The sequence below is a fragment of the Streptococcus pseudopneumoniae IS7493 genome, from assembly GCF_000221985.1.
Classification (GTDB): domain Bacteria; phylum Bacillota; class Bacilli; order Lactobacillales; family Streptococcaceae; genus Streptococcus; species Streptococcus pseudopneumoniae.
On the sequence record NC_015875.1, the window covers coordinates 1485870 to 1543540 of the forward strand.

The 57671-nt window shown below is 40.6% G+C and carries 51 protein-coding genes and 2 pseudogenes (1 of these 53 only partly in view); 20 read left to right on the forward strand and 33 right to left on the reverse strand.

Annotation, left to right across the window (positions count from 1 at the left end; genetic code table 11):
* A protein-coding gene (locus SPPN_RS07665) for an IS30 family transposase (protein ID WP_000160552.1) crosses the window boundary here: on the forward strand, positions 1–72 show its 3' end. 1095 nt of this gene lie to the left of the window's left edge; only the last 72 of its 1167 coding nucleotides appear in the window; the start codon falls outside the window, past its left edge; the stop codon is at positions 70–72.
* Positions 73–492: 420 nt separating this feature from the next.
* Here SPPN_RS07665 and cshA read toward each other — a convergent pair whose 3' ends face one another.
* On the reverse strand, positions 493–2067 hold the full coding sequence (gene cshA, locus SPPN_RS07670; protein ID WP_000671135.1) for a degradosome RNA helicase CshA: 1575 nt from the start codon (positions 2065–2067) through the stop codon (positions 493–495).
* A gap of 197 nt (positions 2068–2264) precedes the next feature.
* On the reverse strand, positions 2265–3491 hold the full coding sequence (locus SPPN_RS07675) for an L-lactate MFS transporter (protein ID WP_000841581.1): 1227 nt from the start codon (positions 3489–3491) through the stop codon (positions 2265–2267).
* A 193-nt stretch (positions 3492–3684) separates the two neighbouring features.
* On the opposite strand from SPPN_RS07675, the gene SPPN_RS07680 reads away from it, so the two are divergent.
* The 4 genes from SPPN_RS07680 to SPPN_RS07695 all read left to right on the forward strand — a co-directional run bounded on the left by SPPN_RS07680 (position 3685) and on the right by SPPN_RS07695 (position 8540).
* Positions 3685–5001, forward strand: coding sequence for an FAD-containing oxidoreductase (locus tag SPPN_RS07680; RefSeq protein WP_000958936.1), 1317 nt, complete (start codon positions 3685–3687; stop codon positions 4999–5001).
* 203 nt (positions 5002–5204) lie between these two features.
* Positions 5205–6548: a lipid II isoglutaminyl synthase subunit MurT gene (gene murT, locus SPPN_RS07685; protein ID WP_001050254.1), complete on the forward strand. Its 1344-nt coding sequence runs from the start codon at positions 5205–5207 to the stop codon at positions 6546–6548.
* Entirely contained in the window at positions 6548–7330 is a 783-nt protein-coding gene (gatD, locus tag SPPN_RS07690) for a lipid II isoglutaminyl synthase subunit GatD (RefSeq protein ID WP_000263180.1), read from the forward strand. Before murT ends, gatD begins: the two co-directional genes overlap by 1 nt.
* A gap of 127 nt (positions 7331–7457) precedes the next feature.
* Positions 7458–8540, forward strand: a complete 1083-nt coding sequence (locus SPPN_RS07695; RefSeq protein ID WP_000040910.1) for a M24 family metallopeptidase — start codon at positions 7458–7460, stop codon at positions 8538–8540.
* A gap of 18 nt (positions 8541–8558) precedes the next feature.
* Here the strand turns inward: SPPN_RS07695 and SPPN_RS07700 are convergent, their stop codons facing one another.
* Positions 8559–9827 (reverse strand): GHKL domain-containing protein, encoded by a 1269-nt coding sequence (locus SPPN_RS07700; RefSeq protein WP_000961371.1) that lies wholly within the window; start codon positions 9825–9827, stop codon positions 8559–8561.
* Complete coding sequence (locus SPPN_RS07705) at positions 9827–10534, reverse strand: LytR/AlgR family response regulator transcription factor (protein WP_000912214.1); 708 nt, start codon at positions 10532–10534, stop codon at positions 9827–9829. The genes SPPN_RS07700 and SPPN_RS07705 overlap by 1 nt, the downstream gene beginning before the upstream one ends.
* Positions 10535–10974: 440 nt before the next feature.
* Here SPPN_RS07705 and SPPN_RS07710 point away from each other — a divergent pair, with 440 nt between their 5' ends.
* The 4 genes from SPPN_RS07710 to SPPN_RS07725 are packed head-to-tail and all read left to right on the forward strand — an operon-like array spanning position 10975 to position 14262.
* Complete coding sequence (locus SPPN_RS07710; RefSeq protein WP_000675233.1) at positions 10975–12108, forward strand: ThiF family adenylyltransferase; 1134 nt, start codon at positions 10975–10977, stop codon at positions 12106–12108.
* The gene (locus SPPN_RS07715) at positions 12105–13016 is read left to right on the forward strand and encodes an ABC transporter ATP-binding protein (RefSeq protein WP_000205301.1); all 912 of its coding nucleotides are present in this window, start codon (positions 12105–12107) and stop codon (positions 13014–13016) included. Before SPPN_RS07710 ends, SPPN_RS07715 begins: the two co-directional genes overlap by 4 nt.
* Position 13017: 1 nt before the next feature.
* Positions 13018–13740: an ABC transporter permease gene (locus SPPN_RS07720; protein WP_000191422.1), complete on the forward strand. Its 723-nt coding sequence runs from the start codon at positions 13018–13020 to the stop codon at positions 13738–13740.
* 48 nt (positions 13741–13788) lie between these two features.
* Positions 13789–14262 (forward strand): GNAT family N-acetyltransferase, encoded by a 474-nt coding sequence (locus tag SPPN_RS07725; protein ID WP_000155488.1) that lies wholly within the window; start codon positions 13789–13791, stop codon positions 14260–14262.
* Positions 14263–14408: 146 nt separating this feature from the next.
* On the opposite strand, the gene SPPN_RS07730 is transcribed toward SPPN_RS07725, so the two are convergent.
* The 8 genes from SPPN_RS07730 to SPPN_RS07770 all read right to left on the reverse strand — a co-directional run bounded on the left by SPPN_RS07730 (position 14409) and on the right by SPPN_RS07770 (position 20321).
* Positions 14409–14870, reverse strand: a complete 462-nt coding sequence (locus SPPN_RS07730; protein WP_000814970.1) for an ECF transporter S component — start codon at positions 14868–14870, stop codon at positions 14409–14411.
* Entirely contained in the window at positions 14848–15621 is a 774-nt protein-coding gene (locus tag SPPN_RS07735) for a bifunctional hydroxymethylpyrimidine kinase/phosphomethylpyrimidine kinase (protein WP_000794755.1), read from the reverse strand. Before SPPN_RS07735 ends, SPPN_RS07730 begins: the two co-directional genes overlap by 23 nt.
* Positions 15611–16360 carry a tRNA pseudouridine(38-40) synthase TruA gene (gene truA / locus SPPN_RS07740; protein ID WP_000199189.1) on the reverse strand — a complete coding sequence of 250 codons (750 nt, stop codon included), beginning with the start codon at positions 16358–16360 and terminating at the stop codon, positions 15611–15613. Before truA ends, SPPN_RS07735 begins: the two co-directional genes overlap by 11 nt.
* A 312-nt stretch (positions 16361–16672) precedes the next feature.
* The gene (locus tag SPPN_RS07750) at positions 16673–17824 is read right to left on the reverse strand and encodes an MFS transporter (RefSeq protein WP_000808704.1); all 1152 of its coding nucleotides are present in this window, start codon (positions 17822–17824) and stop codon (positions 16673–16675) included.
* Between the two features lie 239 nt (positions 17825–18063).
* The gene (locus tag SPPN_RS07755; protein WP_000033949.1) at positions 18064–18693 is read right to left on the reverse strand and encodes a Pr6Pr family membrane protein; all 630 of its coding nucleotides are present in this window, start codon (positions 18691–18693) and stop codon (positions 18064–18066) included.
* Positions 18694–18695: 2 nt separating this feature from the next.
* The gene (locus SPPN_RS07760) at positions 18696–19034 is read right to left on the reverse strand and encodes a zinc ribbon domain-containing protein YjdM (protein WP_001061585.1); all 339 of its coding nucleotides are present in this window, start codon (positions 19032–19034) and stop codon (positions 18696–18698) included.
* A gap of 130 nt (positions 19035–19164) precedes the next feature.
* Positions 19165–19836: a (d)CMP kinase gene (gene cmk, locus SPPN_RS07765; RefSeq protein ID WP_000849385.1), complete on the reverse strand. Its 672-nt coding sequence runs from the start codon at positions 19834–19836 to the stop codon at positions 19165–19167.
* An 8-nt stretch (positions 19837–19844) separates the two neighbouring features.
* The gene (locus tag SPPN_RS07770) at positions 19845–20321 is read right to left on the reverse strand and encodes an SAG1386/EF1546 family surface-associated protein (RefSeq protein WP_001040900.1); all 477 of its coding nucleotides are present in this window, start codon (positions 20319–20321) and stop codon (positions 19845–19847) included.
* A 50-nt stretch (positions 20322–20371) separates the two neighbouring features.
* Between SPPN_RS07770 and SPPN_RS12250 the strand changes: the two genes are divergently transcribed.
* The gene (locus SPPN_RS12250) at positions 20372–20575 is read left to right on the forward strand and encodes a ferredoxin (protein WP_080564678.1); all 204 of its coding nucleotides are present in this window, start codon (positions 20372–20374) and stop codon (positions 20573–20575) included.
* Between the two features lie 63 nt (positions 20576–20638).
* On the opposite strand, the pseudogene SPPN_RS12255 reads toward SPPN_RS12250, so the two are convergent.
* The 12 genes and pseudogenes from SPPN_RS12255 to SPPN_RS07820 all read right to left on the reverse strand — a co-directional run.
* Positions 20639–20740, reverse strand: a pseudogene (locus SPPN_RS12255) (group 2 glycosyl transferase); the annotation flags it as partial.
* A 38-nt stretch (positions 20741–20778) separates the two neighbouring features.
* On the reverse strand, positions 20779–21423 hold the full coding sequence (locus SPPN_RS07775) for a hypothetical protein (protein WP_000949237.1): 645 nt from the start codon (positions 21421–21423) through the stop codon (positions 20779–20781).
* 174 nt (positions 21424–21597) lie between these two features.
* Entirely contained in the window at positions 21598–22533 is a 936-nt protein-coding gene (locus tag SPPN_RS14430; protein ID WP_044012435.1) for a glycosyltransferase family 2 protein, read from the reverse strand.
* 1 nt (position 22534) lies between these two features.
* Positions 22535–23554 (reverse strand): UDP-glucose 4-epimerase GalE, encoded by a 1020-nt coding sequence (gene galE / locus SPPN_RS07785; RefSeq protein WP_001156507.1) that lies wholly within the window; start codon positions 23552–23554, stop codon positions 22535–22537.
* The gene (locus tag SPPN_RS07790; protein ID WP_000694300.1) at positions 23533–23892 is read right to left on the reverse strand and encodes a hypothetical protein; all 360 of its coding nucleotides are present in this window, start codon (positions 23890–23892) and stop codon (positions 23533–23535) included. The genes galE and SPPN_RS07790 overlap by 22 nt, the downstream gene beginning before the upstream one ends.
* Before the next feature lie 6 nt (positions 23893–23898).
* The gene (locus SPPN_RS07795; protein WP_000754684.1) at positions 23899–25002 is read right to left on the reverse strand and encodes an NAD(P)/FAD-dependent oxidoreductase; all 1104 of its coding nucleotides are present in this window, start codon (positions 25000–25002) and stop codon (positions 23899–23901) included.
* 290 nt (positions 25003–25292) lie between these two features.
* Positions 25293–25853, reverse strand: a complete 561-nt coding sequence (locus SPPN_RS13990) for an Abi family protein (protein WP_007285080.1) — start codon at positions 25851–25853, stop codon at positions 25293–25295.
* A 79-nt stretch (positions 25854–25932) separates the two neighbouring features.
* Positions 25933–26082 carry a hypothetical protein gene (locus SPPN_RS13995; protein WP_155246446.1) on the reverse strand — a complete coding sequence of 50 codons (150 nt, stop codon included), beginning with the start codon at positions 26080–26082 and terminating at the stop codon, positions 25933–25935.
* Between the two features lie 729 nt (positions 26083–26811).
* The gene (locus SPPN_RS14000; RefSeq protein ID WP_014017313.1) at positions 26812–33774 is read right to left on the reverse strand and encodes a YSIRK-type signal peptide-containing protein; all 6963 of its coding nucleotides are present in this window, start codon (positions 33772–33774) and stop codon (positions 26812–26814) included.
* Positions 33775–34191: 417 nt separating this feature from the next.
* Positions 34192–34989 carry a Nif3-like dinuclear metal center hexameric protein gene (locus SPPN_RS07810; protein ID WP_000881158.1) on the reverse strand — a complete coding sequence of 266 codons (798 nt, stop codon included), beginning with the start codon at positions 34987–34989 and terminating at the stop codon, positions 34192–34194.
* Positions 34976–35653, reverse strand: coding sequence for a tRNA (adenine(22)-N(1))-methyltransferase (locus SPPN_RS07815; RefSeq protein WP_000624065.1), 678 nt, complete (start codon positions 35651–35653; stop codon positions 34976–34978). The genes SPPN_RS07810 and SPPN_RS07815 overlap by 14 nt, the downstream gene beginning before the upstream one ends.
* 100 nt (positions 35654–35753) lie before the next feature.
* Entirely contained in the window at positions 35754–38090 is a 2337-nt protein-coding gene (locus tag SPPN_RS07820) for a cation-translocating P-type ATPase (protein ID WP_000360068.1), read from the reverse strand.
* Positions 38091–38221: 131 nt separating this feature from the next.
* Here SPPN_RS07820 and SPPN_RS07825 point away from each other — a divergent pair, with 131 nt between their 5' ends.
* On the forward strand, positions 38222–38971 hold the full coding sequence (locus SPPN_RS07825) for a lysophospholipid acyltransferase family protein (protein WP_000500187.1): 750 nt from the start codon (positions 38222–38224) through the stop codon (positions 38969–38971).
* Positions 38972–39261: 290 nt separating this feature from the next.
* On the opposite strand, the gene SPPN_RS07830 is transcribed toward SPPN_RS07825, so the two are convergent.
* Both SPPN_RS07830 and rpsO read right to left on the reverse strand, forming a co-directional pair.
* Positions 39262–39873 (reverse strand): CadD family cadmium resistance transporter, encoded by a 612-nt coding sequence (locus SPPN_RS07830; RefSeq protein WP_000531719.1) that lies wholly within the window; start codon positions 39871–39873, stop codon positions 39262–39264.
* Between the two features lie 814 nt (positions 39874–40687).
* Entirely contained in the window at positions 40688–40957 is a 270-nt protein-coding gene (rpsO, locus tag SPPN_RS07835) for a 30S ribosomal protein S15 (RefSeq protein WP_001018251.1), read from the reverse strand.
* A 193-nt stretch (positions 40958–41150) separates the two neighbouring features.
* On the opposite strand from rpsO, the pseudogene SPPN_RS07840 reads away from it, so the two are divergent.
* The 3 genes and pseudogenes from SPPN_RS07840 (at position 41151) to thrS (ending at position 44109) form a co-directional block, all read left to right on the forward strand.
* Positions 41151–41532: pseudogene (locus SPPN_RS07840) on the forward strand (hypothetical protein).
* A 256-nt stretch (positions 41533–41788) separates the two neighbouring features.
* Positions 41789–42112 (forward strand): nucleoside triphosphate pyrophosphohydrolase family protein, encoded by a 324-nt coding sequence (locus SPPN_RS07845; RefSeq protein ID WP_000422772.1) that lies wholly within the window; start codon positions 41789–41791, stop codon positions 42110–42112.
* A gap of 53 nt (positions 42113–42165) precedes the next feature.
* Positions 42166–44109, forward strand: a complete 1944-nt coding sequence (thrS, locus tag SPPN_RS07850) for a threonine--tRNA ligase (RefSeq protein WP_000608346.1) — start codon at positions 42166–42168, stop codon at positions 44107–44109.
* 46 nt (positions 44110–44155) lie between these two features.
* Here the strand turns inward: thrS and SPPN_RS07855 are convergent, their stop codons facing one another.
* Positions 44156–45130, reverse strand: coding sequence for a sensor histidine kinase (locus SPPN_RS07855; protein ID WP_000887960.1), 975 nt, complete (start codon positions 45128–45130; stop codon positions 44156–44158).
* Positions 45123–45800, reverse strand: a complete 678-nt coding sequence (locus SPPN_RS07860) for a response regulator transcription factor (protein WP_000548989.1) — start codon at positions 45798–45800, stop codon at positions 45123–45125. Before SPPN_RS07860 ends, SPPN_RS07855 begins: the two co-directional genes overlap by 8 nt.
* 155 nt (positions 45801–45955) lie before the next feature.
* On the opposite strand from SPPN_RS07860, the gene SPPN_RS07865 reads away from it, so the two are divergent.
* Entirely contained in the window at positions 45956–47029 is a 1074-nt protein-coding gene (locus SPPN_RS07865; RefSeq protein ID WP_000181734.1) for a DUF2974 domain-containing protein, read from the forward strand.
* A gap of 208 nt (positions 47030–47237) precedes the next feature.
* Here SPPN_RS07865 and SPPN_RS07870 read toward each other — a convergent pair whose 3' ends face one another.
* A complete protein-coding gene (locus SPPN_RS07870) occupies positions 47238–47675 on the reverse strand; it encodes an Rrf2 family transcriptional regulator (RefSeq protein WP_001166799.1) in 438 nt (145 codons plus the stop codon).
* A 75-nt stretch (positions 47676–47750) separates the two neighbouring features.
* Positions 47751–48593, reverse strand: a complete 843-nt coding sequence (locus SPPN_RS07875) for a metallophosphoesterase family protein (protein WP_000160953.1) — start codon at positions 48591–48593, stop codon at positions 47751–47753.
* Between the two features lie 111 nt (positions 48594–48704).
* Between SPPN_RS07875 and SPPN_RS07880 the strand changes: the two genes are divergently transcribed.
* The gene (locus SPPN_RS07880; RefSeq protein ID WP_000188518.1) at positions 48705–49355 is read left to right on the forward strand and encodes a metal-dependent transcriptional regulator; all 651 of its coding nucleotides are present in this window, start codon (positions 48705–48707) and stop codon (positions 49353–49355) included.
* Positions 49356–49969: 614 nt separating this feature from the next.
* On the opposite strand, the gene dtd is transcribed toward SPPN_RS07880, so the two are convergent.
* Both dtd and SPPN_RS07895 read right to left on the reverse strand, forming a co-directional pair.
* Positions 49970–50413, reverse strand: a complete 444-nt coding sequence (gene dtd / locus SPPN_RS07890; RefSeq protein ID WP_000691425.1) for a D-aminoacyl-tRNA deacylase — start codon at positions 50411–50413, stop codon at positions 49970–49972.
* A 29-nt stretch (positions 50414–50442) separates the two neighbouring features.
* On the reverse strand, positions 50443–52665 hold the full coding sequence (locus SPPN_RS07895) for a RelA/SpoT family protein (protein WP_001123816.1): 2223 nt from the start codon (positions 52663–52665) through the stop codon (positions 50443–50445).
* Between the two features lie 290 nt (positions 52666–52955).
* Between SPPN_RS07895 and SPPN_RS14005 the strand changes: the two genes are divergently transcribed.
* The 4 genes from SPPN_RS14005 to SPPN_RS14010 all read left to right on the forward strand — a co-directional run bounded on the left by SPPN_RS14005 (position 52956) and on the right by SPPN_RS14010 (position 54511).
* Positions 52956–53291 carry a hypothetical protein gene (locus SPPN_RS14005; protein ID WP_014017315.1) on the forward strand — a complete coding sequence of 112 codons (336 nt, stop codon included), beginning with the start codon at positions 52956–52958 and terminating at the stop codon, positions 53289–53291.
* The gene (locus SPPN_RS11415; RefSeq protein ID WP_000750444.1) at positions 53242–53505 is read left to right on the forward strand and encodes a hypothetical protein; all 264 of its coding nucleotides are present in this window, start codon (positions 53242–53244) and stop codon (positions 53503–53505) included. Before SPPN_RS14005 ends, SPPN_RS11415 begins: the two co-directional genes overlap by 50 nt.
* Positions 53506–53628: 123 nt before the next feature.
* Positions 53629–54258 carry an MBL fold metallo-hydrolase gene (locus SPPN_RS07915; RefSeq protein ID WP_000690861.1) on the forward strand — a complete coding sequence of 210 codons (630 nt, stop codon included), beginning with the start codon at positions 53629–53631 and terminating at the stop codon, positions 54256–54258.
* 37 nt (positions 54259–54295) lie between these two features.
* Positions 54296–54511: a hypothetical protein gene (locus tag SPPN_RS14010; RefSeq protein WP_000693242.1), complete on the forward strand. Its 216-nt coding sequence runs from the start codon at positions 54296–54298 to the stop codon at positions 54509–54511.
* A gap of 160 nt (positions 54512–54671) precedes the next feature.
* Here the strand turns inward: SPPN_RS14010 and SPPN_RS07925 are convergent, their stop codons facing one another.
* Positions 54672–57410: an LPXTG cell wall anchor domain-containing protein gene (locus SPPN_RS07925; RefSeq protein ID WP_001038248.1), complete on the reverse strand. Its 2739-nt coding sequence runs from the start codon at positions 57408–57410 to the stop codon at positions 54672–54674.
* Positions 57411–57671 lie beyond the last annotated feature (261 nt).

The window sequence follows — 57671 nt, forward strand, 5'->3', positions numbered from 1 at the left end:
CTTCTCGGCATTTCTAAAATACCTGCAGAAGACGTCTGTCAGTCTTCTAAATTACTCCAACATAAGTTCTAAAAACTAACCTAAAACCCTATTCAAACGTCTCACACTAACTTCCACCATAGCGGAACTTAATCTGAAACGCTTTCAGATAAGAGGATTTTGTGCGCTCTTTTTTTCGATTCATTTTGGCTACAAAAGCAATAAAATCAAGCATTAGTAAAACCAGTGGAACTTACCCTGACATGGATTTCCACTGGTTTTTACAATTTTTATCAGATTAACTTCCACTTCTACTAGCGGTGGAACTTAGTTTGGGAATTTACCATTTTTAAAAACCAGAATATTTTTAATTAAATTGTTCCTTTTCTATTGACAAGTTGCCTGTTTTTGTGTATCATAACATTATAAAAAGATAATACAACAATTTTATTTATCTTTTTTCACATTCGGTCTCCTTATATAAAAAAGCGATTCATTTTGAACCGCTTTTTCCTATTTATCGCCCTTGTTACGAATAACAAAGCCTGTTTGCTTTTCGCTTGAAGTAGTGCGTGGTTTTTTATTATCCTTACGGTAACGTTTTTCCTTATCAAAACGATCGTTGCCACGACTTCCTTTTTTGAAATCATCACGGCGGCCACCACGACGGTTGTCTCCACGGCGATTATCACGACGGTCATCTCCACGACGACCTCCCTTAGCTTTACCACCGAAGCCATTACCGGATGGTTTAAATGGCAGTGGTTTTTCACGCGCAATCTCCACTTCTGGAAGGCTATCTGGGTCTTGAACAGTCAGACTCAAAATATACATTGCCAATTCTTCTGGAGTAAATTCGGCAGCTAGTTTACGAGCATCCTTGCCAAATTTCTCAAAGTTGGCACGAATGGTTTCATCTGCAAAATCACGTTCGATTTTCTTAAGAGCTACTTGCTTTTTAGCTTGGAAGGCTTCTTCTGCACTTGCAGGTTTGAGACCTTTCATGCGTTTCTTAGTCAAGTTTTCAATGATTTGGAGGTAACCCATTTCATTTGGTGATACGAAAGTAATAGACTGACCTGACTTACCAGCACGACCTGTACGACCAATACGGTGAACATAACTTTCAGGATCTTGTGGAATATCGTAGTTATAGACATGAGTCACACCTGAAATATCCAAACCACGCGCAGCAACGTCTGTCGCAACCAAAACATCAAGATTGCCATTTTTAAAGTCACGAAGGACACGCAGACGTTTGTTTTGGTCCAGGTCACCATGAATTCCTTCGGCACGGAAACCACGGATTTTAAGACCACGAGTCAATTCATCTACACGGCGTTTAGTACGACCAAATACGATAGCAAGTTCTGGTTGTTCCACATCCATAAGACGAGTCATGGTATCAAATTTTTCTTGTTCCTTAACTCGGATATAGTACTGGTCAACCAATTCTGTTGTCAATTCCTTAGCCGCAATCTTCACATGCTCAGGTTCTTTCATAAACTGAACACCGATACGTTTGATAGCATCTGGCATAGTTGCTGAGAAAAGTAAGGTTTGACGGTTTTCAGGAACACGAGAAATGATGGCTTCGATATCTTCAAGGAAGCCCATGTTGAGCATTTCATCTGCTTCGTCAAGGATGAGAGTTTCAATATCTTGTAATTTCAAGGCCTTGCGTTTAATCAAGTCCAAGAGACGACCAGGTGTTCCCACCACGATATGGGCACCAGATTTAAGAGCCTTAATTTGTTTTTCAATGCTTGATCCGCCATATACTGAGCGAACTTTGACTCCCTTACTACGACCAAAGCGGAATAGTTCTTCTTGACTTTGGACAGCGAGTTCACGAGTTGGAGCGATGACCAAGGCTTGGATGGTCGCTTCTTCTGTACGGATTTTTTCAAGAGTAGGCAAGCCAAAAGCTGCAGTTTTTCCTGTACCAGTCTGAGCTTGACCGATAACGTCCTTGCCTTCAAGGACCAAAGGAATGGTTTGTTCTTGGATCGGACTGGCTTCTACAAAACCAGCTTTTTCAATCTCTGCTAGCAAATCAGCAGACAAGTTTAATTCATTAAATTTCACGTTATTCTTCTTTCTAAAGGTGGTGCGAAGCCACCCTATAGGGCTTAGTGTATACTTTTCTTTTTATGACGTATTTTCATATACTGGATACAAAATCGTGTTGCTTCTTTTCCACAAAAGAAAAGTACTGTTTTCTTTGCAACCCATCTAGTATAACACAAGACCAGAGCAAAAGATAGCCTAATTTCTCTAGAAAATCATGTAAGCGGTTTTTGGCTTTCCTTTTTGATGGAACGACCTAGATAATAAGACAAAGCCAAGGCGATACTATATAAAATGATAAAAACGAACAAGGTTTGTGTGTAAGAATGAGCCATTTTATAAGTCTCTGCTAATAAAATAGGTCCTGCTAAACCAGCCATTGCCCAAGCTGTTAAAATATAACCATGCAGAGCGGCCAATTCCTTGGTTCCAAAAATATCACTGAGATAAGCTGGAATCAATGAAAAACCAGCTCCATAGCAAGTCATCAAAATAGACATAGCGACTACAAATAAAACGGAATCTGTAAAGAGCCAAAGTGAGAGAGAAAAGAAAAGATTGACAAGCAGTAATATACTAAAGGTTAGGGGGCGACCGATATAGTCAGATAAGCTCGCCCAGAGCAAGCGACCAAATCCATTGAAAATCCCTAAAACGCCCACCATTACTGCTGCATGACTTGTAGACAAGCCAGCCATCTCCTGTGCCATTGGCGATGCCGCTGAAATTAAGCCTAAACCACAAGCTATGTTGATAAAGAAAATAATCCAAAGTATATAAAACCGATTGCTTTTCAGAGCCTGATTTGCAGCCATTCCTTGCGTCAAAGAGGCTGTTTTTTCTTTCCCTGAAGCAGATAAAATTGCAAGCTCTTGCTCATTTGGACGCTTAATGAATTGTGAAGCTAGGAGCATGATAATAAAGTAACTTGCACCTAAAATATAAAAAGTTTCTACAAGCCCTATCCCTGCGATGAGATGTTGCGCTATGGGACTAGTCAATAAAGAAGCAAAACCAAACCCCATAATCGCTAAACCTGTTGCGAGACCACGTTTATCAGGAAACCATTTTATAATCGTTGACACAGGGGTAATATAGCCTGCTCCCAAACCAAGCCCACCTAAAATGCCATAAGCGAGATACAACAACCACAGTTCCTGACGGTCTATTGCAAATCCTGTTAAGATATTTCCACCTGCGTATAGAAAAGCAGATAGACTCCCCATGACTCTCGGACCAAATTTTTCTACCAAACGCCCCATAAATGCAGCCGATAAGCCTAAACAAAAGATTGCTAGACTAAAGGCAAAGGCAACAGAAGCCTGATCCCATCCCGTTTTTTCAATAATAGGGTTACGATAAACACTCCAAGCATAAGTCGAACCCAGCATTAAGTGTAAAATGACCCCAGCAAAGGCAATAATATAACGATTCGATTTCATAAAACCTCCTATTTTCGAACATTTATTCTATCTTATATAAAAATAGATAGGATTTTAGTTTATCAAGCTTGTCAAAAAATTACTAGCTTTTTGTCTGGAAAGCGTTTTTATTTTTTTCTGTCTTTTTCGTAGCAGAATTGTGCAAAAGTTTTTTTCTTGTGCTAGAATGTAATTCGAATAGGAGGAACTCTAAATGTTAACTTATGATTTAATCGTTATCGGATTTGGTAAAGCTGGTAAAACACTAGCAGGTAAATTGGCTTCAGCTGGCAAAAAAGTTGCCCTCGTTGAACGTAGCAAAGCTATGTACGGTGGAACTTGTATCAACATCGGTTGTATCCCAACTAAAACTTTGTTAGTTGCTGCTGAGAAAGACTTATCTTTTGAAGAAGTCATTGCTACCAAAAACACTATCACTGGTCGCCTCAACGGTAAAAACTATGCGACTGTTGCTGGTACAGGCGTGGATATCTTTGATGCGGAAGCTCACTTCCTTTCAAATAAAGTCATTGAAATCCAAACTGGTGATGAAAAGAAAGAACTGACTGCTGAAATAATCGTCATCAACACTGGTGCTGTTTCAAACGTCTTGCCAATCCCTGGACTTGCTACAAGCAAAAATGTCTTTGACTCAACAGGTATCCAAAACTTGGACAAATTGCCTGAAAAACTTGGAGTCCTTGGTGGCGGAAATATCGGTCTTGAATTTGCTGGTCTTTACAACAAACTTGGAAGCAAGGTTACCGTCCTAGATGCCTTGGATACTTTCCTTCCTCGTGCAGAACCTTCCATCGCAGCTCTTGCTAAACAATACATGGAAGAAGACGGCATTGAATTGCTTCAAAACATCCGTACTACTGAAATCAAAAACGACGGTGACCAAGTGCTCGTCGTGACTGAAAACGAAACTTACCGTTTCGACGCCCTTCTTTACGCAACTGGACGCAAACCAAATGTAGAACCACTTCAACTTGAAAATACAGATATTGAACTAACTGAACGTGGTGCTATTAAAGTAGATAAACATTGTCAAACAAACGTTCCTGGTGTCTTTGCAGTTGGAGATGTCAACGGTGGACTTCAATTTACCTACATTTCACTTGATGACTTCCGTGTTGTTTACAGCTACCTTGCTGGAGATGGCAGCTACACACTTGAAGACCGTCTCAATGTACCAAACACCATGTTTATCACACCTGCCCTTTCACAAGTTGGTTTGACTGAAAGCCAAGCAGCTGATTTGAAACTTCCATACGCCGTTAAGGAAATTCCTGTTGCAGCCATGCCTCGTGGTCACGTAAACGGAGACCTTCGCGGAGCCTTCAAAGCTGTGGTTAATACTGAAACAAAAGAAATTCTTGGAGCAAGCATCTTCTCAGAAGGTTCTCAAGAAATCATCAACATCATCACTGTTGCTATGGACAACAAGATTCCTTACACTTACTTCACAAAACAAATCTTCACTCACCCAACCTTGGCTGAGAACTTGAATGACTTGTTTGCGATTTAAGTTGAGATTTAATCGTATCGAACAGCCCTCTGAGGGCTGTTTTCATTTCTGCGAAATCTCATACTCTTCGAAAATCTCTTCAAACCACGTCAGCTTCACCTTGCCGTACTCAAGTACAGCCTGCGGCTAGCTTCCTAGTTTGCTCTTTGATTTTCATTGAGTATCAAATCTGTCTTTTCTCTCTTTTATGATATAATAGAAACATGAACTTAAAAACTACTTTGGGCCTTCTTGCTGGGCGTTCTTCCTACTTCGTTTTAAGTCGTCTTGGACGTGGAAGTACGCTCCCAGGAAAACTTGCCCTTCAATTTGATAAAGATATTTTACAAAACCTAGCTAAGAACTACGAGATTGTCGTGGTCACTGGAACAAATGGAAAAACCCTAACAACTGCCCTCACTGTCGGCATTTTAAAAGAGGTTTATGGTCAAGTTCTGACCAACCCAAGCGGTGCCAACATGATTACAGGAATTGCGACAACCTTCTTAACAGCCAAATCTTCTAAAACTGGAAAAAATATTGCCGTTCTAGAAATCGATGAGGCCAGTCTATCTCGTATCTGTGACTATATCCAGCCAAGCCTTTTTGTCATCACCAATATCTTCCGTGACCAGATGGACCGCTATGGTGAGATTTACACAACTTACAAGATGATATTGGATGCCATTCGGAAAGTTCCAACTGCCACTGTTCTCCTTAATGGAGACAGTCCACTTTTCTACAAGCCAGCTATTCCAAATCCTATACAGTATTTTGGTTTTGACTTGGAGAAAGGCCCCGCCCAACTGGCTCACTACAATACCGAAGGGATTCTCTGCCCTGACTGTCAAGGCATCCTCAAATACGAGCATAATACCTATGCAAACTTGGGTGCCTATATCTGTGAAGGCTGCGGATGTAAACGTCCTGATCTCGACTATCGCTTGACAGAACTAGTTGAGTTGACCAACAATCGCTCTCGCTTTGTCATTGACGGACAAGAATACGGTATTCAAATCGGCGGGCTCTACAATATCTATAACGCTCTAGCTGCTGTGGCCATCGCCCGTTTCCTCGGTGCAGATTCGCAACTCATCAAGCAGGGATTTGACAAGAGCCGTGCAGTCTTTGGACGCCAAGAAACCTTCCATATCGGTGATAAGGAATGTACCCTCATCTTGATTAAAAATCCAGTCGGTGCGACCCAAGCTATCGAGATGATTAAACTAGCACCTTATCCATTTAGCCTATCTGTCCTCCTCAATGCCAACTATGCAGACGGTATTGATACTAGCTGGATCTGGGATGCTGATTTTGAACAAATCACTGACATGGACATCCCTGAAATCAACGCTGGCGGTGTTCGCCATTCTGAAATCGCTCGTCGTCTACGAGTAACAGGCTATCCAGCTGAGAAAATCACTGAAACAAGTAGTCTGGAGCAAGTTCTCAAGACCATTGAGAACCAAGACTGCAAGCATGCCTATATCCTGGCTACCTATACTGCTATGCTGGAATTCCGTGAACTGCTGGCTAGTCGTCAAATTGTTAGAAAGGAGATGAACTAATGGTTTATACTTCACTTTCCTCAAAAGCTGGCAATTACCCCTATCAGCTCAACATTGCCCACCTCTATGGAAACCTCATGAATACCTACGGGGACAATGGAAACATCCTCATGCTCAAGTATGTGGCTGAAAAACTGGGGACACATGTGACGGTTGACATCGTTTCTCTCCATGATGACTTTGATGAAAACCACTATGACATCGCCTTTTTCGGTGGCGGTCAAGACTTTGAACAAAGTATTATTGCAGACGATCTACCTGCTAAAAAAGAGAGCATTGACAACTACATCCAAAACGACGGTGTGGTTCTGGCTATCTGCGGTGGTTTCCAACTATTGGGTCAATATTATGTTGAAGCTTCAGGAAAACGTATTGAAGGGCTAGGGGTCATGGGACATTATACCCTCAACCAGACCAATAATCGCTTTATCGGGGACATCAAGATTCACAATGAAGATTTCAATGAAACCTACTATGGATTTGAAAATCACCAGGGCCGTACCTTCCTCTCTGATGACCAAAAACCACTGGGACAGGTTGTCTATGGAAATGGAAACAACGAAGAAAAGGTCGGCGAAGGGGTTCATTATAAGAATGTCTTTGGTTCCTACTTTCACGGGCCTATCCTCTCTCGTAATGCCAATCTAGCTTATCGCCTAGTCACTACAGCCCTCAAGAAGAAATATGGTCAGGACATCCAACTCCCTGCCTATGAGGACATTCTCAGCCAAGAAATCGCTGAGGAATACAGCGACGTCAAAAGCAAAGCTGACTTTTCTTAAACAAAGGAAAATGATATCAAAGAACTCTGTTATCTTGTCGGAGTTCTTTTTGTCTGTTCTTTTACCCTTCTCCCTTGCATTTTCTCTCATTTTTTGCCAAAATAGAGGGGTAGAAAGAAGGTAGCATATGTCTAAATTACAACAAATCCTAACATATCTTGAATCAGAAAAACTAGACGTCGCTGTCGTATCTGACCCCGTCACAATCAATTACCTCACTGGTTTTTACAGTGATCCCCATGAACGCCAAATGTTCCTCTTTGTCCTAGCGGATCAGGAACCTCTCCTCTTTGTCCCAGCTCTTGAAGTAGAACGTGCAAGTAGCACCGTTTCCTTCCCAGTAGTGGGCTATGTCGATTCTGAAAATCCATGGCAAAAAATCAAACATGCTCTTCCACAACTTGACTTCAAACGTGTCGCTGTTGAGTTTGACAATCTCATCTTGACCAAATACCATGGTTTGAAAACAGTTTTTGAAACTGCTGAGTTTGAAAACCTCACTCCTCGTATCCAACGCATGCGCCTCATCAAATCAGCTGATGAAGTACAAAAAATGATGGTTGCAGGTCTTTATGCTGACAAGGCTGTTCATGTTGGTTTTGACAATATTTCTCTTGATAAGACTGAGACAGATATCATCGCACAAATTGACTTTGCCATGAAACGTGAAGGTTACGAAATGAGCTTTGATACCATGGTCTTGACTGGTGATAATGCTGCGAATCCACACGGCATTCCAGCAGCTAATAAGGTTGAAAATGATGCTCTTCTCCTCTTTGACCTGGGTGTTCTGGTCAATGGCTATGCGTCAGATATGACTCGTACAGTCGCTGTCGGCAAACCAGACCAATTCAAGAAAGATATTTACAACTTGACTCTTGAAGCCCAACAAGCTGCTCTTGACTTTATCAAGCCAGGTGTGACTGCTCATGAAGTGGACCGCGCTGCCCGTGAGGTCATCGAAAAAGCTGGTTATGGTGAGTACTTCAACCACCGTCTTGGTCACGGTATCGGTATGGATGTCCACGAATTCCCATCTATCATGGAAGGAAACGACATGATCATCGAAGAAGGCATGTGCTTCTCTGTTGAACCAGGTATCTATATCCCGGGTAAAGTCGGTGTTCGTATTGAAGACTGCGGTGTTGTTACCAAGGATGGCTTCGACCTCTTTACAAGCACCAGCAAAGACTTGCTTTATTTTGATTAAGATAGCAACAAACCCTAGTTAGACAAGAAGAATCACTTCTGTTTTATGACGTCCATTCTGAATGAAATTCTTCATTGTTCCCCTATGATTGGTTACAAGTCTCTCAATATTTTTAAGCCCCCATCCCTCTGTCTGACGTTCCTTTCGTATTACCAATTCATTCTCATCAAATGAATTCTCGATAGCAATAAAGAGTTTCTTCTGAAAATATCGTATTCCTAAGATTAAGACCCTATCTTCTTTATTACTCAAGCGCATACAGGCTTCAAGACTATTGTCCAACAAATTACCAAGTAAAACCGCTAAAATATCTGGATTGATTTCTAATCGTTGAGGTACAAAACAATCAATTTCCAATTGTATGTCCTCTACCTTATCCTGTAATTTTTGATTGAGTAAAAAGTTAATTGTTGTATTCTTGGAGTAACAGACAGTTTGGTTCTCTATACTATTTGTCATGCTTTGGAGATAAGACTTCGCTTGTTCAGGATTTTCTTTTAAAAGTGCAAGGAGGATTAAATGTTGATTTTTCAAATCGTGTTGAATCCTTTGAATCCTCCTATAATCTTTTTTAGATTGTTTCATTTCTCTCAGTTGAAAGGTCATCTGTTCCGTCTCTAGTATGCTTTGATAATACCTCTGTTGTTGCTGAGAAAGATATAGGGTGAAATAGAGAGAAGAGAACGTTAACACAATGAGGGCTAATACAGAAACAAAAGAAAGATAATCCTTCTCAAACACTTGCCCTTGAATCGCTGATACTGTAAAAGCAAAACAAATGGACAAAAATGGTACAATAAACTGGTATAACCAAGTCCCTTTAGAAACAGTATAAACTAACTTTTGATGTGCACGAAAAAGTTGTCGAAGAACCAGGGTCACTAGCAATGATAAAAGAAAAGCTACAGCGAGATAAAAAAGCATGGCTATTAGATTTTCTGAAATGACTGATAAAGGGGAAAATAGTTGCACTGCTTGATTGAGTATAGTACCAGCTAGTAAAGTTAGACTCATCTGACAAAAAATCCAAAACGAAGATTCTTGAACAGCATATCCAAAATAAAGACCTAAAAAATAATACTCTGCGATACTGAGAATAAGATTCCCTACTAAGAAAAGATTAGCTCCTGAAAATAATATCGTCAACAAGGCATGGAAAAATAAAAGGAGAGAAGTAAAGATACAAATTCTCCTAGACTTTTCTTTTTGGGACAGAGGTCTATAAAAGAAAATAATTCCCAAAAATAAATCAAACAGAATACTCACAATCCGCAAACTGACTAACATTAAAAATTCCTCTCACTCAGATAATAATAATACTTTTCTCTAAAAGACGTTTGAAATTTTCGGCTAATTGGAAGGTGATTTTCATCCATTCCATTTAAAATTGTGACTATTTGCGAATCAAACTCTGTCACATATCTAGGATTGATAATATAGGAAGAATGAATTTGAATAAAGTAATCAGGTAATTTCTCTAAAATATCTTTCGTTTTAAGCAAAGCTTTGTAAGTCTGATCTTTAGTGTAAATAAAGACAGCACGCTTATCCTTTTCAAAAAATACAATGTCATTTAAAGGCAGTGAATAATGCTGCTTTCCAAAAGTAAACGTAAATACAGCTTGCCCTAAATTCAAAAAACGTACCACTCTATCCAGAGTTTTATATAATTTTTTAGAAGTCACTGGTTTAAGTAAATAATCAAAAGTCTGCACTTCAAAAACCTGCTCCATATAATCTCGATAACTGGTAACAAAGATAATCGGGATAAAAGGGTTTACCTTACGGATTTTTTGTGCCATATCAATTCCTGTTATCTGTGGCATCTCGATATCCAAAAAAACACAACTGTACTTCTCTGTCAATTGTTCTAATAGTTTTTGGGGATTCGTATAAACACTCGTTTCTATTTTGATGTCCTTATAAGATAAGAGTAAGTTTTCTAGCTGACTACCATCCCTATTAGAATCATCACAAATCGCAATTTTTAACATCAAATTCCTCACTACAAGCATGATTTTGCCAATTATAACGTCAAATACGTCAATTATGACATGCTGATAAAAAAATCGTTAATTTATTATACAATATTCTTATCAAATATGAAAGGAGTTACAAAAATGAAAAATATTCAAGTGCGTAAAGTTATTGCTAAAACTGATATTAGCTGGGGTGTTTTCTAAATTTTGGGCACCTCTAAAAACTACCGGTTTTCTATGTTTAGTAACCAGAAAAGGTTGAAAAATTAGCATTTTAAAATTGAGTTTTTAGAGGAGTTCTTTTCTATTTATTCCTACTGTTGGAATTGAGTAGATAGGTTCACCATTTTCTTTCTACTTATTTCCATTTGTAATAGGAACTGGGAGTTGCAAGACGAGGATATATGATTTATAATCACCTCGTCTTCCTTTTTTAATAAAATAGTGAGGTTAAAATGAAATTCTATCATCCAAGAATAAAAGAAATATATCCTGTTTATAAACTTCATAAAAATTTATTTAGGATTGGGCTACAAATTGGTATAACCACAGAAATTAAGGATGATAATAATAAAATGTGGAATTTAGTCAATATTTTGGACGGACGTCCTTTTCAAGATATTCTCAATATCATACTAACAAAATATGATGATTTAACTGAAGAAGACATCACAGGCGCTCTTGAACTCTTAGATAATGAGGGGGTTCTCGAAGAAGCGGGCGAAATTCAGGATATTAAAGAACGTTATCATTCAAATATATATTATTTCAGTCGCTATTTAAATAGCTTCCAAGATAGTATTGCAACACAGAAAAAAATTCATCAGTCTACTATCCTTTTACTAGGTCTTGGTGGTGGGGGTTCTAACATACTGACATTACTAGCAGGCTTGGGACCTAAAAAGATAAAAATAGTGGATTTTGACATTGTTGAGCAAAGTAATCTAGGAAGACAATTTCTATACAAGGAAGATGATATTGGCTTATCTAAAGTTCAAATTGCCCATAGAGAAGTTACAAAAATGAATTCCGATATTGAAGTAGAAACCCATAATATACGTATCACCTCTGTAAGTGACTTGATTCCTTTACTTGATGATGTTGATATTACGATATGTGTGATTGATGAACCTCAATATGATATTCAACGTATCGTAAATAAAGCAATCGTTACAAAAAATATTCCCTGTATATTTGGCGCCAGTCAAGTTAGTCGTGGTCGTGTCTATTCAGTTATCCCTTACCAAACAGGCTGTTTTGATTGTTTAAATATTTATTATACAAAAATTGACACTCTATTCCTTGAACAATTCCACGGTGTTCGTACGATTACAAAAACAATCCCTACAATAGCCTATGGTCCAGCAATATTTCAACTGACTTCTGCCATTGTTGATGAAACTATCCGATTATTAACTCAATATACGGAACCAATTAGCCTTAACCATCAATACGAAATCAATTATGAAAACGGAGCCTCATTCACACACGATTCTTGGGGACGCTATCTTGATGAATGTCCAACATGCGGCACAGGTAAAGAAGACGATTGGGAAATTTTTTCTAAGTACGGAGAATTAAAGTTATGACAACTGCAAAACTCGTAATTGATAATTTGACTAAATCTTTTGATGGTCAGCACTTAGCCAATAATCATATTTCCTTAGAAATATCACCAGCAAAAATCACGGCTTTTTTGGGACACAATGGAGCTGGAAAATCTACTCTATTGAATCAAATGATTGGTTTTACTAAACCTGACCAAGGAGATATTTTGTATGGTGATATTTCTTTTATATACAATCGTAAACAAGCACGCACCTTAATTAGTTATATGTCTCAACAATATGCCCCACTCGACAAATTAACCGTAGAACAAAATTTAGAAATACTTGGAAAAATGCGAGGATTGAGTTCCCAAGAACTAGAAAAAACAATCAGCCAGCTTCTCACTGATTTAGAAATTGAAGACTATCGTTACAAAAAAGGTAAGGATCTTTCGGGCGGTCTCAAAAGACTAACTTCCTTCGCTATGACACTAATCGGTAGCTCAGACATCATTCTTCTTGACGAACCAACAAATGATGTTGACCCCATTCGTCGTGAAAAGCAATGGCAATTATTGCAAAAGTTAGCTAGCAAGGGGCATACCATTATTATCGTTACTCATAATCTTCTGGAGGTTGAAAAATATGCAGATAATTACGCCCTCTTTAATAATGGTAGATTGCTCAAATCAGGAAAGGTTAAGCAAATCATCCATGACAAACTGTATCAGATAAGCTTTGATTTTAAGACTAAAAGTATATTAGACAAAATAGAAGATTATACAATTATCAATGGTGTTAGTTGTCAATTAGAGATTGAGGAAAGAAGTCTAGCTCCATTGATAGCACAACTGACAGAAGAACTTGGTCAAAAAACAATTTCCAATCTCTCTCTTCATCAAAAAACATTGACTATTTCTGACCTTTATAGAGAGGAGCTAACCAACTAATATGACTCAATTTTTTTACTTACTTCATTGGAACTACTTGCGCCAAAAAGAGCTTTTCATCCTTTTTACACTAGCACAGCTCCTCTTATCCATTTCTCTTCTTTTTGGCTACCCTCTAGTTATTGGCGATATCGATTCGACTACTGCCTACTATCTTTCGTCTGGTTCTGTTTTAATTGGAATTATCTCCATGGGTTGTACAATTTCCTCCCCTGTTATAGCAAATGATAAGTTGGAAGGGCATTTTGATTATATTCGTGCCTTACCCATCCCTAGGATATTCATTTCTCTCGCTGACTTGTGGATGTGGTTAATTGCCATTTTGCCGGGAGTTTTTATTTCTATTCTACTTGGGTATGTCCGTTTTTCTGTTCGTCTCCATCCATCTTTTCTTGGTGTTTTTATTGTGCTTCTGATTTGTCTTACTATGATTAGTCTGGGATTTGCTATAGCCTACACCTTTTCTCCAAATACAGTAACCCTTATGTCGCAGCTAATTCTTATGATTGGACTCATGTTCTCACCACTCATGTATCCTGCAGATCGACTACCTGAGTGGGTAAACCATCTTTACCGTGCCCTCCCTTTCGTCCCTTCCTCAAATCTTCTGCGAGCCAGCCTTTACGACTACGGAAATGTTTCTCTATTGGACATGAGTATTCTCATTCTTTGGATTATGTCAACACAGTTAATTATTTTAAGAACTCTTCATAAAGAAAAATGATTGCTCCTAAAGCTTTTCTTATAGACTAAGCCAATAAAAAGAACCTTCATGACTATTCGAAAAGCTAAACAAGAAGATATTCCTAAATTACTCGATTTATTACAACAAATCCTTACGCTTCACCACCAAGCTCGACCAGATATTTTTAAGCAAACTGGGACTAAATATAGTTCCTCTGAGTTGCAAAATATTCTCTCTCAAGAACATACCCCTATTTTTGTTTTTGAAGATGAGAAGGGACAAGTTCTCGGACACCTATTTTGTACCATAAAAGATAAAACAGATAATCCTGTTCTCCAAGAAATCAAAACCCTTTTTATCAAAGATTTATGTGTAGATCAAAATGCTCGTGGTCAAAAAATTGGTGATCAACTCTATCAATTCGCTCTCAATTATGCTAAAGAAATTGGCTGCCATAATCTAACCCTAAGTGTCTGGAATGATAACGAGGGTGCTCTCCGCTTTTATCAAAGACAAGGGATGAAACCCCAAGAAACAACAATGGAAATGATAATTGATTAAGAAGTAATCTATAAAAAGATGTTAGAAAAAGTTCAATTTCACTAGAAAATGAGGAAAATCTTCCCACAATAAAACGCATAGTATCAAGCTTTTCAAACCTGATACTATGCGTTTTTCTTATTTGAAAGACTTTTGACTCAGCCTCTTTACTTAATCTTCTTGATACTTTGACTAAGAATAAATCCTACAATCATCCCTACCATATTTTGCATGAAATTTGGTAAAATTTCTGGTAGGGCTGCTGCCCAGCCATTCATCAATGTAGAACCCAAGGCGTAACCCCCTACCATGGCAATCGTTGCTAAGATAAGGCCTAACCACTGAGTTTTTCCTTTAAATCCTGCGAAAAATCCCTGCAAGCCATGGTTGACCAAGCTAAAGAACATCCACTGAGGATAGCCTGATAAGAGGTCAATCAAGAAACCTGCTAGTCCTCCGACTACAGCTCCTTCACGACTACCAAAGTAAAAGGCCGCAAAGAAAACACCCGCATCTAAAAGAGTTAGAATACCTGTCGGTGTTGGAATTTTTAAGAAATAGCCTAGAACCACAGAAAGGGCGGTTAAGAGGGATACAAGGGCGATTTTAGTTGTTTTGGTTTGCTTCATATTGTCTTACTCCATACTGATCTGCTTGTGCAATGGCACGGTAAACGAAAGCCTTTGAGCTTTCTACTGCTGGTAAAAGTTCATCACCTTTGACTAGATGACTGGCAATGCTGGAAGCAAAGGTACAACCTGCACCAGCATTTTGCCCTTGAATGACAGGATTTTCTAGAACTGTAAAGTTTTGTCCATCATAAAAGACATCCACAGCCTTGTCCTGACTAAGGCGATTGCCTCCCTTAATAATGACTGCTGGCGCTCCTAAATCATGCAATTTCTGCGCTGCAGTTTTCATGTCTTCCAAGGTTTTGATTTCTTGACCAGCTAATAATTCTGCTTCTGGGAGGTTAGGCGTAATCACACTGACATAAGGGAAAAAGCGAATCAACTCTTGGCAAAGTTCACTAACTGCTACGTCGTGCGTTTCCTTGCAGACCAAGACAGGGTCCAATACCACAGGCACTCCTGGGCGTTTCTTGATAAAGTCCAATGCCTTCTCAGCCACACTGACAGTAGGGAGAAGACCAATCTTAATTCCCCCAAACGCCACATCACGCAAGCTATCCAATTCATGTTGAAAAATGGTATCGTCAGTTGGAAAGACTTCAAATCCTTTTTCTGTCAAGGCTGTCAAACAAGTCACTGCTACAAAGCCATGCAAGCCGTTCAAAGTATAGGTAGCCAAATCAGCTGACAGGCCACCACCACTAAAAATATCATTTCCAGAAAGTGCTAAAATACGATTATTCTTCATAACGAATCTCCTTTAAATATAAACCATTTGGTGCTGCAGTGGGACCTGCAAGCTGCCTGTCCTTTTTCTCCAAGATGAGGTCAATCTGCTCTACTGGCATACGCTTGTTGCCGATTTTGAGCAGTGTCCCCACCATATTGCGAATCTGTTTATACAAGAAACCATTTCCTGAAAAGGTAAAAGTCAAAAACTGGCCTGTCTCATCAACCCTAAGACTGGCTTCTGTAATAGTGCGAACCTTATCCTCTACACTAGTCCCAGAGGCTGTAAAGCCAGTGAAATCATGGGTTCCTTCTAGCTTTTTGACGGCCTCCTGCATCCTCTCCACATCAAGTGGGTAAGGGAAGTGGGTGGCATAGTGACGGCGCATGGGATTTTTGGGACGTCCTCCATCCACGATAAACTCATAGGTCTTGCTATGCTTAGCATAACGGCAATGAAAATCATCCGCTACCAGATCAATCGAAATCACATCAATATCTTCAGGGGACTGGGTGTCCAAGGCAAAGCGAAGTTTTTCCTCATCCATTTGATAGGGCAAGTCAAAATGAAGCACCTGTCCCAGAGCATGAACCCCACTATCTGTCCTACCAGCACCGTGAACAGTAATAGCTTGCCCTTTATTTAACCTGGTCAAGGTTTTTTCAATTTCTTCCTGAACGCTACGCGCATGAGGCTGGCGCTGAAAGCCAGCAAAGGCATAACCATCATAGGAAATAGTTGCTTTATATCTCGTCATAACCTCTATTTTATCAAGAAATTAGTCTGTAAACAAGGACCTAAAACAAATATTGTATGGGTATAAAAATCTCATACTCTTCGAAAATCTCTTCAAACTACGTCAGTTTCCATCTGCAACCTCAACACACTATTTTGAGCAACCTGCGGCTAGCTTTCTATAGTAGATTGAAATAAGATATGAATAATTCTATTAGGAAAGTCAAATTAATTTCTAGAAATATTTTAGCAGCTACAGCGTACTATTCCAAACTCAATCAACTATGCTCTTTGATTTTCATTGAGTATCAAAAGAAAAACTTAGGAATCAATCCTAAGCTCTCTTCTGAAGTAGGTACATGACAAAGATAGAGATTACAATCAACCAACCTCCTAAGATACTAAAGACCAACATCCCATTGTGAGTTAGTAAGCCAATTGCACCTAGAACGAATGGGGTCGTAAAGGCTCCGAAACTACAGCCTAATACAGCAAATGAAGTTGCTTGATTGAGGAGTTTAGCTGGAATTCGTTCAGAGACAAGTTGAAAGACCGTCGTCAAGACTACACTATAGGCAAATCCAGCCAGAACACTTCCTGCTACTACCACCCACAAGGATGGAGACAAGGCAATCACGATTTGCCCCAAGCCAAATGTAATACCAGACCAGAGGAGCAGTTTCTCTTTAAAGATAGAAATCAAGAAAGAAAAACTCACTCCAGCCACAATCCCGATTAACTGCATGAGACTAAGAACAAAACTAGATAACTGGGCATCCCCCAATCCTCTTTCCACCATCAAACTTGGAATACGGATGGTAATAGCTGTATTGGTACAAACTACAGCTGCCGCTTCGATAGCTAGGGTAAAAATCAAGCCTTTCATTTCTCGAGTTAAACGACTTGCTTCCTTCGCTCTTTTCTTGACTTCTTTCTTTGATTTTCCATAAGGGACAAAGAGCAGATAAAGGGGCAGCACCAAAAATCCAGCACTATAGGCTAGAAAGATAGCTGTCCAACCAAAGGCCAACAACTGACCGACGGCCAAGGTAATGAGAGAAGCTCCAACGACCTCTGCAGAAGCGCGTAGCCCTAACATCTGAATTCGCCTTTTTCCTTGATAGCGTTCACTGATAATAGAAATGGCCTTGGCATTGATCATCCCAACACCTAAACCAAAAAGAAGCCGTGTTCCAAAGACAAAGGAATAGGCTTGGTACCAGAAGGGAGCTGTACCGCTCAATGATAAAATCAGCAAGCCCAAACTAATCTGTAAGCGCTCAGGAAATATTTTTTCTAAGAAACCATTTAGCAGTAACATCATCATGATTCCAAAGGAAGGCAAGCTCACCAAGAACTCAATTTGTTCCTTAGAATAACCCTGATAATAGTCAAACATGGCTGGTAGGGCACTCGAAATGGAAAAGGAGGTAATCAAAACGAGGGAGAGAGCCAAAATGCTGGCCCGTTCTAAAAATTGTTTCATGAAATCTCTTTCTATATTTCTCTTAATCTTCTACTTTTTTGATAGTTATCAAAAAAGCAAGAAAAGAAGAAGCCTCATTGGTACACAGACTCCTTCTCAAACTCGAAAATGAATCCCTTGTGTCTTATACTCAATGAAAATCAAAGAGCAAACTAGGAAGCTAGCCGCAGGCTGCTCAAAACAGTGTGTTGAGGTTGCAGATGGAAACTGACGTGGTTTGAAGAGATTTTCGAAGAGTATTAGAATGACTTTCTCTTGATTTGCTTAATAAAGTAGAAGATAAATCCTGCTACCATATAGGCAACAAAGATAATCAGACACCACTTGAATACGACATCCCAACCCTTGTTCACATTTAAAAAGAAGTAAGGGAAAGGATTATCCTTGGCATTTGGAATATTGAGTTTTAGAACCAAGCCATTAAAAAGAGCAAACATCATATACAGCAAGGGTAAAATGGTCCACACTGCTGGATCCCAAATCTTATATTGACCCTGTTTGTCAAAAAAGAGGGTATCCGCTAAAAACCAGATGGGAACGATATAGTGGCAAAGGAAATTTTCTAGGGTATAGAAATTAGTCGCAATGGGCGCCAAGAGGAAATGGTAAATCACACAGGTAATCATGATACTCATGGTGACCCCACCTTTTAAGCGCAAGAGACTTGGCCTTTGCCAATTTTCACCTACACGGCTCATAACCTTTAGAAGATAAAGGGTAAAAATAGTTACCAAGAGGTTGGACAGAACCGTGTAATAGAGAAGCATCCCAAAACCACCATGCTTAGTAATTTCAAGATAAACTCCCGTAAAAGCCGCTAGAAACAAGAAGATACGGCTATAAAATACAAGTTTATAGTGTTTTGACATGCTTAAATCTTCCTCACAAACTCTGATTTAAGTTTCATGGCACCAAAACCATCAATCTTACAGTCGATATTGTGGTCGCCTTCTACGATGCGGATATTTTTCACGCGCGTCCCTTGTTTCAAATCTTTTGGCGCACCTTTTACTTTCAAGTCCTTGATGAGAGTTACTGTATCACCATCAGCCAATTTATTTCCGTTGGCATCGATAGCGACAAGACCTTCTTCTGCTTCTGCAACTTCAGCAGGATTCCACTCATGAGCACACTCTGGGCAAACCAGTAGGGCACCGTCTTCGTAGACATACTCTGAGTTACATTTTGGACAATTTGGTAAATTGTTCATAGTTTCTCCTTATCATCATTCACTATTCTTTGAAAATCAAAATTTCTCGAACAGCAACTATTATACCCTAAAATCAGCATTTTGACAAATTTAGAAAAAAACCGATATCCATCTATCGGCTTTTCTACATTTACATTCTTTTTTCAGCTTCTGATTTGATTTTTTCAACTACTTCTTGAATGTTCAAGCCAGTTGTATCAAGATAGACAGCGTCCTCTGCTTGTTTAAGAGGAGAAGTCTCCCGATGACTATCCTTGTAGTCACGCGCAGCAATTTCCTTTTTTAGGGTTTCAAGGTCTGTTTCAATTCCCTTGGCAATATTTTCCTTGTAACGGCGCCCTGCTCTCTCATCAACAGAAGCTACTAGGAAAATTTTCAATTCTGCTTGTGGCAATACAACAGTTCCAATATCGCGACCATCCATGACAATCCCACCTTGCTGGGCAATTTCTTGTTGGAGAGAAACTAGTTTCTCACGCACTTGAGGAATTGCTGCAATAGCAGAAACATGATTGGTCACTTCATTTTCACGGATAGGATGGGTAATATCCACATCTCCTACAAAAACAAGCTGGTCTCCAGTTTCTGAACGTCCAAAGCTGATTGGATGCTGGTCCAACAAGGTTAGAAGGGCTCCGACTTCTTCAACTCCTAATTGGTTCTTAAGAGCCATATAGGTCGCTGCACGATACATAGCTCCTGTATCAAGGTAGGTGAATCCAAAATCCTTAGCAATAATCTTTGCGACCGTACTCTTACCGCTGGAAGCAGGACCATCAATAGCAATTTGAATTGTTTTCATATCGGCTCCTATTTTATTTTTATAACATCACCTGGATTAGCAAACCAAGATCCTGTAGCCATGTGCCCAGGATTCAAGGCCTCTAACTGAGCAATGGAGATTCCTGCACGAGCGGCAATAGCTGCTTCCCCTTCTCCTGCGAGAACTTTAATCGTTCCTTCAGGATTAGCAGCTTCTTCTGAACTACTAGAAGTAGATTCTGGCTCTGAACTCTGCTCAGGCTGAGAACTGCTTGAAGATGAGACTTGTACTACACTTGCATCAGAATCATGAAAGTCTTTTAAGGCTGCTGTGCGATTACTCCCCCCCGATGATAGATAGATGAGAACGATGACCATCACCACCACAATTACAAAGAAAATACTAGCTAGGATCGTCAAAATACGATTAGCCATCCTATCAGCCCCTCCGTGGTTTCGATGCCGACGCTCTGCTCTTGCTTCTTCTTGATCATAAATATCTTCTTGCCACGGTTCTTTTGCCATACCTTACTCCTTGTTTTTTTTACTTTTCTTATTACAATATAAATATGAACATGAAAATCACACTTATACCTGAACGATGCATCGCCTGTGGGCTTTGCCAAACTTATTCTGACTTATTTGATTACCACGATAATGGAATCGTGCGTTTTTACGATAATCCTGACCAACTGGAAAAAGAAATTTCTCCTAGTCAGGATGTCTTAGAGGCTGTTAGAAACTGTCCGACACGTGCCTTGATTAAAAATCAACACTAATCTCTCATAGTAAATTGACAAGAACGTTTCACTCTTTCTAGTTTAGCATATTTCCATGTAAAATTATAGTCTTTTCACTTTATTTTTTTCTGTAAAATCAGGAAGATCACTTTTTTCTTTAACGAGATAAAGTGGTCTTTTTTTAGTCTCCAGATAAATCTTACTGCAACTTATAATCTAAATTCCTCAATGAGAATAGACTTCTACCATTCTATTTCCTTTACCCTTTTTACAAATTCATTCCACTCTCGTCTACAATCTTTAGATAGGCATATATCCGTATAATTGAACGATAAATCTTTAATATTCTTCCACCAATCAAAAGAATTTCCCGCTTCTTCTGTTTCTATTCTTTTGTTAACTACTTCAACAATTGTATTATCTATCTCTTCCTTGTCATCTAAACTTAGAAATCTCCATTCAATTCCATTTGTATAAATTACTTTTTTATACCATAAAAGGTCTCCAATAAGTTGTCCCATCTCTCCAGTTATATGTTCAAAACTGTTCGATATGGTTGATTTGATTTTTTCCTCTGTAATTAAACTATAATTTAAATTCTTAACTTCCACGCATCCTCGAAGTTCCTTCCATTCTTCAATTTTTATACTTTTCCTAGATTTGTTTTCATAAGTCTTATCTAAAATAACTATATCAGGAAAATTACTTAGACCATAATAAATTTGTCCCAAACCCCTTCTTTGTCTTCCGAAGACATATCTTTTTGATAAACTATCTTTTAAAGTTGGCTTAATTATATCAGCAACTAAAGGATACAGTTCAACCTCTACATAATTTTGTTTCTTTATTAGCCCGATTTCTTCAGTATAATCCTCTTTACTTAGCATAAAATAACCCTCCTGAATGTTTTATTTATTAAGTTATCGTCTTTGCAGTAAATTTATTCCACATAGTTCATTTATATCATGTCAAATCCCTAATTTTTTTAAAAATCACTCAAGTTCCAGACCAAAAGAATTATAATTACAAAAAAGTGACTGCGCCAGATAATTCCTACTTTTTCATGATCTATGATAACTTTTTTCTTTGATAAGATAAAGTGGTCTTTTTTTAGTCTCCAAATAAATCTTACTGATATATTTACCGAGAATCCCAATAGTCAAGAGTTGAATGCCTCCAAGAAAGAGAATAACAGCCATCAGAGAGGTCCAACCAGATGTCGGATTGCCCAAGATAAGGGTCCGAAACACCACAAAAACAGTCATCACAAAAGAAATAAAACAAGATAGGAGTCCCGCCACAAAGGCGATAATCAGGGGAAAATCTGAAAAATTAACAATCCCTTCAATGGAGTAGAAAAAAAGTTGCCTCAAACTCCAACTGGTCTTGCCAGCCTGCCTTTCGACATTTGGATAGTCCAAATAGTAGGTTTTGAAACCCACCCAGGCGAAGAGCCCCTTTGAAAAATGATTGGACTCGGTCAAGCTTAAAATGGCATCGACTACAGACCGTCTCATCATGCGAAAATCACGGACACCTGATGGCAGGGCTACTGGACTAATTTTTTGCATAAGGCAGTAAAAGAGATTAGCACAAAAACTGCGAAAGAAGGGTTCTCCCTCCCGACTAGTTCTCCGTGTTCCAACACAGTCTAAATCTGCATTCTGGTCTAGTAAGTTTTTCATCTCAAGCAACATACCAGGAGGATCCTGGAGGTCTGCATCCATTACCACCACCGGATCTCCTGTCGCATATTGCAAGCCTGCATACAGAGCTGCTTCTTTGCCAAAATTTCGCGAGAAAGAAATATAATGCACTGCCGGATTTTGTTCCCGATAGGCCTTTAAGAGTTCCAAGGTTCCATCACTTGATCCATCATCGACAAAGACATACTCGATTTCTGTTTCCAAGTCAGGAATCAGAGCTTCCAGAGCCTGATAAAAAAGAGGAAGTACTTCCTCTTCGTTTAAACAGGGGACAATGATTGATATCACCATCTTAGTCTTCGAATCCATTTGGATGCTTGCTTTGCCAACGCCATGTATCTTCACACATTTGGGTGATGCCGAGTTCTGCTTCCCAGCCCAGTTCTGCTTTGGCTTTTGCAGGATCTGAATAGCAGGCTGCGATATCCCCTGGGCGACGGTCTACGATGCGGTAAGGAATTGGGCGTCCCACTGCTTTTTCCATATTTTGGATAATTTCAAGAACTGAGTAGCCTTTACCTGTTCCAAGGTTATAAACGTTTAGGCCTGAACCTTTTTGGATTTTTTTCAGAGCTGCGACGTGACCTTTAGCCAAATCGACAACGTGGATATAGTCACGAACACCAGTTCCATCTTCGGTATCGTAATCGTCTCCAAACACTTGCACTTGCTCTAATTTCCCAACAGCTACTTGAGTCACATATGGCAAGAGGTTGTTTGGAATACCGTTTGGATTTTCTCCTAGGTCTCCACTTTCATGGGCTCCGATTGGGTTGAAATAACGAAGCAAGACCACATTCCATTCTGAGTCTGCCTTGTAGATATCTATCAAAACTTCCTCTAGCATGAGCTTGGTACGACCGTATGGATTGGTCACTGAAAGTGGGAAATCTTCCAGGATTGGCACTGTATGAGGATCTCCGTAAACTGTCGCAGAAGAACTGAAAATGATGTTCTTACAGTTGGCTTCTTCCATAGCTTTCAAAAGGCTAAGAGTTCCTGCGATATTGTTGTCATAGTAGGCAAGAGGAATACGAGTAGATTCTCCAACAGCCTTCAAGCCAGCAAAGTGAATGACCCCTGTTGGTTCTTCTTGTTTGAAAATGTCACGAAGAGTATCTATATCACGGATATCTGCCTCATAGAAAGGTACTTCAACTCCTGTAATTTTCTCAACAACTTCTAAACTTTTGCGATTGCTGTTGACAAGGTTATCCACCACAACAACCTGATGACCTGCTTGGATTAACTCAATAACAGTGTGGGTTCCGATAAAACCTGCTCCACCCGTTAGCAAAATCTTTTCTTGCATCTTAATTCCTCGATTCTCGGATTATTTTTTCTTATTTTACCATTTTTGATAGGGAATGTCATTTGCCATCCTAGAGGGTAAGATAAAATTTCAGTAAAATGCTTATACTCTTCGAAAATCTCTTCAAACAACGTCAGCTTCGCCTTGCCATGGGTATGGTTACTGACTTCGTCAGTTCCATCCACAACCTCAAAACAGTGTTTTAAGCTGACTTCGTCAGTTCTATCCACAACCTCAAAGCAGTGCTTTAAGCTGACTTCGTCAGTTCTATCCACAACCTCAAAGCAGTGCTTTGAGCAGCCCGCTGCTAGTTTCCTAGTTTGTTTTTTGATTTTCATTGAGTATTATTCGCTTTTTACCGGTTTGACATAGTTTTCAATTGGGTAGTTTTCAGGGTTCAAAGTCAACTCCTTGCCTTTGACCAATTGAGCTAGGTGGTAACCAATAATAGGACCAGTTGTGAGGCCTGATGAACCTAGTCCACTAGCAGCGTAGACACCTGCCAATTCTGGCACTGGCCCAAAGAAAGGAGAGAAATCACTAGTATAGGCACGGATTCCCACACGCTCAGCCCTTGAAGTCGCTCTAGCTAAAACTGGATAGTGAGGTAAGGCTGCCTCCTCCATTTGCTGGAGCAAGATTTCATCTACCGTCAAATCAAATCCCATATCATTTTCATGGGTAGCACCTAGGGACAATTTGCCACCTGCAAAAGGAATCAAATCCCATTCCCCTTCTGGCATGACAACAGGGTAAAATTCCATGTCTTGGGCCAGCTGATAATCTCGGAGCTGTCCTTTCTGAGGACGGACATCCACAGCATAACCCAAGGGTTCTAACATATCCCCCAACCAAGCTCCCGTCGCCAAAATAACCTGCTCAAACTCCTCTTCACCAATCTGGTAGCCTGATGCTAACGGTGTCAGAGTCACTTTTTCTTTGACCAGCTTGACATGACTGGATTCCAGCAAACGAGTCACTAAAAGTTGGCCATCTACTCTCGCTCCACCAGAAGCATAGAGCAGACGGTCAAATCCCTGCAAACCAGGGAATAATTCATTAGATGATGCTTGGTCCAGAATGGCTAATTGCCCTATCAAGGGAGATTCTTCTCTGCGCTGGAGGGCTAATTCATAGAGTTCTTCCAACTTGGATTCATCCTTTTTCAGGAGAAAGACTCCCGAACGATGGTAAAAGTCGATTTCTTGCCCTGATTTCTCTAAATCAGCTAATAAATCCACATAAAAATCAGCCCCCAAGCGCGCCATTTTGTACCAAGCTTTATTGCGGCGTTTGGAAAACCAAGGACTGATAATTCCTGCTGCAGCCTTGGTAGCCTGACCTTGTCCATGGTCAAAGACGGCTACCTCTAGGTCACTTTCTTTCGAGAGGTAGTAGGCAGCTGTTGTCCCCACAATTCCTGCTCCAATAATGGCAACTTTTTTCATTGTTATAATTTATTCCTTTTGTTTCACTCAAGGCACAACACAGAATAAAAAAGTTTTGTGCCCTTTATTTTGTTTTATACTAGACCTCCATACTATCTTATTCTTTCCAATAATTATCTATCTAAGAGATTATCCTATTCTTAATTGTCAATAAGTTCACCCAGTCCTCTGGAAGACCGTAGTGTCTCAAATCAACTTGTTATCTACTTCCTTCTTCTAGTAAATTTTGTATTTTTTATTCCAAAAATTCTGGGTTTCTAGGGACATGGACAAAATAAGATGTCTCATTGCTATAAAATAAATAAATAAATAAATAATGTCTTATCATCATTCTCTGAGTTTGTCTCCAATAACTCCTTATCAGAATGATGAAGAGCAGGTAAGGTATGGTGTAAGCGTTCATATAATCTGCCATTATATGAGCATATATTTCTAAGATATCGAAGTGCATTACACCAGGACAATAAGATTTTAGCTGGAATTTTATCATCCTTATACAAGAGCAAACTAATATAAGCAGCAACCTTATTTCGATAACCTGGTTGTAAGGCGACAAGAAATGATGATATATTTCCAAATGTCATTAAACGAAAAACAGTCCAAGGCAACACAACACCATATTGTCTAATCTGATTCTTTACTATGGAATCATCTTGTTTTTCAAAAATAAACCGCGATAAATGATACTTTGTTTTCAAGACAGTATCCTGACGTTTAGGGTTATCCTTGCAGTATTTAGATTGTTCAGAAAAATATAAATCATCGTCTTCAAAAATATAAATAGTTTTTTGGTATCCAAGCGTCAGAGCATCAGCGGTACTCTTTTTCAAAAAGACTTCAATTCTCTCCAATATTTCTTGAAGGAAATTTCTAAGGTAACTATCAAATAAGTAGGCTTACTTAGCTAAAATATACTGACGATTAACCAATTTACCATAAATCTACACAATCCTTTTTATAAAATTCATCATCAACATTATATGAAAAATCCCAATGAGATTTATCTTTCATATGTTGATACAATTCTTCTTCTGTCAGTGCAGGTTCAATCGCCATTTTTAACGTAGTAGGTGCTAACACAGGATTATAAACTAATCGTATTTTATCAACTATATCAATATTTCAAGGAATATATTCCTTGAAATTTGTTAATTCAAATATGGCAACATTCATTCTAACAGTCTCCACTATATGAAAAAAGGTCACCTAGTTATACATTGCTGCACCTTTGATGACTTCTAATCTACCTAGATTATACCACAATAATCCCTATTAATCAATAGAAATATTTTTTAAGTGTAGTATATTGAGCCTAGAATAGTAGGCTACGGATTCTAAAATATTTCTAGAAATTAATTTGACTTTCTCAATCTCTTTGTTCATATCTTATTTCAATCTACTATATATGATATACGTATGGTTGGTTATGGAGAGCACAATCATCTGACAAAACCAAGTGATAGAGAGCGCTTACATCAACTCCTAAAGAAAGATGGATAGAAAGACGCTTTTCAACTTCTTTCTATCCATTACTTCCTTCAAGAGTCCACACCAGCAATTTTCAGTTCCATTTCATGAACTATCTTACTTGTTTCGTGTTTCTTCTTTATCTTACTCTACCATCAAAGACTTCTACTTGTACTAGAGGAGGAAGCATTCCCATTTAAAAGACGGTGTCCTGTTCCCAGAACCACTTCCCCACTAGAAGCTGGTATATTCCCACTACAGGTTTGCGACTAACTTTTCCTATCGTCATTATCCAGCAATGTAGTAACTTCTATGGTCGCCTGCGATATTTCAACATGTCGCTTATCTTAGCTGAGCAAGAATCGCTTTGAGTTTCTCAATCAACTCGTCTTCTGTGTGGTCAGACTCTTTCTCATTGGCTAGGAAAGCAACTGCTTGAGCGAGAGCTTCTCGTGCTTGGTCGAGAACTTTCGTATCCACATTTGTAGAATCCAATTCTGCTTCAAGCTTGCTTAGTTCCTTGACCAATTTCTTGAGTTCTGACTCTTTCTTACGACGCGCGATGAGGAAGAGAAGGAGCCCAAGAAGGGCAAGTAGACTGCCAATCATTACTACATATGAAAATTCAGTAGTTGTCTGACTATCGTCTTTCATCTGATCTTTTTCTTGATTTTGCTGGTCTTCTTTCACACCTTTTAAGGAGTCTATTACCTCTCTCACTCTTCTAACAATATCACGCAAATCGGACTCTGTCAAACTTTCGTCATTAAGAGCTTGTTTAATCTCTGTAAGAAGAGCTTTAGCTGACTCAAGCATTGTACTATCTATATCATCCAAATCTTTCAAACGACTTTCCAATCCTTCAACCAATCGAGCAAGCTCAGACTTGTCAACAGGACGAGTCTCGTTAGGAGTCACTGTAGTTCCTGAATTGTTTGGAGTGCTTGTAGAAACTGGCGTTTCTTGAGTCGAAGTGCTTGCTTGTGCCTGTCCAACAGTAGACGATGGAGTAGTAAGGGTCGTATTGCTACTATTGTCAGTTGTCACACCAGGGGCTGGAGTATTGCCTCTGTTATCTGGTGTCACACTATTGCTATTGCTGCCAGCAGGGTTGGTAGTAGCTCCATTGTTGGTGTTGCCACTGTTGCTAGTATCAGTACTATTATTACCAGATTTTTTCTCTACGGTTTCTGTCGATGGAATTTCTTTAGTTGTTCCATCTGGTAATGTGACAGTTACGTCTCCATTGTCTTTTACAACTACGTTGGTGGCTGTTGGGTTAGCTTTCGAAACGGCTTCTTTAACTTTGGCTTTTTCGGCTTCTGTTAAATGCGCTGGGTCTGCTACTGGCGTTACCTCTACCTTAGATTTCTCTACGGTTTCTGTCGATGGAATTTCTTTAGTTGTTCCATCTGGTAATGTGACAGTTACGTCTCCATTGTCTTTTACAACTACGTTGGTGGCTGTTGGGTTAGCTTTCGAAACGGCTTCTTTAACTTTGGCTTTTTCGGCTTCTGTTAAATGCGCTGGGTCTGCTACTGGCGTTACTACCAGAGCTGTCTTGTCTGCTTTGTCGACTAACTGCTCTTTCGCTTTGTCTAACTTACCTTGCGCTTCTGTTACTTTTTCTTGCGCTTCTTGAACTTCAGCTGCTGTCGCATTGTCACCTTTAGCTAATACTGCTTTGGCTGCTTCCTTCGCTGTTGCAACATCTGCTTCTGCTTCTTTCTTAGCGGCTTCGTATGCTTGAATACTTTCTGGTGTCTTACCTTCTGTACTTACAGCTTCATCTAACTTCGCTTTATCCTCAGTTAGTTTATTTTTCGCTGTAGTTGTCGCTGCGGTTGTTACGGCATCTTCTGCCGCTTTCAAGGCTGCTTTGGCTGCGTTTACTTTCGCTAGCTCTGCTTGTACAGCTTCTGGTGTCGCATTGTCGTCCGCTATTACTTTTTTCGCTGCTTCCACTGCTTTATCCGCCGCTTCTTTTGCTTTAGTATATGCGTCAACTTTGCTTTGTGGCTTGTCATCTGTAGTTGGTTGACTTGCTACTTCGCTTGCTAAGTCGTTATTCGCTTGCGTTAGAGCTATCTGGTCTGCTTTGTCGACTAACTGCTCTTTCGCTTTGTCTAACTTACCTTGCGCTTCTGTTACTTTTTCTTGCGCTTCTTGAATTTCAGCTGCTGTCGCATTGTCACCTTTAGCTAATACTGCTTTGGCTGCTTCCTTCGCTGTTGCAACATCTGCTTCTGCTTCTTTCTTAGCGGCTTCGTATGCTTGAATACTTTCTGGTGTCTTACCTTCTGTACTTACAGCTTCATCTAACTTCGATTTATCCTCAGTTAGTTTATTTTTCGCTGTAGTTGTCGCTGCGGTTGTTACGGCATCTTCTGCCGCTTTCAAGGCTGCTTTGGCTGCGTTTACTTTCGCTAGCTCTGCTTGTACAGCTTCTGGTGTCGCATTGTCGTCCGCTATTACTTTTTTCGCTGCTTCCACTGCTTTATCCGCCGCTTCTTTTGCTTTAGTATATGCGTCAACTTTGCTTTGTGGCTTGTCATCTGTAGTTGGTTGACTTGCTACTTCGCTTGCTAAGTCGTTATTCGCTAGCGTTAGAGCTGTCTTGTCTGCTGGTTTCACCACATACGTTACTCTTACGTTTTCTGTACTTTGATCTGTATAAGTAACAACAACGTCAAGAGTATGGTTCCCTACTGTAGTTGGATACTGTGTTCCTTCTTTCAGTACAGCTGATGCTTTGTTAGCTACATCTACAGCAGCAAGTAACTCTGCATTTGTAGGATTTTCACCGATTACTTTTGTAATCGTCTTAGTCGTCGGAGCTGTGTGTTCTGGAATAGGATGATTTTGGTTATTTGCTTGAGATTCAACATCGCCATTTCCTCTAGTAGAGGCTGTTGTGATATTTGTATTCCTGTTCACTTTTGTATAGTCAAGCGTAACCTTACCATTTGCTAGACTGATACCATCTGGTAAGGTTGTTGAAGAACTCCAATTATTTCCTCGTTTAACCAGTGTTACTGTGGCATTGGTATTTTGTTTGTTCTTATAAGTTAAGGTCACTTTTTCTGCATCTGTCGGTAATGTAACTTCTACATCTCCATTTTGACGTGTAGCACTAGTTGTTGCACTCGGTTGTTCAAACTTAGCCTTAATTCGTTTAGTCTCTGAAATTTTCGTTGCGCTAGAAGCTTTTACCGCAACTTCCGTCCCGTCTTTTACTAAACTTTTTGGAAGGGTAAAGCTATTGCCACTAGCTGTAATTCCTGCAACAGCACTCCATCCTTGATCAGTTTTTCTAAAATGTTGTGTTTCTGAACGATTACTAGTTTGATTATGATAAGTCAAATCAAACTCAGTAGCTTCCTGCGGTACAGTAATTACAACCGAACCATCTGGTTGGGCTATACCACTTACATCCTCTAATCTTCCTAAAACCTTAGTAGTAGCTGCTATACTAAAGTCAGAGCCGTCCTTCTGCTGCTTAACTGTAACTGTTGAACCTGCTTCTGCTGTTTCAGCTTGGATTAGGATTTTGCCCAGTCCATTTTCATCATTTATAATCGAAATTGTGCTATCTGCATTGGCGTCATCCTTATTCCAGTTGCTACCAGTTTTAGTAAAACCAACAGTTTTTTCTTGTCCAGTAGCATTTGTATACGTAAGCATAACCTTAGTAGCTTCGTCTTGACCTACCATTGATGTTACCGTTAGAGTTTCTTTATCTTGTGAGATAGTTGGAGATTGAGGCGCTTGGACCGTCACTTTTGTAACCAAGTCATCTCGTGAGATAAACTTACTTTCTGATCCGTCCTGACTTGTAACAGTTGCATTTCCATCACTATCCACTGTAACAGTCGCTCCTGGGTTAGCAGCTTGTAGAGCCTTCTTAATCTTTTCAATATCTGAAGAATTTAGTTTCTCTGGATCGGTTACAGGTACTTTCTGCTCTGGGTTGACTAACGGTTTACGGTTCTTTGCAGCTTCTTTTTGCTCTTCTGTCAGCTCCAACAAATCTTTGTGGGAAATCAAGCCACTTGTTCCATCTGGTTGTACAACATAGGCATCTCCATTTTGCCCAACGTTTACAGTAGCACCAGGATTTTTCTCCTGAACCTTCTGAGTAATCTTTTCCAATTCCTCTTTGGTTAGCTTATTTGGATTAGCTACCTTCACTTTTTCAGTTGGTTTTTGGATTTCTTTTGGAGAAGTCGAATCATCTGCAGAATCTGCTTGCCCACTTTGTTTCACAAAATCACTAACAGCAGCTTCTTCCTTTTGTCCATCCGGTCTGGTCACCTGAACCTTACCATCATCTGTTATTTCAACTTTAAATCCTGGATTAGCATCTTCAATAGCTTTTTTTAGCTTATCTTTCTCGGTTTGATTTAGACTACCTGGATTTTCAACGGTAACTTTTTCTACTGGGCTTACAAAGTCACGGCTAGCTTCTGTAGGAAGTTCTAGTTTAAGCGATTCTGATAGTGGTGATACAAGATAGTCTAAAACAGGTTCATCTGTACCTTCCTTAACCACTGCCGTAACTAGACGAAGTTCCTCATTCCCCACCAATTCTTGTCTATACTTATCAGGAGTAAACTCAACTGTTCCATCCGCCTTAACATCACCACTAGCAAGAATAGTATAGCCAGTAGCTTTTTTAGGCTTATTATCAGAAACACCTGTGCCTACAGCATCCACATCATTCCCACCTTTAACCAAGAAGGTTTTCAGTTTTGCTTTATCAGGAATATTTGCTGCTTCTCCTTTTGTTCCAGAGTTTGCTTTGATGACCGGTTTTCCTGTAGTCTTTCCTTTCAAACTCTCAGCTGTTGTTGCAAAACTCGGTTTCGTAAATGGAATGTATAGATAGAGTTTTTCTGTCTTGGTTGTATTATCTGCGGTTGTAACCGTAACAGTAATTTGATGGATACCTGAATTGGTTTTGTTAATAGTTCCTGTTAATGACTTCTTGCTACTTAGGGGTCCCTCATGCTCCACTTCACCCTGAACCAAGCCCGTGTTTTCTAAATTAGTTACTTCAATATTTTTGATAGACTTACCACCTGGAACTCGAACCAGCACTTGTAGTTGCTTTCCAGTATAACTGTCAAGATATAGTGCTTTATACTTACTTGTCTCCAAGCTAGAAGCTGCTCCGCCCTCTCCACTTTGTCCAAACCCAATACGAATCTGACTGCTATCGTAGTTGGCTACTTTAGCATCTGATGATTCAGACTCTAAGAGTGAAGTTCGCTTGCCTTCTGCAGTCAAATAAGACTGACCTGAAACACGTGACTTGACAGTATAAGAACCTTTTGTAATAACAACATTTTTGAAGGTTGCATTTCCATCATCACCAGCAATACTGGTTGCTACTTCTTTTCCGTCATGGTAGAGAACCATCTCTACACCTTTGGTTCCGTTAGTTGCAGTGATATCCTTTATCGTCCCTGCTTGCTTTTGCAAATCAGTATTTAAACTTGGTTTTTTCGGTTTCACAACAAAATTTAACTGAACCAATTCACCAGAACCGTCAGCAAAGATTCGCTCTACAAGATAAGATTTCACTCCCGGAGTATTGACGATAGTGTCTGCAGCTTCTTTGTTGTTTTCAACTTTGACGCCGTCCTTAAAAAGATTATAAGAAGTTGGATGTGATTCAGCATTATCCCCTACCTTATCCCTATTTTTAAAGTAAGATTCAAGGTCAATGCCTCCATCGCTTTTAGCAATTAAAGATGAAGAGGTACCTGGAGTTGTTGATACATTATTATTTTTCGGCTGCCAAATTCGCCCTTGTACAATCTGATAGTAGCCATTTCCTTCCAACTGAGCCGGATACTTCTCAGCCTGGTCTCCTTCACCGGCAGCTCTACCGTACCACTGATTGACTAGCAAGCGATTAACTGATTTCCCTGACAGCCTAAACCCTTTAACACCCAAGGCGTAATAGAGATTACGGAAAGTCGTATCTGGGGAAGTCGTCTCAAAGGTCAAATGGTAGCTATCATCACGTCCTCCGTCCAAAGAGAAGGTGTAGACTTTCTCGGTTTCATTTTTGATACCAGAGTATTTAGAAGCTGCCTTTTTCTCAACTTCAGTTGGGAAGTTTTTATCAGCATGGTAGTAGAAACCTTTCTGCACCCACCAGTTAACTTCTTCCTTGGCTAAGCCATCCAGACTATCCGTCCGATAACCATAACCTCCACTTTTTGCTGCCGCTCCTGTTGATGCAACAGTCCCCTGCTTTTCATCACTAATTCCATCAGCTGATTGTAAGGCCTTTAGGATTTGATCCTCTCCGTTACCTGCATCTCCACTAGTAGCAGTGGTGCCACCAGTCCTATGATCATAACGAGAAATAGTTACTGAGTTTGCTTTTACAGTGTGGTTTTTAGGTAGGGTAAACCAAAAAGTATTTGATAAGTAGTGGTGTGGACCCCGTCCTACTTTTCCCTTATTGATATCAATCTCCCATTTAAAACCAGTTTCTGTTTTCTTGACTATCCCGTAGATAAAATCTTTCGCTTCCGGAATACGAAACTCTTTTCCGTCCCAATATGCTCTTGAACGTTGCGAACCATAGACATAGGTTCCACGGGCATAAGGTGAACCTGCATGTCCATCTTCTAAAAAGTAGTTGATCCCATCTACATAAGCATTACTTGGCACAGCTATGTAGCCTGAAGGAACTTCTTGTCTGCTTCCTCTTGAACGAGGTTGAATCGCTGTTGTCACCGGAGTGTTTAACGGTTGTTCATCCTGTTCTGTATCATCCTCATCATCGTCAAGTGGAATAAGGTCATAGTCAGACTGGCTGTCTTTGAGCACCCGAGGCTGAAGGACTCCAGTGCTGCTTGTTTTGGCTGCTATCGTGTCAGCAGATCCTGCCCTTTTCTCTCTCACCTGAGGACTTTCTTGAACAGACTCTGGCTGGCTAGAGTCTACTCCAGTAGTTTTAGGGGCAGCTACTGTCTGTCCTTGATTAGATCCTTCCGCTGACCTCCCTTGCCCTTTTATCTCCTTTGTGATCTTGCCTTCAGCAAGTTGCTCAAGTACAACCTCCTTCGACTCTCCCTCATCCGACTCCTGCAGAGCCCCATCAGGGTTACCATCAAATCCAGCGACCACGTCATTAGTTGTAGCTGGAGTGACTGTCTCACTCGCTGCTACTGCACCGTTGGCAAAAAACATCAATGCGGCAACCGCAACACTGGCGGCACCAAAGTGGTACTTACGAATGGAGTAACGGAAGACCTTTTCTCTGTTAGACTTTCTAAAATCCATAACTCTTTCTCCTTAAAGATATGATTGAAGAGAACATGTCATTTTCCTCTTCAATTGACAATAATATTAAATAGCAACTTACGACTATTTACCCCACTATACCTCCTATGAAGAGTATACAGTCTAGTAGCAATTATACCACCCCCCCCCCCGAATTTTTGCAAGGAAAAACATTTAATTTTTTCTGTTTTTAGAGTATTTTATAGTAAATTGTTATCTTTCTAATTATATGTATTGGATTTTTTGATTAAACTGCAAAAAACGAGGACTATTGTATTTTTTTATTTATAAAATTTCGGGTATAAGTTTTACAAAAAAATCCAGTCTCAACAATGTCTCAGAATCACATTTGTACTAGTGTAGTTTCAGTTTACCATAATTATACTAGTACAATTTTTCATTATTTTCACTTTCTAACTAGATATGGTGGAAAGGATTGGTCGATGCTTGACTAGGTACAATATCAATTGTCCAGCCATTTTCTCCTTTCCATTGATTAAGAAGCTCTGCGATTTTTTCCACAAACAGCACTTCGATATAGTGACCTGGATCCAATGCCAGCAAGCCATCAGACAACATATCCTGGGCAGTGTGGTAGTAAATATCACCAGTGATATAGACATCCGCTCCTTTAGCTAAAGCATCCTTATAGAATGACTGCCCGCTTCCACCACAGATGGCCACTCTTGAAATAGGTTTCTGCAAGTCATTCTCTTGATAATGCACCATTCGAAGACTATCTAGGCCGAATACTTGCTTGACATACTGGGCAAAGTCCCCAAAGGTCTGAGTCAGAACATTCCCAATACGTCCAATTCCACGTTCAGGACCTGTCTCCTGAAGATAAGTTATCTCCTCGATTCCTAGCATCTGACAGAACCAGTCATTGAGACCATTTTCAACGATGTCAATATTGGTATGGCTGACATAAACTGCAATGTCATGCTTGATGAGATCAATGTAAATCTGATTTTGTGGACGGCTAGCTACCAAATCCTTGATGGGACGGAAAATCGGCGCGTGCTTGGCAATAATCAAGTCCACACCCTTTTCAATGGCTTCAGCCACCGTTTCTTCACGAATATCCAGAGCCACCATGACACTTTGGATATCCTTGTCCAAAGTTCCAATTTGCAGACCACGACTGTCTCCCTCCATGGAAAATTCCTGAGGACAATAAGCTTCATATCGGTTAATGACTTCACTTGCTAGCATGGAGAACCTCCTTGATGGCTTGAATTTTATCTACTAGAACTTGACGTTCCTCCAGATTTTTTTCTGGAATTTGTCCGAGGGCAAATTCTAGCTTAACAGCTTCTTTTTGCCATTTTTGGACAAAGACTGGACTGACCTCTTTGCACAAGAAGGGGCCAAATCGAACATCACTTGCTGATAGCTTCATTTGTCCTGCTTCCACCACCAAAATCTCGTAAAACTTGCCAGCTTCTTCTAGAATGCTTTCTGCCACAATCTGAAAACCATTGTCTTGCAACCAAATGCGCAAGTCGTCTTCACGATTATTGGGCTGGAGAATCAAACGCTCTACGTTAGCTAACTTGTCCAAGCCTTCTTCTAAAATCCTAGCAATCAAACGGCCACCCATACCAGCAATGGTAATGACCGACACTTGGTCTGCCTCTTCAAAGGCTACCAAGCCATTGGCTAAACGAACCTGGATTTTCTCCTTTAACCCGTGACTTTCAACATTTTTGACTGCAGATTGGTAGGGCCCGTCCACCACCTCACCTGCAATGGCACTTTTGATTTGTCCTCTCTCAACCAACTCGATGGGCAGATAAGCATGATCACTTCCCACATCTAATAAAATGGCTCCCTGTGGTACAAAGGAAGCTACCAATTCTAATCTCTTTGAAATCATCTTCTCTCACTTTCCAAACTCTATTACCTCTTATTATACCACATTTCGGCTGGCAATCTTGTACCTAAAAAGACCGCAATCCACAGATTGCAGCCTTTCTTTATTTTCTGGCTTGATAGCGACTAGTCAGGATGAAAATCACGGTAAAGACCAACATCATGATACCATAAACAGGTAGCGTTTGTCCTGTAAGTGTCGAAATTTCAAGCAATTTTTGAATTCTTGGGAAGAGAGCTGTGGCTAGGAAGCCTCCTACTGACCAAACAATCAAGAGGACACGCCATAGGGTAAATGGCATGCAGGCTCTAAATACGGATAAGAAACCAATAGACCCAAGCAGATAATAAAGTAGGGTTGAGATTTCTATCTCAGACCAACCTTGACTCGCTCCAAATATTTTCACAAACAGGACGCTGAACACAACCATGAGAGCACTTGGTAGAGCACGAAGCATGGATCTTCTGAGGAAATTTGGCTCAACAGGTTTGATATTTCGCTCAAAAGTCAGAACGAATGGTGGGAAACCTTCCACAAACTGGTCAATCATAGTAATCTGGATTGGAATGAAGGGGAAAATCAAGATCCATTCAGACCGTCCCAGAAGAGCACTGGCGATACAGATAACTGCGAGCAAGAATGAGTAGATGGTCTTTATCAAGAAAATCGGGGCGATATGGGCAATGTTATTGACCACACGACGACCTTCAAAGAGAATCTCAGGAACATCATTAAAGTCTGAGTTCAAGAGAACCAGATTGGCAATCTGACGAGTCGCTGGATCTCCCTCAGCCATTACGATGGAACAATCTGCCTCACGAAGGGCCAAGATATCATTAACCCCGTCCCCTGTCATAGCCGTTGTATGTCCTGATTTTTTCAGCGTTTGGATGATGAGTTTCTTTTGATGAGGGGAAACACGTCCGAAAATAGCTGTCTCCTCCGCCATGGCCATCAATTCCTCATCGATGATTTTCGAACAATCTACATAGCTATGGTAGTCCGCAAAACCAGCCTTCTGGGCAATGCTGGACACCGTAACGGGATTGTCACCAGAAATAATCTTGAGGCCCACCTCCTGAGAACGGAGATAGTCCAGCGTCTCTGCTGCTCCTTCTCGAATAGGATCCAAAATTTCCAGCAAGGCTAAAGCCTGAATATCAGAAGGTTTCTGTGGCTTGTGATGGTCTAATTTCTCCTGACTAAGAGCTAAGACCAAGACACGTGCCCCTCTCTCCAAGGCCTCCCTGGCTTCTGGGACTTCAGAATCCAGCAACATCTCAGGTGCCCCTAAGAAAACTGTCCCCAAGCTTTCTAACTCCATAGCCCCCCACTTGCGGTCGCTCGAGAAGGGAAGATTGGAAATCATAGGATAAGCAACATCTCCCACAAAACGCTGGCGAATGGCTTGGGCAGTTGGATTCTTATCCTCACTATGGGCTATGTAACTGGTCAGGATGCTGGCAATAGCCTCTTCACCATAAGTTTCCGTCAGTGGAAGAACGGCCTCCACCTGCATCTTTCCTTGGGTGATGGTACCCGTCTTGTCCAAACAGAGCATATCCACGCGCGCCAAGGTCTCAACAGAGTACATCTCCTGCACCAAGACCTTTTTCAAGCCCAGCTTAATCACCGCTGTCAAGAGCGAAGTGATGGTCAAAAGGGCAATTCCCTTAGGCAACATTCCCAAAAGAGCTGTCGACGAGTTTACAACGGATGACTTGAGAGGCAGGCCTTTTAAAATCAAGGCTTCCAGCAAGAGAGCCAGACCAAAGGGAATGATAATCTTCCCAGTAAAACCAGCCAACTTGTCCAGCGATTTCATGATACGGGAGTTGATGGGGTTAACGGTCTTAGCCTCAAGCATGAGTTTGGCAGCATAGTTGTCTGCACCGACATGTTGAACTTGAGATAAAACTGACCCACTGGCTAGGAAACTTCCTGACAAAAGCAAGGCTTCCACTTCCTTTTGCACCAAATCACTTTCCCCCGTCAACATGGCTTCATTAACCTCCGCAAAGCCTTCCAAAACCAAGGCATCACTGGGAATCTGCTCTCCAGCAGACAGACGAATCACATCTCCTAACACCAATTCTTCCGGATTCAGAGCCACTTCTTGGCCATCACGAATAGTCTTGACCTTTTCCTTGGTCATGAGATTGAGCTTATCCACCATGTGTTTGGCGCGTAGCTCGGTCACGATCCCAGAAAAAGCGTTAAAGCAGATAACAGCAAAAAAGACCAGATTGCTCCAAGCCTGCACAAAGGCAAGGGCCAAAGCAATGGCAAAGTTCAAAGCGTTAAAAAGGGTAAAGACATTTCGTTTAACGATTTGCCAAGTGCTGGTACTGGCTGATGCGGTAAAGTCATTGACCAAACCCTCAGCCTGTCTTTCCTTGACTTCTCTTTGGGTTAATCCCATAATCTTATTTTTATCCATAAATTCTATTATATCATTTTTTTAACAGAATTCTAATTTCATCCCAAATATGCATCTAGTCAAGGGAAAAGTTTGCCAGCCCTCCTTTGATAAGGTATAATAATAACAAGAAAACAATCGAAGGAGATCGCATGTTTTATACTTATTTGCGTGGATTAGTTGTATTGCTCTTATGGTCCATCAATGGCAATGCTCACTATCATAATACTGATAAAATTCCTAATCAAGATGAAAATTATATTTTAGTTGCGCCTCACCGTACCTGGTGGGATCCTGTTTATATGGCCTTTGCGACCAAGCCAAAACAGTTCATCTTTATGGCAAAAAAAGAACTCTTTACCAACCGTATCTTTGGTTGGTGGATTCGTATGTGTGGCGCCTTTCCCATCGACCGTGAAAATCCCAGCGCCTCAGCCATCAAATATCCTATCAACGTTCTCAAAAAAAGTGACCTCTCTCTCATCATGTTTCCAAGTGGTAGCCGCCACTCAAACGATGTCAAGGGGGGCGTAGCACTGATTGCCAAAATGGCCAAGGTCCGTATCATGCCGGTTACCTACACCGGTCCCATGACTTTGAAGGGCTTGATTAGCCGTGAACGTGTCGATATGAACTTTGGAAATCCAATCGATATCTCAGATATCAAGAAAATGAATGATGAAGGCATTGAAACAGTCGCCAATCGTATTCAAACAGAATTCCAACGTCTGGACGAAGAAACGAAACAATGGCACAATGATAAAAAACCAAATCCACTCTGGTGGTTTATCCGCATCCCTGCCCTCATCCTTGCTATTATCCTCGCTATCCTAACCATCATCTTTAGCTTTATCGCAAGCTTCATCTGGAACCCAGATAAGAAAAGAGAAGAACTTGCATAGAAGAAATGAACCTTGGCCAAACAGCTAAGGTTTTCATTTATATAGTAGATTGGAACTAGAATAGTACACCTCTACTTCTAAAACATTTTTAGAAATCGATTTGACTGTCCTGATCGATTTGTCCTATTCTTATTTCATTTTACTATATTTATAAGAATCTCCTAATCAAATCAAAAGCCACTCTACAATAGAGTAACGTTAAGATTGTCCATTTATACTCAATGAAAAAGCCCTCTGAAGTCAGAGAGCTGATTTGAGCTCGGGCTAAAATCCTAGTGAAACAAAAAAATCTACACGATCAGAAAAGTCTCTATCGTGCCATTTTCATACATGATATATAGTCCAAGTAGAATGAATACTAAGGGCACAATGATTCGCTCGTATTTTTCAATTGTCTCGAATATTAACGGAATAGAGGATAACACCCGACTAATCTCGCATAAGATAATTATGCCGATTACAAACACAAGCAAGGCCACGAGGGTCTGTGACCAATCTAATGAAGCAAAATAAGGTATATAGATACCTAAATTATCTCCGCCAGACGCAATTGTCAGCAATGTAACTGTCCAAAACAGTTGATTTGCCTTGCTTTGTTCTAATCTTTCAATAATTTCTTCCTCTTCTTCCTCACCTTCTCCAACAATTGCAAAGCGAATCCCTAAATAGATAGGGATTAAACCAAGCAATCCAACCATCCATTCTTCAGGCACGAAATTAACGACATAAGCAGCAACTAAACTCGCCCCTACAAGTAAGCCTGTGCCTAGATATTGCCCCGCATAAATATGCCATTTTTGTTTATTCTGTGATAGCTGTGCCAATAAAATAAATAAAATAATTAAATAATCGATACTGGTGGAAATATAAACACCAATAGCAGATATGATTGTCTGTCCCATAAAAACCTCCTATATTAGTCAGTAATAAATCAGCAGATTTTAGGAGAGCACAGACACATTAATTTAGCTATCGCTAGTGGGTAATGTCGAACATAGGAAAGCATTTTACTCCTCCTCAAAACGTAGTTACAAAGTAATTTCTAACTGGAAATCGGTGACTACTTCCATGTAAAGTATAAACATACTATACTTTACTTCGTAAAGTGTGGGCTCTCCGAGGGGGCTTGCAGACACCTACTCGACTTTTCAAGCCGAGTAGCTGCGCACCTTTATGGTGTAATTAGCTGATACCATTTGAGGTTTTTGTAGTCTCCAAAATTGTGACCGATAAAACCTCAATAAAAAAGCCCTCTGAAGTCAGAGAGCTGATTTGAGCCCGGGCTAAAATCTTAGTGGAAAAGATGAAACTCCTTGTGTTCATCGAACACTGTGTCATTTCCCTATTTTCATACGGATTTTTGACACCCTTAGCATCATGATTCTTGCTAGATAAACCGTTTATAGGCTAGGCGACGAGGCGAAGATTGTACGAAACTTTCAGTGAAACAAAAAAAAATCTCCCCGAAGGGAGAAAAGCTAGTTTATTTTACCTTACAGTGTTAGGAACCGTAACCGAAGATTATACTTGAGTATAGCGAGGTAAGGTGACAACGCAAAAAAGCTACCCAATTTAGAGTAGCTTTATTATCAAGATATGCTCAATTGAACACGGCCTAAGCACTTGGCAAAAAAGATAAAATCTCCTAGAAACTGAAGTTTCTTCGTCAATTTTCCTATTTTTGCTTTGTGCTTTTGACGGCCTTTGTATCTTGAATTAGCGACGAAGTCCTAGAGAGTTGATCAACTCACGGTAACGGTTAACGTCGTTTTTACGCAAGTATGCAAGCAAGTTACGACGGCGACCGATTTTTTTCATCAGTCCACGGTAAGTAGCGTGGTCTTTTTTGTGTTGTTTGATGTGTTCGTTAAGGTGGTTGATTTCCCAAGTAAGGACAGCAACTTGAACCTCTACTGAACCTGTATCACCTTCGTGACGTGCATATTGTGCGATGATTTCATTTTTTTTCTCTTTTGAGATTGCCATGATGTTTCTCCTTTTTATTTGGCTTCATCCGAGTGACAGGTTGGCATGCCTGTAACCAAGAAGAAGTTATTTGTCTTTACGACAATCCCTATTCTACCAATAACTACCTTCTTTGTCAACAAATTTACTTTCTTGTTTTAAACATGCTATAATAATCATAGCAAGAAATCTAAGTTATCTGTTTTTAAACGAGATGATTATCACGCCTAGATTCTATTCCCATCTCCCCTACTATTTGGTCATCTTTTTCTTTTACTGGCCACTTTATGAGTTGTTATCACTAATCATTTCTGACCCCCTTTTGCTCAAGAGTCTCTACGTAAATAATATTCTCTTCTTTACACCTCTGGTAATCTTGATTATATCGCTACTCTATAGCTACCGTTTCCGTTTCTCACTTTGGTGGTTAATTGGTAACGGACTGCTCTTTTGCTTTACTATCATAACTTTTGGTGAGTTTATACTAATTTACTTGCTAATCTATGAAACCTTGGCTCTGGTGGGCATGACTTCCGGTATTGGCATCAAGCATATTCTACAAAAATAAAAAACAAAAACTTTCACAAAATCCTTGAAAAATCTCACAATCATGCTATAATAATCCATAGAGACAAGTCACTTAGTCCCTTTCTACTAGAGAGTGCGTGGTTGCTGGAAACGCATAGGAAGCCTAAACTGACACTACTCTTGCGTTTTTTATGAAAACATAAAACGGTGGCCACGTTAGAGCCAATCAGAGGTGTCCCTCTCTTTTGAGGTACATAAATGAAGGTGGAACCACGTTGCGACGTCCTTTCGAGGATGTCGCAATTTTTTATGAGGAGGCTAACTATGGAGTTGCAAGAATTAGTGGAGCGCTGTGGGGCAATCCGACAAGCTTATCACAAACTGGAAGTTAAGCATCATGATTCCAAGTGGACGGTAGAAGAAGACCTCTTGGCTTTGTCTAATGATATTGGAAATTTCCAACGATTGGTGATGACAAAGCAAGGACGCTACTATGATGAAACACCCTACACACTGGAACAAAAACTTTCAGAAAATATCTGGTGGCTAGTAGAACTTTCTCAACGTCTGGATATAGACATTCTGACGGAAATGGAAAACTTCCTCTCTGATAAAGAAAAGCAATTGAACATTAAGACTAGGAAGTAGTCTGCAAAAAAGTCAATGCTTAAAAACTATGAAATAATAAAAAGGAGAACATCATGATTAACATTACTTTCCCAGATGGCGCTGTTCGTGAATTCGAATCTGGCGTTACAACTTTTGAAATTGCCCAATCTATCAGCAATTCCCTAGCTAAAAAAGCTCTTGCTGGTAAATTTAACGGCAAACTCATCGACACTACTCGTGCTATCACTGAAGATGGAAGCATCGAAATTGTGACACCTGATCACGAAGATGCCCTTCCAATCTTGCGTCACTCAGCTGCTCACTTGTTTGCCCAAGCAGCTCGTCGTCTTTTCCCAGACATTCACTTGGGAGTTGGTCCAGCCATCGAAGATGGTTTCTACTACGATACTGACAACACAGCTGGTCAAATCTCTAACGAAGACCTTCCTCGTATCGAAGAAGAAATGCAAAAAATCGTCAAAGAAAACTTCCCATCTATTCGTGAAGAAGTGACTAAAGACGAGGCACGTGAAATCTTCAAGAACGACCCTTACAAGTTGGAATTGATTGAAGAACACTCAGAAGACGAAGGCGGTTTGACTATCTATCGTCAAGGTGAGTATGTAGACCTCTGTCGTGGCCCTCACGTCCCATCAACAGGCCGCATCCAAATCTTCCACCTTCTCCATGTAGCAGGTGCTTACTGGCGTGGAAATAGTGATAACGCTATGATGCAACGTATCTACGGTACAGCTTGGTTTGACAAGAAAGACTTGAAAAACTACCTCCAAATGCGTGAAGAAGCTAAGGAACGTGACCACCGTAAACTTGGTAAAGAGCTTGACCTCTTTATGATTTCACAAGAGGTTGGTCAAGGGCTTCCATTCTGGTTGCCAAATGGTGCGACTATTCGTCGTGAGTTGGAACGCTACATCGTTGACAAAGAGTTGGCTTCTGGCTACCAACACGTCTACACTCCACCTCTTGCTTCTGTTGAACTTTACAAGACTTCTGGTCACTGGAATCATTACCAAGAAGACATGTTCCCAACTATGGACATGGGTGACGGGGAAGAATTTGTCCTTCGTCCAATGAACTGTCCGCACCACATCCAAGTCTTCAAACACCATGTTCACTCTTACCGTGAGTTGCCAATCCGTATCGCTGAAATCGGTATGATGCACCGTTATGAAAAATCTGGTGCCCTCACTGGTCTTCAACGTGTACGTGAAATGTCACTCAACGACGGTCACCTCTTCGTTACTCCAGAACAAATCCAAGAAGAATTCCAGCGTGCTCTTCAGTTGATTATCGATGTTTATGAAGACTTCAACTTGACTGAATACCGCTTCCGCCTCTCTCTTCGTGACCCTCAAGATACTCACAAGTACTTTGATAACGATGAGATGTGGGAAAATGCACAAACTATGCTTCGTGCAGCCCTTGATGAAATGGGTGTGGACTACTTTGAAGCCGAAGGCGAAGCAGCCTTCTACGGACCAAAATTGGATATCCAGGTTAAAACTGCCCTTGGAAAAGAAGAAACTCTTTCTACTATCCAACTTGACTTCTTACTTCCAGAACGCTTCGACCTTAAATATATCGGAGCTGATGGCGAAGAACACCGTCCAGTTATGATTCACCGTGGGGTTATCTCAACTATGGAACGCTTCACAGCTATCTTGATTGAGAACTACAAGGGTGCCTTCCCAACATGGCTGGCACCACACCAAGTAACCCTCATCCCAGTATCTAACGAAAAACACGTGGACTACGCTTGGGAAGTGGCGAAGAAACTCCGTGACCGCGGTGTCCGTGCAGACGTAGATGAGCGCAATGAAAAAATGCAGTTCAAGATCCGTGCTTCACAAACCAGCAAGATTCCTTACCAATTGATTGTTGGAGACAAGGAAATGGAAGACGGAACTGTTAACGTTCGTCGCTATGGCCAAAAAGAAACACAAACTGTCTCAGTTGATGATTTTATTGGAGCTATCCTAGCTGATATAGCCAACAAATCACGCGTTGAGAAATAAGAACCTAGCATAAAAGCCTCCAGTCCGGAGGCTTTTTCGTCTCTTCTCACTCAAGGACTAAGTTCACTTGAGCAAACTGAATCCGCGCTATCGTTCCTTTTCCGACCTCAGACTCGATACGAATCTGGTGACCTAGTTCTTCAGAAATTTTCTTAGATAGGTAAAGACCAAGGCCAGATGACTGCTGGGTTAGGCGTCCATTATATCCTGAAAATCCACGTTCAAAGACTCGGAGGACATCACTGTTTTTTATCCCGATTCCCGTATCCTTGATACAAAGCTCTTGCCCCTCCATATAAATCTCCAGACCACCTTCCTTAGTGTACTTGAGACTATTTGAGATAATTTGCTCAATAACCACTAGCAGCCACTTTTTATCCGTCACGATTTCTTTATCAAGGTCATGTAGATTGACATTTAGGCCTTTTTGAATAAAGAAAAGAGCGTATTTCCGAATTATTTCCTTGACCAAGTCCTCAATTTGAACCTGCTTTAAGACCAAATCATCATGGAAACTTTCTAAACGCAGGTACTGTAAAACTAAATTGGTATAGGAATCAATCTTGAAAATTTCCTGTTCTAACTGCTGCTTCAGTTGGCGGTCGGCTACTTCTGCAACTAAGAGTTGACTGGCTGCAATGGGGGTCTTAATCTGATGGACCCACAAGGTATAGTAATCCAGCAAATCCGTCAATTTTCTTTCTGAATCTGACCTCTGCTGATAGAGTTCCATCTCCCGCGCTTCTAATTTTTCAGCCAAGGCTCTTTCCAAAGGAGATTTGGCTTCCCTCTCCCCATAGAGAAGTTCCTGACGATAGACCTGCATTTCCACCAATATGTCCCAAGTGAAAAATAAGATGGTTACAAAGCAACACAAGAGGAAAAAGTAGAGAAAGTAAATTCCCAAACTGGCAAATAAAAACTGAAAGAGTAAGAGCAGAAACGTCAAAGAAATCAGATAGACAAACAGACGACTACGGGAGCGCAGATAGGCCAGAAAAAATTGTTTCCAATCAAGCATGCTTCAGTCCGTACCCTATCCCTTTCTTGGTCTCGATAAATCCTACCAAGCCCTGCTCTTCCAACTTTTTACGCAAACGAGCCACATTGACAGAGAGGGTATTATCATCAATGAAAAAGTCACTGTTCCAAAGTTCCCGCATGAGGTCGTCACGCGCTACGATATTTCCTGCGTGTTCAAATAAAACGTGTAAAATCTGGAATTCATTCTTAGTCAAATTCAAGACTTGCCCTTGATAATGTAAATCCATGGATTTGGTATTGAGGATAACACCAGCATATTCCAGTAAACTCTCGTCACGCCCAAACTCATAGGAACGACGCAACAAGCCCTGAACCTTAGCTAAAAGAACCTGCTGGTCAAAAGGCTTGGTCACAAAGTCATCCGCCCCCATATTGATTGCCATAACAATATCCATAGCCTGGTCTCTGGAAGACAGAAACATGATGGGAACCTTGGAAATCTTACGAATTTCCTGACACCAGTGATAGCCATTAAACAAAGGCAGCCCAATATCCATGAGGACCAGATGAGGTTCCGACTGAACAAATAGACTCAAAACTTCCATAAAGTCTTCTACCAAAACCACTTCAAATCCCCATTCAGAGAGCATTTTCCCGACCTGTTGACGAATAACCTGATCATCTTCTACTAGTAAAATCTTGTGCATGCGCTCCTCCTTTTCTATTATTATAACAGATTTTTCCATGCTCGAAGGTCTGAAACTGAATTTGAAATAGCTTGTTTTTAACCAGCAGAGACAGGCAATCCTACTAGCTAATTTGAGGGAAATTTGATAAGATAAATAAAAAGAAAGGAGCACTTATGACCAATATTTTTGACTACCTGAAAGTTGTCGCATATGATTCCTTTTACGACCTACCTTTAAATGAATTAGACATTCTAACCTTAACAGAAACCACCTACCTTCCCTTTGATAATCTAGTCTCCTCAACTCCTCAGCGACTTTTAGATTTGGCACCTCAGGTTCCAAGAGAGTCCAGCATGTTGACCAGTAAAAATCGGCTCCAATTATTGGATGAATTAGCTCGACACAAGCGCTTCAAAAATTGCAAACTCTCCCATTTTATCAACGACATCGACCCTGAATTGCAAAAGCAATTTGCGGCTATGACCTACCGCCTCACTCTCGATACCTATCTGATTGTCTTTCGTGGGACTGATGACAGTATCATTGGCTGGAAGGAAGATTTCCACATGACCTATATGAAGGAAATTCCTGCTCAAAAGCACGCCCTATGCTATTTAGAGAACTTTTTTGTCCACCACCCTAGGAAAAAAGTCATTCTAGCTGGGCATTCCAAGGGAGGAAATCTAGCTATCTATGCTGCTAGTCAAATTGAGCAAAGCTTGCAAAATCAGATTACCGAAGTCTATACATTTGATGCACCTGGTCTCCATCAAGAATTGACACAGACCGAAGGTTATCAAAGGATAATGGATAGAACCAAGGTCTTCATTCCACAAGGTTCCATTATCGGTAGGATGCTGGAAATTCCTGCCCACCAAATCATCGTTCATAGCACTGCCTTGGGTGGCATCGCCCAGCACGATACCTTTAGTTGGCAGATTGAGGACAAGCACTTCGTCCAACTGGATAAGACCAATAGTGATAGTCAACAGGTAGACACAACCTTTAAAGAATGGGTAGCGACAGTCCCTGATGAAGAACTTCAGCTCTACTTCGACCTCTTCTTTGGCACCATTCTAGCTGCTGGAATTAGCTCCATCAATGACCTGTCTTCCTTTAAGGCTATTGAACACATTCATCATCTCTTTGTCCAAGCTCAATCCCTCACTCCAGAAGAAAGGGAAACCATGGGACGCCTTACCCAATTATTGATTGATACCCGTTACCAAGCCTGGAAGAATAGATAAAAAGCTTATGAAAAGGTAATACTCTTCGAAAATCTCTTCAAACCATGTCAGCGTCGCCTTACCGTATATATGTTACTGACTTCGTCAGTTTCATCTACAACCTCAAAGCAGTGCTTTGAGCAACCTGCGGCTAGCTTCCTAGTTTGCTTTTTGATTTTCATTGAGTATAAAAACCTTCTCATAAGCTTTTCTTGTTTTAAAGAAAAAATCAATCCTTCATCTGACTCTCTGCATCGGCCACGACTTGTTCTAGGCTGGTCTGACCAAGTTCAGCCTCCATAGCTCGCTGGATTCTCTCCAATTTTTGATCCAAAACCTCATGAATATGAGCTCCGACTGGGCAATTTGGATTTGGATTGTCATGGAAACTAAAGAGTTGGCCTGTCTTACCAAGACACTCCACCGCCTGATAAACATCTAAAAGACTAATGTCTTTGAGATCCTTGACAATCTCTGTCCCCCCTGTTCCACGCGCTACTGAAATCAGCTCGGCCTTCTTCAACTGAGACAAGGTTTTTCTGATAATGACAGGATTGACCCCAACACTAGCAGCCAGAAAATCACTGGTCACCTTGCTTTCCTTCCCCTTGAGGGCAATGATTATCAGCATATGAGTCGCAATGGTAAATCTACTTGGAATTTGCATCCTCTTCTCCTTTTTACGAGGCTCCCCTGCCTCTACTCTTCTTTTTCTTTTATTATACCCTTTTTAGTTGTAATGTCAATCATTACCACTTTTTAACCAGGCATCTAATTCCCTATCATAGCCCTCTTTCTGCGCCAATTCTCTCAGAAATTCCTGATGATGAGTATGGTGGATACCATTGACCAGACTTTCATAATAAACCTCAAAATAGGGAAGTCTCAGGTCTTTAGCTAGCTGCAATTCAGCTGCTACATCGTAGTCTACCCGTCGGAAATCCATATCTACCAAGCCCTTGTCATCAAACTCCAAAATCATATACTGGGCCCGCAAGTCCTTCCGCAACTGGGCATCCAAAAAGAAAGGCTGCCCAATCGAACCCGGATTAACAATCAATTGCCCACCAGTTCCGTAACGAAGCAACTGCTGGTGAATATGTCCATAAACAGCAATATCACAAGGAGGATTGGTCACCAAGCGGTCAAAATCCTCTTGCGCTCCAGTATGAATCAACTCACGCCCCCAATTCTTATCAGGCAGATGATGGCTAATTCCAACTGTCAAATCCCCAAACTGACGATGGATTTGAAGAGGTTGATTGTGAAGCAATTCAATTTCTTCTAGGGAAATTTCCTCTAAAACATACTGGCACTGGCGCAAGAGATAGCGTTGACTAGGACGAGTATTATCCAATTCCTTGCGGACACCATGCCACAGACTGTCTTCCCAGTTCCCCAAAACTCTAGCTGTAATCGGTAGTTGATCCAACAAGTCCAAAATCCTTCTACGTCCTGTCCCTGGCATGAGAATATCTCCCAGAAGCCAGTATTCATCCACTCCTAGCTGCCGAGCATCTGCCAAAACAGCCTCCAAAGCGGTAGTATTTCCATGAATATCTGAAAGAAGAGCTATTTTTGTCATATCTATCTCCTCGTTTTTTCTCTTGCAATAAGTATAACATAAAAAGTCACAGCTAGAGAAATCTAGCTTTTTTTGATATACTAGATAAAGATATTAGACAAGAGGAAGCGAATGACCCCGAATAAAGAAGATTATCTAAAATGTATTTATGAAATTGGCATAGACCTGCATAAAATTACCAACAAGGAAATTGCGGCTCGTATGCAAGTCTCTCCCCCTGCCGTAACTGAAATGATTAAACGGATGAAGAGTGAAAATCTCATCCTCAAGGACAAGGAATGTGGCTATCTACTGACTGACCTCGGTCTCAAATTGGTCTCTGAGCTCTATCGTAAGCATCGCTTGATTGAAGTTTTTCTAGTCCATCATTTAGACTATACAAGTGACCAGATTCACGAGGAAGCTGAGGTATTGGAACATACTGTCTCTGAGCTATTCGTGGAGAGACTAGAAAAATTACTTGGATTCCCCAAGACTTGCCCTCACGGAGGAACTATTCCTGCCAAGGGAGAACTCCTGGTTGAAATCAATAACCTGCCACTAGCTGACATCAAGGAAGCTGGCGCCTACCGCCTGACTCGTGTGCACGATAGTTTTGACATTCTCAGTTATTTGGATAAGCACTCACTTCACATCGGTGATCCTCTCCAAGTCAAGCAGTTTGATGGCTTCAGCAATACCTTCACTATCCTCAGTAAAAACGAGAATTTGCAAGTAAGTATGGACATTGCAAAACAACTCTACGTCGAAAAAATCGACTAATTTCTCAAGTACCCCAACCAACCCTGAAAGTTTTATTTTCAGGGTTTTCTTATCTATTTTTTATATCAAAAACGATAGTAAGCGCTTCCATAATCCAACTAAATATTGTATAATAATTATATAAACTATTCCGTCACTAACAGATGAAAAAAGGAGGGCTTATCATGAAAAAATCATCTTCATCAAAACCATTGAGCTCCTTGTCATTGATGGAATCATGCTGGGCATTTTGGCTTTTAAAGAGGTGCTTACTTGGGATTGGATTTTGATTTATAGCGGTTAGCTCATTTTCTTTCACCCTGTGCTGTTGACCTATCTTTCTAACCAGCTTTGTGACCACTTTAGTCAACTCTATTCCCAGATTAGACCGAGATTCTGGCGCTTTGCCTTACAAATCCTTCTATGGGATATCCTGATGATTCTCTCCTTGATATGTTTAAGTGGTACCCCACTTTTCCTTCAGGGGACTCTCCTCATCCTAGGACATCTCATCCCTTCCTATCGCACCTGCCAAATCCTGAAACAAGACTTTCCCCAAGCCTATCAAGCACCGATTTCTTTTGGAGTATTTTATGATAGATGAGAAAAACCAAGCCGGCTGGGCTTGATCTTTCTTATCTATTTTTAGTATCTAGGATAATGGTAACTGGCCCATCATTGACCAGCTCAACCTGCATATCCGCTCCAAAGATACCTGTCTGAACAGGCACTTCTTGCGCTAGTTTTTGGTTGAAAACATCATAGAAGTCTGATGCCATATCAGGTTTGGCTGCTTCTGTAAAGGCTGGACGATTGCCTTTCTTGGTATCCGCAAAGAGGGTAAACTGGGAAATAGAAAGGATTTCTCCTTCAATATCTTTGACAGATAGGTTCATCCTGCCTTCTGCATCTGAAAAAATCCGCATATTGACCAGTTTTCTCACAGCATAGTCCAAATCTTCCTCTTGGTCCTCTGGTCCAACACCAACCAGCAATAAGAGCCCCTGATTGATTTTTCCCTGAACCTGACCTTCGATACTGACTTGGGCTTTTTTAACACGTTGGATAATGATTTTCATAATAGCCTTTCTAGTAAGAACTCAGACAATTAACCGTTGGTTCGTTTGACAGAGTAAACTTCTGGCACACTCTTAATCTTGTCCACAACCGTAGTCAGCGTCGAGAGGTTGGTAATGCCAAAGGACACATGGATATTGGCAAATTTCATATCCTTGGTTGGTTGGGCATTGACTGTTGAAATATTCTTGGTTGTGTTTGAGAGAACTTGCAGTACATCGTTCAACAATCCTGTACGGTTGAGGCCATAAATATCAATATGAGCCATATACTCTTTATTTGAGCTAGAGTACTGACCTTCCCACTCCACATCAAGGAGACGTTGCTCGTAGTTTTCTTGGGCGCGCAGGTTCATACAGTCCACACGGTGAATAGCCACACCACGACCCTTGGTAATGTAGCCGACAATATCATCACCAGGCACGGGGTTACAACACTTGGCAATCCGCACTAGGAGACCAGAAGCACCTTCAATGACCACACCACCTTCATGCTTGACCTTGAGGGTTTCTTTATTTTCAACCTTGACCTCGCCACCTTTGACAAGTTCTTCTGCCTCAGCCTTGGCCTTGGCACGTTCTTCTTCACGACGTTCCTTTTCAGTCAGACGATTAAAGACAGTAATAGCACCGATTTCCCCAAAACCAATGGCCGCAAAGAGGGAGTCTTCTGTCTTGTAGCTGGTCTTTTGCAGGACTTGGTCCATATGACGCTTGTCCATAAATTTATTGGCCACATAACCATTTTCTTGGAACTGGGTCATCAACATTTCACGACCCTTATTAACAGATAATTCCTTATCTTGGTTTTTAAAAAACTGACGAATCTTGTTGCGCGCCTTGCTGGTCTTGACCATATTGAGCCAGTCGCGGCTAGGTCCAAAGGAGTTGGGGTTGGTGACAATTTCAACCTGATCCCCTGTTTTGAGCTTGGTTGTCAGTGGAACCATACGGCCGTTGACCTTGGCACCAGTCGCTTTTTCACCGACTTTAGTATGGATTTCATAAGCAAAGTCAATAGGTCCTGAATCTTTTGGAAGAGAACGGACAGCTCCATCTGGTGTAAAGACGTAAATCTCCTCAGCCAGATAGTTTTCCTTAACAGAGTCCACAAATTCCTTGGCATCATCAGCCTGATCTTGAAGCTCCATCATCTCCTTGATCCAGTTCATCCCAATAGCAGACTCCTTGCTGTTAACCTGCCCCTTAACGCCTTTCTTATAAGCCCAGTGAGCCGCAACCCCGTACTCAGCCACCTCGTGCATGGCCTTGGTCCGAATTTGGAATTCAATCGGCCCTTTTGGCCCATAGACAGTCGTATGGATAGACTGGTAACCATTTGCCTTGCGGTTAGCGATGTAGTCCTTAAAGCGACCAGGCATGGGTTTCCAAAGTTCATGCACATAACCAAGCATGGCATAAACATCACTTTGGGTATCCAAAATACAACGAATGGCAATCAGGTCATAGATTTCCTCAAACCGTTTTCTCTTGTCCTGCATTTTGCGGAAAATTGAGTAAATATGCTTGGGACGACCATAAATCTTCCCTTTCAAGTGACGATCTATCGTATACTCCTCTAATTTTGTGACTACCTCATCCACCAAGGCTTCACGCTCTCTGCGCTTTTCCTTCATCATATTGGTAATCTTGTAAAACTCTGTCGGGTTGAGATAACGGAAAGACAGGTCTTCCAATTCCCATTTGACACTGGAAATCCCCAAACGGTGAGCAAGTGGGGCATAGATTTCCATAGTTTCTTTGGAAATGCGCTCCTGCTTGTCTTTTCGAAGATGTTTCAGGGTTCGCATATTGTGCAAGCGGTCAGACAGTTTGACCAAGATAACGCGGATGTCCTCAGACATGGCCATGAGCATCTTGCGATGATTTTCAGCCAACTGCTCTTCGTGAGACTTGTACTCGACCTTGCCAAGCTTGGTGACTCCGTCAACAATCACGCGCACATCGGGACCAAACTCTCTTTCCAAATCGTCCAAGGTCGCATCTGTATCTTCCACCACATCATGCAAGAAACCACAAGCTACCGTTACAGCATCCAGCTTGAGTTTGGCTAGAATACCTGCCACTTGAATAGGGTGAATGATATAAGGCTCGCCTGATTTGCGGTATTGACCACTATGACAATCCACCGCATAGACCAAGGCCTTATGGACAAAATGGACATCCTCTTCCGTTAAATATTTTTTGGTTAAAGCGACAACTTCTTCGCCTGTTAAATTCACTTCTTTTGGCATCTCTACTCTCCAATTCTTCCTACCATTTTATCACTTTTTTAAGAATATGAAAACTAGATTGGAACAGAATAAGAAAAAAATAATTCAGAATTGCTTGATAATTCTGAATTATTGGTCCATAATATACTACGAAGTTAGATTTTAAACTTAGGTGATAGAAGGAGAGATAGAAGAACGGAAACCATATTGTAACCCAAAGACTTTTTGACTTCCCCAATTTCCCTGAAGATACGAAAGATAAACGTATCACATACACTGGTACCTTGACTGGATTTTGGAATTAATACTCAATGAAAATCAAAGAGCAAACTAGGAAACTAGCCGCAGGTTGCTCAAAGCACCGCTTTGAGGTTGTAAATAGAACTGACGAAGTCAGCTCAAAACACTGTTTTGAGGTTGTGGATAGAACTGACGAAGTCAGCTCAAAACACCGTTTTGAGGTTGCAGATAGAACTGACGAAGTCAGTAACCATATATACGGCAAGGCGACGTTGACGCGGTTTGAAGAGATTTTCGAAGAGTATAAAAATCCTCAAGATACTTTCTTTTATCCGTTAGTTTATAAGGAGAACACCTATGAAAAAAACTGCTATTTCTATCTTTGCTCTCCTAGTATTAGGAGCTAGTTGCCTGTTCCTATTCAGCCAGCAAAGCTATAAAAAAACAGTCGTTCAATACTATGCTAAGGATCAGAACCTGCCCAATAGGATAACTTATAGTGAATATAGCGACAAACGAGAAGCCAACTACGGTGGCACTCTAAACATCACATCTATCAAACAAGCTAATGACGGAGTTTATGCAACCTATGGAGGGCAATTGACACCTTTCCAATATTGATAAATTGATAACCAGCCTGTCTTCATCTAGTCATGCTGGTTTTTAAGTTCATTCTAAATCCTTACCTATTTCCCCCAACTATGCTATACTTAATTTAGTACATTCTTTGAGATTGGAGCTAATATGAAAATTCATAAAACTGTGAATCCTGTTGCCTATGAAAACACCTATTACCTAGAAGGCGAAAAGCACCTTATCGTAGTAGATCCTGGTAGTCATTGGGAAGCCATTCGTCAGACAATCGAGAACCTCAACAAACCGATCTGCGCTATTCTCCTGACCCACGCTCATTATGACCATATCATGAGTCTGGACTTGGTGCGCGAGACCTTTGGCAATCCTCCTGTCTATATCGCAGAGAGCGAAGCCAGCTGGCTCTACACTCCTGTCGATAATCTCTCCGGTCTCCCTCGCCACGATGATATGGCAGATGTGGTCACAAAACCTGCAGAACACACCTTTGTCTTTCACGAAGAATACCAACTAGAGGAATTTCGTTTTAAGGTTCTACCGACCCCAGGGCACTCTATCGGTGGTGTTTCCCTAGTCTTTCCTGATGCTCACCTAGTCTTGACGGGAGATGCTCTGTTCCGCGAAACAATTGGACGGACGGATCTTCCGACTGGTAGTACAGAGCAACTCCTTCATAGTATCCAGACCCAACTCTTCACCCTACCAAACTACGATGTCTATCCAGGACATGGTCCAGCTACTACTATCGCTCACGAAAAGGCCTTCAATCCCTTTTTCTAGCAAGATGATGACAATCGATAGCACAATTTAATACTCAATGAAAATCAAAGAGCAAACTAGGAAACTAGCCGCAGGTTGCTCAAAGCACAGCTTTGAGGTTGCAGATAAAACTGACGAAGTCAGCTCAAAACACTGTTTTGAGGTTGTGGATAGAACTGACGAAGTCAGCTCAAAACACCGTTTTGAGGTTGCAGATAGAACTGACGAAGTCAGTAACATATATCTACGGCAAGGCGAAGCTGACGTGGTTTGAAGAGATTTTCGAAGAGTATTAGAATTATAAAAAACGCATAATATCAGATGTAGAAAAGTTTGATACTATGCGTTTTATCATGAAAAGATTTTCTAAATCATCTCCTCAAATTGATTTTTTCACAGTCTAAAATATTTGATAGATAAACTATGAATTGGAGTTATTCTGACTCCTTACGAAAGCTAAATAATCCAGCAGTTAGAGTTAACATTCCAAATAGGGTGGCGAGAATTGAGTGATTTTCTCCAGTATTTGGCAAAGTCTTAGCTACTTGTTTCGAAATAGTTTCAGTCTTAGTTGCTAACGACTCAGCTTGAGTTTTTGTACTACTTGCGTCATTTCCTTTTTGTTCAGTATTACTACTATTTACAACTGGAACAGGAGTTGTACTACCTCCGTTATCACGGCTTGCGGCAACTTTGAAGGTCATAGCATAGATACTGAAGTGATTGGTTTCAAAAGTAACCTTATCTGTATCTTGTTTGAACTTCAATGCCTGTAAAGTACCATCTGGAGCAACATAGTAAACATTTTCAACTGGCTTATCAGCAGAAAGACTTACTAGAACCATGCCATTTGGCTGGATAGCTTTACCATTCGCGTCATATAGATGAATGTCAAATGCCTTGTAGTCTTTTGATTCAAGTGAAGTCGGCTTGGTTTCTTCTACCTTGATATAGCTGACATTTTTGAGTGTTGCTTCTGAACCATGCACTTGAACGCTTCCAGCTTTGTTCGAAAGAACACGAGTATTGTTTGGGATGGCTGGATTAAGCGTAGGCGTTACGGGAGTTATCGGTGTTATTGGAGCAACTGGATTCACAGGTTGTTCAGTTGGTTTCTCTGGCTTAGCAGGTTGTGGTTGATCTGGAACAGCTGGTGCAACTGGTTTTGGTGTGTCAGGAACTACAGGTTTCTCGATTGGCTTTTCTGCTGGTTTCTCTGGCTTAGCAGGTTGTGGTTGATCAGCTGGAACAGTAGGAACACTTGGCTGCTTGTCTGGCTTAGGTTGTTCACTTGGCTTAACTTCAGGTTTTACTTGCTCAGCTGGTTTTTCAGCAGGGTTCTTAAACAAGAAAACGTAAGTATCGTAGGTTTCACCAAATAGATTGTATGAATGAGTTTTAGTTTTCTCATCATAGCGATTTGTTTCTTCACTTGGGAATCCTGGATAATAGAGTTCTTCCAGTTTTCTATCCTTAGTTAATGTATAAACCTGAATATCTTCTTTCTTCTCTTTTGATTTGATAGTTAAAGAGATGCCACCACCTTGGAGAGTTCGATTTGTTCCGTAAGTTGGATTTCCATTTTTATTAGGAACTTCATAGAAAATTGTATAAGCTTCGTAGTTCATTCCTTCCAACTCTGGAACTTTTACTCGAACAAGAGCAGGTTTAAACCTACTGTCCATATCTCCAAATCCGCTACCTTTAAATTTTATCTCTTTACCGTTTTCGAACATCGGATTATTGAAATTCGAATTAAAAGTATTTACTTTTATATGAGAGCCTGCATGAAGCAGGTCTGGTTCAGCTGTCCACCAACCGTAAGATGTTTTTTCTACATTTTCAGTAGGAAGGGGAGCAGCAAGGTCGTTTGTTGTTAGAGTAGGACGACCTGTTCCATTATTAAACCAACGTTTTGGCTGGTCGTTGCGATAAGGAACCTTTTGTAATCCAGCATTTTCAGCTGGCTTCACTGGTTTAGCAGGTTGTGGTTGCTCTGCAGGTTTAACCTCTGTTTGAGGGTTTTCTGCTGGTTTTGTAGCCGGAACGGGTGTTTCAGCAGGTTTATTTTCAACCGGCTTGTTCTCAGCTGGTTTCGGCTGCACAGTTGGTTCAACTGTCTCCGCTGGTTTCGAAATTTCAGCAGGTTTTTCCGTTTCCGCTGGTTGCGGATCTTTCGGTTTTTCTTCTACTGGTTTATTTTTAGTGTAAATAAAATAGTAGCGGAAAAGATTATCTCCTTTACCATTTTTGTAACCAGAACCACGCAAAGCATAGGCTGCATCATAACTAACTCTGACAACCTTTGGATCTGGATCAATATCTGGATGATCTGCAGCGGCTTTTACAACGTGGCTAAAAGTGTAGTCGGAGAATTTTTTTGCTGTTAGTATTCCATCTGCGCTATCTTTGTCATGTACGTTCCATGTAGAGCTAACTTCTGCTTGTTTTGGACTATCAATTCTTGATTCAGTAGTGTATCCATGTTTTTGGACAAGATCAGCATCTAAGAAATCTGCTTGGATTTCATATTTTCGAACGCTTATATCTGAGAATGCTGGCACGGCTCCAGGTTTTTCTGGGATTAGTCTATGGATCAGTTCATCAATATCAACTCCGTCAGCAGCCCAAAGCTTCTCATTAGCCTCAGCTATCAGTTTATTGTACTCTTCTTGAGTCTTAGCTGCTCCTTTCTTATAGGCTAAATCCTCTGCTACCATCTTCTTCATCTCTTCAGAATCTGTTATAGGTTGTTCTGGTTCAGGCGTTATGATTGGCAGGCCTGGCTCAGGTAGCTGATTGGTTGGATCGACGTTGTATTTTTTCTCGATCTCAGCATTTTTCTTGTCCTCTGCGATAGCCTCATCTGTTCCGTTTGCGAGAATGTTGCCCTCGGTCGAAGGTTTTTCGACAGGCGCGGGCTCTTCTACCGGCTTTTCAGCAGGTTTCGAAAATTCTTTGCCTGGCTTTGGCTTAGCGATTGGGTCGAGCATACTGAAATCAACCCAGCTACCATTAGGTTTTGGTGCAGGTGTTGGTTGAGCAACATTAGGTTTAGCAGCAACATTTGGCTGCGGCGCAACGTTTTCCTCGGCACGCACCAAAGTTGGCACGGCAGCACTAAGAGTTACAGCAGAGAAAGTGACAATACCTAGTTTAGTTAGTTTATTCATAATTTTTCCTCCTTGGGAATATATAATTGCCTTTTTAGGCTTATAAAATAACAAAATCAACTTCCTTTCAAGACCACAAAAGCAAAATTTTGAGCCAACTCATTCTCTAAACATTTAATGTTCTTGATAGAAGCCTTAAATGAACCTTTATCCATTAACTGAACAATACAGCTATTACACTATTACATATCTTAATAATTTTTAAATTTTTTGTTACCATAAGCTCGCTAACTACTTTAGAGATAGGGAACTAAGTGTATC

Excerpts from the sequence above, each read along its gene's own strand:
- SPPN_RS07675 (WP_000841581.1), bottom strand. The coding sequence starts at position 3,491 with ATGAAATCGAATCGTTATATTATTGCCTTTGCTGGGGTCATTTTACAC.
- SPPN_RS07680 (WP_000958936.1), top strand. The coding sequence starts at position 3,685 with ATGTTAACTTATGATTTAATCGTTATCGGATTTGGTAAAGCTGGTAAA.
- murT (WP_001050254.1), top strand. The coding sequence starts at position 5,205 with ATGAACTTAAAAACTACTTTGGGCCTTCTTGCTGGGCGTTCTTCCTAC.
- gatD (WP_000263180.1), top strand. The coding sequence starts at position 6,548 with ATGGTTTATACTTCACTTTCCTCAAAAGCTGGCAATTACCCCTATCAG.
- SPPN_RS07695 (WP_000040910.1), top strand. The coding sequence starts at position 7,458 with ATGTCTAAATTACAACAAATCCTAACATATCTTGAATCAGAAAAACTA.
- SPPN_RS07700 (WP_000961371.1), bottom strand. The coding sequence starts at position 9,827 with ATGTTAGTCAGTTTGCGGATTGTGAGTATTCTGTTTGATTTATTTTTG.
- SPPN_RS07705 (WP_000912214.1), bottom strand. The coding sequence starts at position 10,534 with ATGTTAAAAATTGCGATTTGTGATGATTCTAATAGGGATGGTAGTCAG.
- SPPN_RS07710 (WP_000675233.1), top strand. The coding sequence starts at position 10,975 with ATGAAATTCTATCATCCAAGAATAAAAGAAATATATCCTGTTTATAAA.
- SPPN_RS07715 (WP_000205301.1), top strand. The coding sequence starts at position 12,105 with ATGACAACTGCAAAACTCGTAATTGATAATTTGACTAAATCTTTTGAT.
- SPPN_RS07720 (WP_000191422.1), top strand. The coding sequence starts at position 13,018 with ATGACTCAATTTTTTTACTTACTTCATTGGAACTACTTGCGCCAAAAA.
- SPPN_RS07725 (WP_000155488.1), top strand. The coding sequence starts at position 13,789 with ATGACTATTCGAAAAGCTAAACAAGAAGATATTCCTAAATTACTCGAT.
- SPPN_RS07730 (WP_000814970.1), bottom strand. The coding sequence starts at position 14,870 with ATGAAGCAAACCAAAACAACTAAAATCGCCCTTGTATCCCTCTTAACC.
- SPPN_RS07735 (WP_000794755.1), bottom strand. The coding sequence starts at position 15,621 with ATGAAGAATAATCGTATTTTAGCACTTTCTGGAAATGATATTTTTAGT.
- truA (WP_000199189.1), bottom strand. The coding sequence starts at position 16,360 with ATGACGAGATATAAAGCAACTATTTCCTATGATGGTTATGCCTTTGCT.
- SPPN_RS07750 (WP_000808704.1), bottom strand. The coding sequence starts at position 17,824 with ATGAAACAATTTTTAGAACGGGCCAGCATTTTGGCTCTCTCCCTCGTT.
- SPPN_RS07755 (WP_000033949.1), bottom strand. The coding sequence starts at position 18,693 with ATGTCAAAACACTATAAACTTGTATTTTATAGCCGTATCTTCTTGTTT.
- SPPN_RS07760 (WP_001061585.1), bottom strand. The coding sequence starts at position 19,034 with ATGAACAATTTACCAAATTGTCCAAAATGTAACTCAGAGTATGTCTAC.
- cmk (WP_000849385.1), bottom strand. The coding sequence starts at position 19,836 with ATGAAAACAATTCAAATTGCTATTGATGGTCCTGCTTCCAGCGGTAAG.
- SPPN_RS07770 (WP_001040900.1), bottom strand. The coding sequence starts at position 20,321 with ATGGCAAAAGAACCGTGGCAAGAAGATATTTATGATCAAGAAGAAGCA.
- SPPN_RS12250 (WP_080564678.1), top strand. The coding sequence starts at position 20,372 with ATGAAAATCACACTTATACCTGAACGATGCATCGCCTGTGGGCTTTGC.
- SPPN_RS07775 (WP_000949237.1), bottom strand. The coding sequence starts at position 21,423 with ATGCTAAGTAAAGAGGATTATACTGAAGAAATCGGGCTAATAAAGAAA.
- SPPN_RS14430 (WP_044012435.1), bottom strand. The coding sequence starts at position 22,533 with ATGGTGATATCAATCATTGTCCCCTGTTTAAACGAAGAGGAAGTACTT.
- galE (WP_001156507.1), bottom strand. The coding sequence starts at position 23,554 with ATGCAAGAAAAGATTTTGCTAACGGGTGGAGCAGGTTTTATCGGAACC.
- SPPN_RS07790 (WP_000694300.1), bottom strand. The coding sequence starts at position 23,892 with ATGAAAATCAAAAAACAAACTAGGAAACTAGCAGCGGGCTGCTCAAAG.
- SPPN_RS07795 (WP_000754684.1), bottom strand. The coding sequence starts at position 25,002 with ATGAAAAAAGTTGCCATTATTGGAGCAGGAATTGTGGGGACAACAGCT.
- SPPN_RS14000 (WP_014017313.1), bottom strand. The coding sequence starts at position 33,774 with ATGGATTTTAGAAAGTCTAACAGAGAAAAGGTCTTCCGTTACTCCATT.
- SPPN_RS07810 (WP_000881158.1), bottom strand. The coding sequence starts at position 34,989 with ATGCTAGCAAGTGAAGTCATTAACCGATATGAAGCTTATTGTCCTCAG.
- SPPN_RS07815 (WP_000624065.1), bottom strand. The coding sequence starts at position 35,653 with ATGATTTCAAAGAGATTAGAATTGGTAGCTTCCTTTGTACCACAGGGA.
- SPPN_RS07820 (WP_000360068.1), bottom strand. The coding sequence starts at position 38,090 with ATGGATAAAAATAAGATTATGGGATTAACCCAAAGAGAAGTCAAGGAA.
- SPPN_RS07825 (WP_000500187.1), top strand. The coding sequence starts at position 38,222 with ATGTTTTATACTTATTTGCGTGGATTAGTTGTATTGCTCTTATGGTCC.
- SPPN_RS07830 (WP_000531719.1), bottom strand. The coding sequence starts at position 39,873 with ATGGGACAGACAATCATATCTGCTATTGGTGTTTATATTTCCACCAGT.
- rpsO (WP_001018251.1), bottom strand. The coding sequence starts at position 40,957 with ATGGCAATCTCAAAAGAGAAAAAAAATGAAATCATCGCACAATATGCA.
- SPPN_RS07845 (WP_000422772.1), top strand. The coding sequence starts at position 41,789 with ATGGAGTTGCAAGAATTAGTGGAGCGCTGTGGGGCAATCCGACAAGCT.
- thrS (WP_000608346.1), top strand. The coding sequence starts at position 42,166 with ATGATTAACATTACTTTCCCAGATGGCGCTGTTCGTGAATTCGAATCT.
- SPPN_RS07855 (WP_000887960.1), bottom strand. The coding sequence starts at position 45,130 with ATGCTTGATTGGAAACAATTTTTTCTGGCCTATCTGCGCTCCCGTAGT.
- SPPN_RS07860 (WP_000548989.1), bottom strand. The coding sequence starts at position 45,800 with ATGCACAAGATTTTACTAGTAGAAGATGATCAGGTTATTCGTCAACAG.
- SPPN_RS07865 (WP_000181734.1), top strand. The coding sequence starts at position 45,956 with ATGACCAATATTTTTGACTACCTGAAAGTTGTCGCATATGATTCCTTT.
- SPPN_RS07870 (WP_001166799.1), bottom strand. The coding sequence starts at position 47,675 with ATGCAAATTCCAAGTAGATTTACCATTGCGACTCATATGCTGATAATC.
- SPPN_RS07875 (WP_000160953.1), bottom strand. The coding sequence starts at position 48,593 with ATGACAAAAATAGCTCTTCTTTCAGATATTCATGGAAATACTACCGCT.
- SPPN_RS07880 (WP_000188518.1), top strand. The coding sequence starts at position 48,705 with ATGACCCCGAATAAAGAAGATTATCTAAAATGTATTTATGAAATTGGC.
- dtd (WP_000691425.1), bottom strand. The coding sequence starts at position 50,413 with ATGAAAATCATTATCCAACGTGTTAAAAAAGCCCAAGTCAGTATCGAA.
- SPPN_RS07895 (WP_001123816.1), bottom strand. The coding sequence starts at position 52,665 with ATGCCAAAAGAAGTGAATTTAACAGGCGAAGAAGTTGTCGCTTTAACC.
- SPPN_RS14005 (WP_014017315.1), top strand. The coding sequence starts at position 52,956 with ATGAAAATCAAAGAGCAAACTAGGAAACTAGCCGCAGGTTGCTCAAAG.
- SPPN_RS11415 (WP_000750444.1), top strand. The coding sequence starts at position 53,242 with ATGAAAAAAACTGCTATTTCTATCTTTGCTCTCCTAGTATTAGGAGCT.
- SPPN_RS07915 (WP_000690861.1), top strand. The coding sequence starts at position 53,629 with ATGAAAATTCATAAAACTGTGAATCCTGTTGCCTATGAAAACACCTAT.
- SPPN_RS14010 (WP_000693242.1), top strand. The coding sequence starts at position 54,296 with ATGAAAATCAAAGAGCAAACTAGGAAACTAGCCGCAGGTTGCTCAAAG.
- SPPN_RS07925 (WP_001038248.1), bottom strand. The coding sequence starts at position 57,410 with ATGAATAAACTAACTAAACTAGGTATTGTCACTTTCTCTGCTGTAACT.